The organism is Mesorhizobium sp. M0152, from assembly GCF_040322415.1.
In the GTDB taxonomy this organism is placed as follows: Bacteria; Pseudomonadota; Alphaproteobacteria; order Rhizobiales; family Rhizobiaceae; genus Mesorhizobium.
The window spans coordinates 1-53,660 of the sequence record NZ_JAMYTH010000010.1 but is presented as its reverse complement, the minus strand read 5'-3'; the positions used below and the strand labels follow the sequence as shown (position 1 = coordinate 53,660).

The window sequence follows — 53,660 nt, the reverse complement described above, 5'->3', positions numbered from 1 at the left end:
CGCTTCGATTCGACACCTATGATTGCCGTGGCGGTTTCGACCATGGCGTCTAGCCAGGGGTGTTTGCCACCTCGCCACGGAAAGCGGGCGCAGTACTCGACCTCGACACTGATTGGCGGCCAATCGGCGTGGAAGCCAGAAAACGCCGGCAACAATTCCGAACGCTCGATGAACCAGCCGAACGTGTTAACAGCCAAGGCCGCAGAACTGTTTGGGCTTGCCAGCTTGCCGCTGCCGATCTCGTTTCCGCCGGCCCTATTCAGCCGAGATAAGACGTGTTGAATTGGCACCCCAGGCAAAAAGTCACAGCCGGCAGTAGACGCCATTTTGGTCGAGCCCCAATAAGTCGGCGACAAGGAACCACGACTATGGCAGATCGACCTACGCCAAAAAAGCCTCCCGCGAACGGTGCTAGGTCTGGATCGGCCGCCAGCAAACCGCCGCGGAAACCGACGCTGGATCTGGTGCGCGCGGTCGAGGACGAGGTTGCTCGTGACCCATATTTCATTCAGCAATCCTCGGCCATCGACGAGTGGCGAGAAGAAACGCGCCTCGGGGTCGAGGAGGTGAACCGCCGGCTTGTCACAGCGCATTCCATACCCGACGCACAGGCGCACAAAAGACTCGTCCTTGAGCTTCAGGACATTATGCTTCAGCCGTCGGCAGTCAGCTTGTCACCTGACAGCTGGCGCGTCCCAAAGGGCGCGGAGGGCTGGAAGGATACCCGCGAAAGGCAGTTGGAACCAATCCACGCGCGAGTTGCCGCCCTCATCACGCTGATAGATGGCGCACTGTCGAACGAAACATTCATGGCGGCGCTTCGGGTGGCTGACCCCGCCGCCCGTTTCCCAGACGCCTTTAAGGGTCTCCATGATCTCGAAGAAATCGTCTGCGCCGCTATGAGCATCCGAAGTTCGGTCGATGAGGAACAATCGCCGCGTGGCGGAAACCGGCCCAACCCGGATTGGATACTCGAGTTCGGCAAGGCGGCGCAGCGATATCGGTACACTCACATAAGCAAAAGAGGCACACGACCGGCCTTCGTCGCGAGGGGCTACCCTGACGAAGGAGGCAACGCCATCACACGGTGGATGATAGACCTCTATAAGGCCATTTTGCCGAGCATGAACAAGAATTATTCCATGTTCCGTACCGAGCTTCAGACCCTTCGCGCCTATAAGGGCAGCGGGGTCGAATCGGACCCCACTTAACGTGCACAGCCAAGACCGGAAAAGCCTGCGAAGGTTGCGCCCATCAGAAACGAACTGGAGGCGCGATGGTGCCAGGTTGCCGGTATGGGGTGGTTCTCCCACCTCCGGCCCGGCAACGTTCGTTATCCGGCGTCGGCAAAGGTGGTTTCTCGCACGCCTCCGTCGACAAAGCTCGGGCAACGGGGTGTTAGCGAGCCCCAATAACCGCAATATTTTGGATCCTGCCGTTGCGGCAAGTTCCGCTCCGTCGCCCGAACGGAGTAGAAGTAGTGGCAGAGCGTTTCATCAGCATGGACGAGGTCATAAGCCGCGTCTGCTTTTCCAGGACCCACATTTATCGCAAGATCGCCGACGGCAGCTTCCCTCGCCAAGTGCCGCTTGGCGGGCAGAAGGTCGCCTTCCTGGAGCGAGAGATAGAGCAATGGATCGTTAGCCGACTACAGGCGCGCGATCACGATGGCGAGCGGACGGCGCGCACCGAACGCGGCCGGAGCCTCGCCCTTGGCAAGGGGGTTGGCCGATGAACGCCTCCATAGACATTTCGGCTTCGGAATTTGTCCAGGTCGAGGACGTCATCCGATTTCTGCTGCTGCTCCATCCGGAAGGGCCCTGGGTCCTGTGGGCGAAGGACGCAGCCCCGCGATGGGATCGCAGAGGGCCCTGGCAATGTGCCCGAGCACTTCTTCTCCATCACAGCTATTATAGGTTTGCCTCGGCCGCGCGTGCCTTGAATGACAGATCTCTCTGGCCGACCGCTCCAAGACGCGGGGCATTTAGCGCCATAACCCCCTTATGGCCGCAACCGTCGACGTCCAGGCAACCAGAGCGCCGGCCACCAGTCGACGAACCCAACTAGGCCTCGGTGGTGCAAGGCGCACAGCGTCTTGGACATCCCGCCTTTGCACGGCGGCAATGGCCTCAGGTGATATCGAACTTGCCCATAGAACACGGTTGTCAGAGACGATGTAATGCGACCGGCAAGGAAAACTCCAGTTGCCAACGGAAGGGGTCAGCGAGATCCTGCCATTTCGTTCGACTACGCCCCATTTGGCGGGATTCAGCGGCGTCACCACTTCAAGACCGCAGCCGCAGCAGCACAGATGGGTGGCCGTCGAAAAGCGACGTGAGATGTACAGGACGCCCGCCTCGACATCGTCGGGGGTGTATTCGACGAACCTGGGTTGAAGACGATCAGCCGACGCCATCAGGTCCCTCGGTGATGATTTCGCCGCTTGCGATGGAGTAGCCGAGGTAGACCGACTGCCGACTATCCCGATAAATCGTCGCCAGCTTCTTCCATTGAATAACCGCCAAGGCGGCGTTCAGCGCGTTTAGCTCGGCGATCTGGATGTTGCTGGTATATTCATTGGCACCGCCGGCGTCGTCGGCATAGGAAATATGCGGCGCAGCCAGGTGGCGGGTTTCGGGCGTGCTGACGGTGACACGTACGATGCCCCCAAGGCGCCCGTCGTCGACTGTCACGCCCATGCCGGCGTCGACGAACGAGATGCCATTGGCCACGAGATAGTCAATGACTGCGCACTTGGCGGGACCGACATCCATGCAGACGAAAACAAAATCGAGGCCGGCCAACGCCGCGACGTTCGTCTCATCAAGAAAAAATGCATGAGGTTTGATTCCACGGTGCAAGCGCGAATAAATAGCAGCAAACCGGTCGACCTTCAGCGCGCCCTCGCTCAGTTCGTCTAGGCTGGCAGCACCTGGTGCTCGGAATGCGTTGTGCTGCGAAAACACATCTCCATCGAAGGTGTGGATTTCGGCGGCAGAGGTCTTCGCGACGAGATCAAGGATGTAGGTGCCCGTACCGCCGAGGCCCGCAATGCCGATCTTTTGTCCGGCAACCTTCGAGTTAATCGCGCCGATACCCGCGCGGCTCGTTGCCGTGTCAACATACTGGAACGCTGACTCCTCAGCCTCCGCTGCGATGGCTGGAAAAATCCGGGCTGTGGCGGTGTCTGTCGGACTTCGCATCCGCACGCGATCTCAAAGAATTTAATGTCCGGATAGAGAAGGAGGCGCCTGCCTACCGTCCCACAGAATCGGCCAAAGGAAAAAAGGGCATGCTCTTGTTGCGTTTCAGCGGGGCAGCTTCCGCAATCGAAACGTCACATTCCGTGTCTTTGTTTGAGCGGGTTGTCCAACAGCTCTGTCATCGGGCGGATTTTCGGAAGGAAAGTCGAAAGGCGCTCTTTTACCACATCTTGGATATCGCAAAAGCTGATGCTCGATATGGAAAACATATCAATTTGAAAGCCACGCCGTCGCAGATCGCCGTACGGGAAGGTGAACAGAATCGCATTGCCATTTACCATTACTATCCTGAGACAACCGGAGGGCGATCGTCGGTCGAGCTTTTCGATCTGAAGGCCGACTATGATGAACGTCTGATCTCATTCGGCGGCTCGGATAAGCAGCGAATAAGTGCCGACTATGATGTGGCCTATTTCGACTTCCGTGTTCATCCAGATCAGGGGGAGAACTCGACGAATATAAGCATTGTTGGCGCACCGCTGTCTGAGCACGGCCTCACCACAAAGGTCGATTTCACGATAGACATCGTAAGAAGCTGGCAGCGGATTGTTTGGAGGTTCGGATTCCTTTGGCTCGGGTTATCCGTCGCCACGTTAAGTGCCTACTATTTCGGGCTCGATCAGAATCAAGATGCATCCTATCTCGGCATGACCTTGATTGTCGTCGCTTCGTTCTTCGCCTCTGTAGGTGCATTCAGCAACATAAGAACGAACTTGTGACTCCCCCGTGCGCTCCCCGGCGCCAGACAGCAAAAAGGCCCGGTTACCCGGGCCCTTTATGCTTTTCAAATCTAAAGAAGATTTGGAGCGGGTGAAGCGATTCGAACGCTCGACCCCAACCTTGGCAAGTGTGTGCTCCATGGGTTACGCAGGGATGCTAGGGTTTATGTAGCGCCAGAACTTCCCCGAAAAGCAATAGCTTAACGGGCTTCTTCGGGTTATAGTGGGGTACACCGGTTTACGCAATCGGTGCTGCCCGCGTGCTGCCCCGAGATTTGACGTGCTATCCAAGACCAAGCTCACCGATGCTGTTGTTGCCCGTGCCGCGCTGCCTCCTGGCAGATCGGAGGCCGTCATTTGGGACACCGAAGTGACCGGATTCGGCCTGCGGCTTCGTGGCGGCGCCCGCACCTATATCGTTGCGTATAGACCGGCCGGCATGGGCCGGGCCGCCAACAGCAAGCGCATCAGGCTCGGCACTCCGGAAACTATCCGGACCGTGGCAGACGCGCGGAAGCTCGCGTTCGCAACCTTGGGCAAGGTGGCCGCGGGGGGAGATCCATCGAAAGATCGGGCGGAGGAAAAGCGTCGCGAGAAGGCACGGATGTCGAAGCTGCTCGATCGCTACGAGGCCGACCTGAAACGGCGCAACTACGTCGCCTGGAAGATGGTCCTGAGCGTCTTGCGGAGACGGCTGAAGAAACATGCGGACAAAGACATCGCGGAGCTTAAGGGCACCGATTTCGCAGCTATCATTGAGGCTCTGGAGCGATCCGGCATGCAGGGTGCCGCCGATGAATTCCGCTCGCGCTGCCGCGCATTTCTGGCCTTCTGCCAGGTGAAGGCGAAGGTGATCGACAGCAATCCGCTCTACGGATACCGCCGGCAACGCGCGACCAGGTCGGACCGCCTGACCAAACAGCGGCACGGGCGAGCTCTATCAGACGACGAGATCGTTCGGGTATGGAACGCTGCGAAGACCGACACAGTTTTCGGCCGCTTCGTTCGCTTCCTCATCCTTACGGGCTGTCGCCGCGGCGAGGGTGCAGGGCTCGAGCGGAAGATGGTGGACCGGACGGACCCAAAGAAGATCGTCATCAATCTGCCGGCAACATTCGTGAAGCAAGGGCGCGGGCACACCATAGGCGTGTCTAAGCAGTTGGACGCGCTTTTCGCCCTCTGCCCGGTCGACTCGCGGTCCGACCTGATGTTCCCGTCTGTCCGCACCGGCGAGGCGATGAGCGGCTGGAATAAGATGACGGCGGCTCTCGTGAAGGATTGCGGCGTGGACTTCACCTTCCACGATCTTCGCCGGACATTCCGCACCGGTCTGAGCCAACTGGGGATCGACACGGAGACGGCCGAGTTGTCCCTGGGCCATGCTCGGGAGAACCTAATTGAAATCTACGTCAGGGACAACGGCGCGGAGCGCGTCCGCACAGCGTTCGAAGCCTGGTCAACCCATGTCGATCGCGTCGTAAAAGGTGCGCAGGCGTCCCCCGGAGCTTTTGGATGACGGCGAAGTTTGGCGACATCGTTGGGAAGGGGAAGTTACAAGCCCCAGCGTCAAGCGATGGATTCGACATATTGATCGCACTGGCCGCCAGATACGATGTCGAGCCGACCGATCTCTTGGAACGGCTTTCTGGATCGGATGTGCTGGCGAAGATATGCCGAGATGTGTTCGGGCTTCCTGGTTCACAGAAAGGCCCCGGGCGCGAGCCGGACGACGATCTGAACTGGCGCCTATTTCGCTTTGTTATCGAATATCGTCTCCGGCATCGTGCAAGCCTAAATGAGGCCATCCGCGAATGGGTGGCGGTCAACGGCGGCGACAACGAAAAAGGAACTGCCGAAGGTAACGCCCGTAGGAGGTACAAGCGCCAATTTAAAAAATGGGGCTCAATCGACACCCTTCAGATGCTTTATATGGAGCGCCCGCCAGAGGGGACATAATTCGCGGCGGTTTGTGTCCCTGCTACCGCGGGTTCCTCTCGGCTACGGTTGATCAATCAACAAACGATCGACTGGACCGCCCCATGCCATCGCTGCCGCAAAACACGCCCAATCTCGCCGCCTTGCCGGCGGATGCCTTGCTTACCCGTAAGCAGATGTCGGCACTGTCGGGCTTCACCGAACAAGCCTTCAAGAAATGGGCACGCCTCCGCCGCGGACCCAACGTCACGGTCATCGAGGGTCGGCCGCGTTATCGCGTTGCTGATGCTCGCGCCTGGCTTGGGAGCGCCCGATGAGCCTCTTGCAGCGCGCCCTGGTCGAGATACCCCGCGGTCCCGACGACATCGTCGAGTTGTTCGGACCTGCCAGGGTGAGAGAGATCACTATTGCCGCGCTACGAGCCACCGGATGCCCGCTGGAGAGCGACCCCGAAACTGTCGAGCGGCTAATCGGATACGCGACCAAAGTCGACGTCGAGCCGTGGCTTAGGAAGTGGCAGAAGTCCTTCGAACCAGCCAGCCAGGGGCGACCGCGCACAGACCTTTTCGAAACCGTCATCTACACAGCGGCGCTGTACCGCTTCAGGGGCACGACCAGAAACCCGGCCGCGGCCGCCGCCAGGTGGTTGGGCGAGCCCGCGACTAAGGACAAGGTTGAGAAGCGCGACCAGAAGTTCAGGCGAATCTTTGGTCGGGTCTATGAGCATGTCGGCCTATCGCGCGCGCTCGGTGTTGAGCGATCCGCCGAACTCCTGCTTGACGTGATCGTCGACCTCGAGCGGCTGGACGCCAAGATGGCCGACGAGCGAACGGCTGGACTTCGCGCCAAAAAGTCGGCCCGACATGCGTGTTTTTCGGCGCGACTTCCGCCGGCAAATTGATCGCCCTCAACAAGGAAGGCGACCATCATGCAGATTCAGAAATCCGAATACGTGCCTTGGCGCGACCGCGCGTTTGTTTCAGTCGCGGAGGCGGGCGAGATCGTTGCCCGGTCATCTGATTGGGTTCGCAACCGCATCGGCGAAGGCCGGCTTCACGGTTGCCGGGTGACGCCAGGCGGCCCGCTCGTCGTCAGCGTGCGCAGCCTTCTCGATCTCGTCGACAGTGCTTTGCTTGCCGCGCCGCCAGCGCGCGGGCCACGCCTCTATCTCGCTATCGACAACACCTAGAAATGCGAAGGCCGGCCCCGCGCCAACGGGAACCGGCCAAGAAGGTATCCGCGCCGTGAACATAGCCCAAAAGCCGCCTTCCGCGCAACCGAGTGTCTTCGGCGATATCCTGAAGACGCGGACCCCAGACAGCCAACACGACAAAATTCGAGAGTTGTTTCCTGCTGCTCCCGAACCCGTCGAGCAGAAGCAAATTTCGTTCTCGGTGTTGGAGAGCAGCGGCGCGCTGGCGAAGACCTTCAGCGTCGACATCTCGACGGGTAAGCCTGTCAGTTCGCGGAGCCCCGGCGTGGCGACGGGGCAAGCCCGCCGTATATCGCTTGCCGGCAGCGCGCCAGAGATCGCCGCTGCATTTGCGGAGCAATTAAAGTGCCTCGGCCCTCGCGAAGCCCTCGTCCTGGTTCCGCCGCCGGCAGGAGCGGAAACTGCGCAGATCGTCACTGCGGCCATGCTGGACGCCGGGTCAGACGCGATCTCGCGAAGCAAGAGCTTCTTCGTGCATCGGGAGTGCCCGGCCGTGCTCGGCCTCGACTTCGATGTGAAGGACTGGCCCGCCGCGATCAGGGATCGTGTGGCGGTAACCCCAGGCCAAATAACCGGCGTTCTCGCATCGGTGTTTCCCGAGTTCGGTGCAGTCTGCACGGTTCTTCGGCCTTCATCATCGACCGGGGTCGTTAATTCCCAGAACGGGCTGACGACGGGCGCCAACAGCGGGCAGCACCGCTACATCTTCGTCACCGACGGGTCGGATATCGCGGCCTTTGCCGACAGGCTCTTCGCGCGGCTGGTGCTGGCTGGATTTGGCTTCCCGTTCATTACCAAGAATGGCGCGGTGTCGGTCCGCACGCTGATCGACAAGATCGCGACCAAGGGGCCGGAGCGGCTGTGGTATGAGGCTGACGCCCTACTCGACGACGTGCGGCTTGCCTATCAGCCAGGAGCTCGCGAGCCCCGCATAATAAACCCCAACGGTAGTTTCTTGGACACCCGAAGGTTCGCGGCGCTCTCGGCGGAGGAAGAATCGGAATTCGCCCGCCAGGTCGATGAGATCAAGAGTTCTTGCGCATCAGAGGCTCAGGCCATTGCCGGCCATTATCGCACCGCCGAGGTTGATCGGTATGTTTCGGCCGGTGAGACGCGCGTCACGGCAGAGCGCATCGTTTCCGCTGCATTGGAGCGGTCCGACTTGATGGGTGGCTTCCAGGTCAATCTCGACGATGGCCGGCGCGTAACTGTCGCCGAGATCCTTGCAGACCCCGAGGAGTTCCATCGCAAGACCTGTGCGGACCCGATCGAGCCCGAGTACGGCGGCGGCCGAAACAAGGCGATCATCTATACCGACGGCGCTTACCCTCATATTGCCAGCCAGGCCCACGGCGGCGCGGACTATCGACTGGTGCCGGACTTCGCCGCGCTCTACTATGAAAAGCCTCCTCGAGGCGGGATGAGCGTCGTCACAGGATTAGTCGATCCAAAGTCGCTGCCGGTCCGCACCTTCTTGATTGAGCCGCGGCTGCCGGTCGGCGACGTAACGCAGTGTGTCGGCGAGCCTGGTATCAGCAAATCGACTTTCGCCATCCGGGACGCGGTGATCGTCGCAACGGGGAATCGGGATGTGCTTCGCGGCGCCAACGGCGAGAGCCACGAGTTGCTGCATAAGGCCGGCGCTGTCTTGGTCTACAATGCCGAAGATCGGCTGAGCGAGATGGAGCGCCGCCTGGCGGCCTGTCAGCAATATCTGCGGCTGAAGCCCGAGGACATGAAGCACCCGATTATCCTGTGGTCCGGTGTTGACGGCGAAACGTTGACGATCATGCATCGACCGGACGCCCGAAAGCCGCTGTGCCGCGCCCCAGGCGCGGATCTGTTGGAAGCAAGAATTGTCGAGCACAAGCCGTTGCTCGTCGTGCTCGACCCGCAGGTTAGTCTGATGTCGGGCGGCGCCGAAAACAACAATGACGACATCAACGCCCTTTTGCAGGAGATCGCCAACATCGCCGCCAAGCATGGCTGCTGCATTGAGATCCTGCACCATACGAGCAAGGCGAGCCGCGATCACCGGGGCGACATGGGCGCCGGCCGTGGCGCCTTTGCTGCCGTCGGCAAGGTGCGCAGTGCCTTCACGCTGACGAACGTCACTGGCGAGGACGATGAGAAGGCTTGGGGCGTGTCGCCCGCCGATCAGTTGATCCGGCTCGACTACGCCAAGGTGTCTCACAATCGGAAGCCGACAGAGCCAACCGTCTTTCGTCGGTTGAGCGTGCCCGTGAACAATGGGGTGGGTGTTCCCCGCGGTGCAGCGGCGGCGCTCTTTCAAGATGACCCAGCCGAACGCCTGAAGGCCGAGGGCGACTTTGCCCCGGTGCTAGAATTGGTGGACGTGAAGAGCCGTGTTGGGGCAGCACGCGACGTTTCCGACGACGAGGCGCTGAATGTCGCCCGGATAGTCGACTCGGTGATGGCCGGTTTCGACGAGTGCAATCTGTCCGGCATCTGGGCGACGGTTGGTGAACATCTTCGGCGGGAAGGCCTAATCAAGGCCAAACAGCGGCCGGCTGTTACGGGGTACGTGACCGCAATCATTACGGGAGCCGGACGCGTAATCCAGCGCGGTGGACAAGATGTCCGACTTCGCGTGTTCAAAAAGAAGGATGGCGATACTGCGCCTTGGTTTGTGCGCCGTGAGCCCGTCGAGGCTGGTGCGTGATGAAAACGCTTGTCGGTCCTTATCGTCAGCCTGTCGGCGATAAGCAAAACAAGCAGCAAAATCAGGCATTTAAGCTGCATGTCGCCAGCTTGTCGGTGCTTGTTTTCTGGAAACAAGAAACAAGGCACCGAAAAACCCAACCATTTCAATGCTTGTTTGCTTGTCGGTGCTTGTCGCTACTACGTAGGGGGTTGTCGGACCGACAAGCCCGACCCCCGTACGGTAGACGGGCGGTTTTTGGAATACCTCATGAACTCTTCACAGGAAACCAGCCATGAAGAGAAAGCGGCCGCAACGCGCGCCAACGGCGTGGCAGTCATCCGCGCAATGGCGGATGATCGGGTCGGCGGCCATTCGCGAGTGGAACGCCAAGCGGTCCAATCTTCCTAAATGCAATGCCGCGCGGAAGAGCGACCGCGAGCCGTGCCGGCTGATCGCGATGGAGAACGGCAAGTGTTTCATCCACGGCGGCCGGACCCCGCGCGGCGAAGAGTGGCATCGAACGCAATGGCCCGACGGAAAATCGCCTGATGCCGAAAGGAAGCTTCGGAAGAAATTGGCCGAGCGGGAGCGCGCGGCAAGGAAACGCTCAACGCGCCTGGCCGCAATGTCGCCCGAGGAGCTCGAGCGGCATAGGGCCTGGCACGCTGCCCGCACACCTGGCAGCGCGGCCGTGCGCCAACGCAAGCGCGACGAGCGTAAACAGGCCGCAGAGATCCGCGCCATGTTGGAGCGGCCGCAGCCGGCGCCAACCGGCGAAGGGGCGGAACTGGAAGAGCAGATAGCGGCGCTGCGGGCTGAACTCGAGGCGCTCGGCGTCGACCAACAGAAATCAATTGGGGCATTCGCATGAGCAACAACGACGACAGCGAGCTTGACGATTTCGACGGCGACGATGAGGCCGTGCGGGCTGAGATAATCCGGCGCGCGAGGGTTGAAGGCATAAAGGTCGCATATGAAAGCGCGCTGGAGATATGCCGCGACAAGGCACAGACAGCTGTCGCCAGGGCCTCGTCGCAACGGACGCTGTTGCAGATCGGCGGCATGCTCGATCGAGCGGACCGCAACGCAAGCGTCGCGAAAGATGCCGCCGAAATGGACGGCGACGAGTTGAGGCAGGCAACTGAGGCTGTCTTGCGGAAACGGCAACGTGCCGTCGCCGCTTCAAAGCCGACCGGCGGCGCCTTCGATTAGTGCGGCTCTTTCGCGGCCATGCTCCAATCCTGAAGATAGGCTCTAACCGAGGTTTCCAAGAGAGACGCGGGCAAGATCATCGCGAATAAGTGGAGCGAGGCCAAGCCTGGCGGGTTCAAGCGATGATCGATTCTCACGTCCCACATGCGCGCGAGATCCATCCCCGCTGTTTCCGCGTACTGCGCCCTGAAGTCTCGTGTCAAAGCGCGGTAGCGCGGAAGCTGCTCCGCTGCGAACACTAGCTGCACCAGCATCATCTGAACCCCGGTTTCGGGGATTTGGGAGGGATGAAGAATGTCCCATTGAGCCGTTCCGGGCTTGTGCATCGTGAAACGTGACAACTCGGGCATTTCTGTACTCCTTACGCTACAACACACGTTGAGGCCCGCTGCGGGGAGCAGCGGGCCGTGGAAACTTGGTAAGCTCGGCGTGGCGCGCCTAATTGGCGGCGCCGGCCTTCACATACTCATGCCGGCGAAGCAGATCGGAGCAGCGTTCCCGGATGAGTGCGCTCGCCGAGTGCAGCCGCATGGCGTCGACCTCGTCGATTAGCTCTGCCATTGCCGCAGGATCGGCACATTCCCTTTCAGCACGGCGCAATTCGGATGCAATCTGAAAGAACAAAGCAGCTTCGTTCTGGCATGTATTCGGTGTCATCGTTTTTCTCCGCTTTTCTGTTTGGGTGATGATAGTAACAAGCCGTTGACCAACGTCCGTCAACAGCTATTTTTTGTTGATCTTGTTGACCGTTATTGATCGCAAGCCGTCGCGCTCGAATCGCGCAAAGCATTGGCCGGATTGCTTTGTTTGGTGAAGAGAGTGGAAAAAAGTTGATCTTGATGATAGGTCGTTGATCTCGGATGCTGATCGGGGGATAGCTTGGCCATCACGGAACCAACAGTTTATGTGCCGCTGGGCCTGTGCGTCGCCTATGTGGCGTGGCGATTCTTCGCCCCATCGTTCTTCATGAGCCGCGAGCTCGCGCGCCACGCTCGGATAGATGCGCGGCGCAATTATGAGCGCGGCAGGCTCGCGGAGGCCCTGGCGCCGCTCGAGCCACGGGTCGGCGCGAGTGAGGTCGATGCGGCGATCGACCGTTATCTGAATGGGCGTTGACCCGGAAAACGCCACAAAACACGGCTCTGCTTGCAAGCCGCTACCATGTCGACGACCTAAGCCTCTGATATCGCTGGCCGGACAACAGTATCAATATTGCAGTTGGTAGCGCCTTGCCCTCCCGGCGGGGGACAACTTCATGCCCTGGCTAGGTAGCGCCAGGGTAGATGAAAGGCAAAAGGGCGAGGGGCGATCTGGTGAGCGCGGCAGGGCTGCGCCTGGCCGACATGTGGCCGCAGCCCGGGTGCCACCCCTCGGCACACCCCAAACCGCGCGGCCGGAACCCCGGCGGAGGCCAGAAGGAATTTGCGGTCGTTTCAAACTTCGAACTGCAAACCTCGCCGAAAGTCGCTCGATATTTCCGATTTTTCCGCGCTATGGACCGCCGTACCGTCATCATCGGACAACCGGATCCGAGCCGATGCCGATCGAACACATCATTCCTTACGCCGATGACGGACACGCTGAAGGCGATCCGCCGAGCCGCGATGTGATCGACTTCGACGAACAGATCGACCGGTTCATTTTCAGCTTCTGCAAGGTGACGCTGCCGCACGTCGACGTCCCTTTTGAACTTTCCTGGGTTTTGGGGTGCCTCCGTAAATATCGACCGCCGTTCCAGTTGGACGTCGAACGGCGGGACAAGCTGATCAAGGCAATCGCAGACGCCGCCGTTGCCATCGTTCGCCGGCTTCCGAATTATCAGCCGGGCAGTGTCATCGTTTTCATGAGCGCCGTGGCCGTGATCGTCGAGCATTGGGCCGAAGACGAGCACCAGCAGGCGGCCCACCATCCGCATCGGATCCAAGACGCTCGGCTGCGCGTGAAGATGTTCGAACGCGATCTCTGCAACATTGCGGACTACGCCTGGCTCCAGCAACGCAAGGCGCAGCGCCAGCGGGAACTCATTCGCGATCTGGTCGCAACAGCGAGATGCCACGGCGCCGAGAAGGTCGCCGCTTGATGCTGGTTTTCAACACAGCACCGGTGTATATTTTGGTTGCCGGAACACTCGCGGACCTCGGGCAGCCGCTCCGCCACGGGTTCGCCCGTAAGTTGAACCGAACACATCCAGATCGCGACTATGCATTGCTCGCACGCGCCGATGGTTCGAATTGACGGAGTGTTCCAGTGGCCGGTCCTTGGGAAAAATATCAGACGACGCCTGACGTGCCGCCCGGCTTCCGCATCGTGTCGCAGCCCGCGTCAAGCAAGCCGCGCTTCCCTGGCGTTCCTGTTGATCTCGCCAGCGATCCGTGGGCCGCTTTCCCTGACGCTCTGGCGGCGAAGCAGCCGCCGGCCAGCCCGATCGGGCCGTTCCCCGGCTTGCTGGAGCAGGGCAACATTGATCTGAAAGCCCGCCCGATCGTCAAAAACGACGACGGCTCCTACAGCACTGTGCGGTCGATGTCATTCGAGAACAACGGCGGCCAGGAAGTGCTCGTGCCGACGGTCGCTGATGGCAAGATCCTGAGTGATCGGGCCGCCATGGAACTGTACGGCAAGACCGGGCAGAACCTTGGCAAATTCGACAACCCGGCCCACGCTGACATGTATGCGGGAGCGCTCCACAAAGCGCAGGACCAGCATTACGGCGCGCAGGCACAGCCCGCCGGGAATGTGTTCGACCAGTTCGACACTCCGGCCGCGCCGGGCCTTTCGCCGGGCTTCAAGATCATCTCCCACCCAGCCAGCGCGAAAGCGGCGCGAGTGGGCAGCGGCGCATTTAGCTCGACCAACGCCGGCGGTACTGCCGAGGGGCCTTGGACGAAGTACCAAGCGGCTGCCGAGGCGCCGAATGATCTCGACCCGGGGAAGAGCGATCCTTGGGTGGCCTTTCCTGACACTATTCCGGCCGGCTTCAAAGTTGTCGGCCAACCAGGCCCTTGGGATAAATACGCTGCTAGGGCGCAGAGCACTGGAAGTCCGATCGAGGTAAAGGCGCCCGACGGGACTACCGTGCAGTTTCCTGCTGGCACGACCGATGATGTCATGGCGAAGGCCATGCGCGAGACGTTCGGAGGGCCTTCTGATAAGCTGTCGGTCGCAAAGGACGTTGGCCTTTCCTTTGCATCCGGTGTTCCACGGGGAGCCGTTGAAACGGCAATGACGCCGATAACCCTCAACCGGGTTGGCGAAGGTATTGGAAGTTGGCTGTTCGACAAAGCGGAGGGGCCAGTGCGGTCCGCGCTCGGCATGGAGCCGGCAACTCCTGGGCCTGAGCATGACCGGTTCAAGGATTTCCTGATCAACCCCCTCACGGGCGCGGTGAATTACGGCCTCCGCACGATCACCGGCAATGACAACGCAGATTTGCGCACCGGGATCTATGACGCGCAGGACCGTACGCGCGAAGGCATGGACGCGGTGCTGCATAAGCCCGAAACCACGACCGGAAAGTACGCCGGCACTATCGGCGAATTCGCCGCGCCTGGCGGGTTGCCAAGCAAAGCGGCGCGGCTCGCCGGAACCGGCCGCGAAATTGCTCGCCACATTGCGGAAGACATGTTCGGCAACGTAGTGATGCCGGCCGTTGCTTCCGAGGCATCCGGCCAGGCGACAGAAGGCACGCCTTACGAAGGCCTGTCGCGCTTTCTCGGCGCGCTGTTCGGAAACGCAGGGACCGCGGCAGGCCGTGCCTACAACGCGCCCGAGAGCGTGGTGCGCCGTGCGACCAGCGAAATGACTGATGCTGATTGGCAGCGCGCGCTCGGCCTACAGGACAACACTACAGGCGTGCGCCTAACGGGGCCGGAGGCCATCGCTCAAGCCACCAACGGAGCGAGCGCGCTACCAAACCTTCTGCGCGTTGTCGAAGGCAGCGTAGATGGCCGCGCACGGACCGCACCGTTCTTCACCGCGCGGCCGGCGCAAGTTGATCAGGCCGTCACGAACGTATTCGATCAGATCGCCCCGCAGAGCGCGCAGCCGTATTCGCTGGGTCCGCGGGCTGCGGAGGCTGCCGCCAATGTGATCGATCAGACGCGGCAAGGCATCAACGGTCAGACGCGCCCGCTTTACGACGCCGCACAACAGCAAATCATCCCGCAGCCGCAATTCGCGCCGATCGCCGCCGACCCGCGTTTCGCCGCTGGCCTGGCGCGCTTGCGCGGAAACCCGGAACTGGCTCCCGACTATGCGCATCTGCCGGACAGTTCCATCGGCGTTGTTGACGCCGTGACGAAGGATTTGAACGCCCGTGGCGAAGCGCTTTCGACCGTCACCAATCCGCTCTACGGCCCCGAGCTCGCCAGTCGCAGCACAGCAAGCGCTGCGGAGGCACGAAACCTCGCAACTAACCATTCGCCGGAATACGCCCAGGCGCTGGCCGAACAGGAAGCACTGCGCCGCACGGTCCTCAACCCGCTCGAGCAAGGTCCCGTAGGGCGCGTGGCGGCCGCAAAGGACACCGCCGGCGCTGGCAATGCTATCCTGCCGCAGAATCCGCTCACCGGCTCCGCTGGCGAGGCTGCTGGCGCCACCCGTCGATTGGTGGCTGAAGATCCGGCGACGACGACACAGCTCGTGCGCCAGAACCTGGCAGACCGCTTTTCCAAAGCGAACACTGAAACTCAGGAGGGCGTTCGGGACTTTGCCGGCGCCAAGTTCCACAAGGACGTCGCCGGCAACGACGCACGCCAAGAGGTGCTCGACGCCGTCCTGCGCCAAATTCCTGGTGGGCAGGCGGCCGTCAGCATGCCGGAACTGCTAGACGTCCTCCAGGCCACCGGACGGCGCAAGCAGATCGGCAGCGCCACGGAGTTCAATCGGTCGATGAATGCTGACCTGGGTGGCGCCGCGTCGCCTACCGGCATGGCCGTCAATCTTGCCAAGTCGTTGGGCACATCGGTCGTCAAAGCCGGCGATGTTGCCAAGCGTGCCGCACTGCGCAGCAACCTCAAAACCTTGGCCGACATGTTCATCGATCCGCGGTCAGTCGAACTCATCCGAAATGCCAACAACCGCGGCGCCAGGATCGGCTTCGGCGAGGCATTGGCGCGCACGGGCGCTGAGACCGGCGGTACGCTTTACGCTCCACGTGGCGATTGAGGTTACGTGCCGCGCGCACTCGATCACGTGGACGACGCGAATTGCTTTCCAACTGCCTGTTCCAGCACCGGTTGCGCAGCTTTCATGGCTTGAAACATCACCGCGAGGGCTGCGCCGAGGGTTTCCATATCCTGCTTTTTTTGCATCAGCTGGACGTGCTTTTTAACCTCATTTATCGAGGTCTGGAGCTTTTTCACGGGAAGTTCTTGCTCGGGCGGGAGGTTGACCGTGAACGCACCGAGACCGCTATAGAGACGGACCAGGCTTGCCGAAATCTCTTTGCGTTTTGCCGGGTCGACCGCGCCGCTCGTCCCTACCTCTTCGGTGAACGCGCTCAGCAATTCCTCGAACTTCTTGTTCTCTGCGACGAGGCCCTGAAACTCCTGGACCTTCATCTCTTCGATCCGGTTTACGCGAGCCTCGTACAGCGACCAATAAACGCCTGCACCGCCAGCGGCGCCGGCCGTAAGCGACGCCACTACGGTCCCAAGAATGTGCGCGCGAGCAAATTCTTTGATCGCCTTCAGCACTGTCTGCGCTCCTCAAAGCGGTATAGAAACGTTACCGCGCCCCATTATATACATATTCGTGGCCGAATTTTTAATTTCCAGCCGAGGGGATTTCTTTCTTTATCGTTACGTCCGTCTTAAGGCCAACGGTATCTTTGGTAGCCTCGCGCTTCGGGCAGACCTCGTTCTCCCACAAATGAATGTTGGCGTACATCTCCATGGTCTGGCGTATATCCGTTTCGAGCTCCATGTCGCAGATTGAAGTCACGGCGTTGGCAGAGTTCAACACTTTCGTGTCAGCCGCCTCTTGCGCTGTCACGCCCGATCCCGACAAGGCCAGCATCGCCGACACGTAGCCGGCCATGGCGGCCTTCTTCATAGGGCGCCCGAAGTATCCCGGCGAGTGTATTTCGACATTTACGCCACCAAAATAGGTTTTATCATAGTACTTGTCGATGGCTTCGTGAAATCCCATCGCAAGAAACAATTCAAGTTCGCCATTCTTCAAGGCAAGATATTGAGACGCGAAGAAATTGGTGAGATCGACAGCCTTATTTAGATCGTTTAGATCGATATCATCTTTTGTGACGCGGATGAGATTGCCGGACGACTCTTTCCACACATAGTCGCCGTAGGCGTGGGTATATATCTCTCGCCGGTCGTCTTCCCGCGTGACCTGGATGATGGCTTGTCGATTCTGCATGAGCCGGATCAGCCGCCGGTTAAACTGCTGTTTGGACAGATTCACCGGCAGCCACTTCACCTTGCGGGCAGGGATGGTCTCATCGGGATAGCGGTGGCTTGTGACCGTGAAATCCGGGTCGAAATCATTCATCACCTCGCCGAAGAAGACGGTCGAGCCATACCCCTTTCCCGGGACGATGATCAAATCCCCAGCTTTCGCCTCGGTGTAGAGATCGTGAACTTCATGCACAAATCTCGGTGCGTCGACTGTGACTGTAGTTACTGCGTAATCGTCCGGATTTCGGCTCGGTTTGTCGTCCGGATTTGATCCGCGCCGCCTCCAGATCCCGATCCGTCTCGCCATCCGAAGCTTGTTACGGAGGCTCGTGTCGTTCAGGTCGGGCGCTGTGGGGAACGAAATGCCAGGAAGGTCGAGAAACACCGAGTCCGAAGCTTGAAAGTCGCCGTAGAACCGCTTTCCTTCACCGGGATGCAGCACGAAAATACGATGATTATCCGGCAGAATGCGAATTGCCGGATCGACAATTATTGACATTTCACCCCCGCGAATCGGTCGCCAAGCACATCATCTAGCCTAGAACTTTGGGCTTGTCAGTTCGCTGCCCAAATCTTCCACCGGTTTGAAACATTAGACAAGCTCTAGTGCTTGCGCCCCAAATCTACTATTCTAGTAGTTGCCGGAACCGCGCAGAATTCGGGCACCTGCACCAACCGCTTCGGATCCCACCGGGGCTGACGTCAACCGACTTCCAACCAGCATCTCAAACGTGCAGCGCGAAGCAAGGCTCGGGCGCCGCGGTGCTATCTGGAAGCGACGTTCTGGTGCATCCGAATGCCGAATCCTGAAAAGCCGGTCATTGATTTCAGCTACCAGTACTACCTGCCCTACGGCACGCGGCTCGACAACGATCTCGCCAAGCTCGTCACCGCGATCGACGGCACGATCGATTCGCTCGCCGACGTCCGGCGCGCCGACGGCGCGCTGCCGAACGAAAAGGTCACGGTCGACAGCCTCTCCCCGACGGTCCTGGCGCTGCTGCGCAGCGACGGGCCGGCAGGTCCAACGGGACCGACTGGTCCGACCGGAGCCGCGTCCAGCGTACCTGGTCCTGCCGGTGCCACCGGCCCGACCGGCGCGGGTGCCACGGGGGCGACGGGGCCAAGCGGAGCAATTGGACCCGCCGGTGCGACTGGGCCCGCCGGCACGACAGGACCGACTGGGCTAGGCGCTACTGGCGCAACAGGCCCGATCGGCGCGACGGGCGCCCCTGGCGCGACAGGGCCGACCGGGATCGGCGTTACAGGCCCCACCGGTCCCATCGGCGCAACGGGTCCGATCGGAGCTACAGGGCCGACAGGCAGCGGAGGAGCGACCGGTGCGACTGGTCCCGATGGCGCTACAGGCGCTGTTGGCCCGACTGGTGCCACGGGCCCGATTGGAGCGACAGGCCCTGCCGGCGGCCCAACTGGCGCGACGGGGCCAGCCGGTGCCACCGGACCCGACGGTATCGTCGGCGCAACGGGTGCAACTGGTCCGGCAGGATCGAACGGGGCCAACGGCGCCGTCGGCGCGACGGGACCGACCGGTGTCACAGGATTGACCGGGGCAACTGGCCCCACGGGCGTCACCGGCACAACGGGTGCTACGGGACCGACCGGAGTGACGGGAGCAACGGGCGCCACCGGCCCGACGGGCGTCACCGTGGCCACGGGGCCGACAGGCCCGAATGGCGCCACCGTCAACACGCAGACTGCGAACTACACGCTCGTCATAGGCGACGCGAACAAGACGATTGAGATGAACCTGGCTGGCGCGAACACGCTGACGTTCCCGCCCAACTCGTCCGTCGCGTTCCCTCTGAACACGGTGATCAACTTCGCGCAACTCGGCGCCGGTCAAATGACCATTACTCCAGGCGCAGGCGTGACGCTGCGCAACAAGAATGGACTGAAGACCTCTGGACAGTATGCGCTTGGCACGGCCTATCAGCGCGCCACCGACGAGTGGGTTGTCGGCGGGGACATGGCCCCATGATCGACATCGGGCCACCTCCACTCGTCCTCGCCCGGCCGGCAATAATCCGGCCGGCGCCAGTCGAATTTATCCATCCGTCCTTCCGGCAGATGCACGCCGGACTCGAGCCGGATCAGGCCATCGCCTTCATGCCTGGCTTCAGGAAGCCCGTAGCCGCGCCGGTGGATTTGGCATTTCAGGCGATCACGACGCATACCAATGAGGCGCAGACCGTCACTTTCACAGCAGTCGGCATCGGCGCCGCTGCCGCAGATCGCTACGTTTTCATCTTGGTCCCGTACTACAACGGCTCGACGATCCAGCCAGTAATATCCTCTGCCACCATTGGAGGCGTGGCTGCGACGATACACGCCAGTATTGTTGTCGCGTCTACCACTAGAGGTGGCTGCGCTCTGATTTCGGCGCTTGTTCCTACTGGAGCAACAGCAACAATCGTACTCAACTTTTCTGCTTCTGGGGCCGGCTTCTATAGGCCACGAATTGGTGTCTACCGGGTAGCCGGTCTGCAATCTACCAGCACGGTCGATCTGCTTACCTACAGTAACATCGGCAGCAACATTCCGCGCACCTTCACGGTGAACGTCGCGAAGGACGGCTTGGTCATTTTTGGGTGCTTCGTGTACGGCAACTCAATCGCTCGAACCATGAGCGTCATGACACCTGATTTTAGCGTTTCGCCAGTCGGCTCCGTCCAGTATCTCGGATCGGGCGCGACGACGGCAGCGTCTGGGACGCAAAGCTGCACGATCACTGGTGGCACGACCGCCCAATGGGCCGTTATCATGGCCTCCTTCAGATGAGGGCCGAAAATGCCCCGCCGATCAGTTGCGATTCCGGTCCTTATGCTGGCCTTCGTAATCAGGAATGCATGTGAAGAACACCGGTCGGCGGTCGCGGCCCGCAGCCTTGCAATCCGAGCAGCCGAATAGACCGACGAGATCCCAATGCATGGAACCATGATCAGGGCCGAGCCGATCGATCAACGCTTGGATGTCGAGCTTGGTCGACTTGCAGCACATGGCATGCCCGCAATTTACATACACGGTTTCGCGGGCGGCCAACGTGTCAGCGAGGGTCTTGGTCATCCTCTGAAGCGCTCCGTGTACCAAGTGATCTTGCCACCGACTTTCATCGGCTTGTGGATCATCAGGCGTTTGGGCAAGTGTTCCGGATGCACCTCTAGCAGCGTTATCTTGATCTGAGGCTTGCACCGGCTGCAATCGAACTTCAGCGTCTGGGGATCGACGCCGCCGCCATAGACCATCATCAAATCGGCCGATCGGCAGTAGCGGACATTGCCGCAGCTGCATTCCGCTTTCACAAGCATATTGTGCCGGGTCGCCTTCCCCAGCGTGTCGATCGGATCGTGCGCCATAGCTCATAAAAGAGGAACACATCCCTCTCTGGTCAAGGGGTGCTTGACTCTTTCGTTCTCATTTTGTTCACTGTGGGCAAATTGGAGACAGAACCATGAAGCCGATTACCGCGACCGAGTTCGAGCAGCCCGAAATTTACGCCACCGTAAGACGCGAGATGCCCGCCATCCACCGGACCGTGAGCAAGATGGGAAAGCAGCTACGAGGCCTGTCCGATGTCAGTCAGAAACAGGCTATCACCCAGCTTGCCGCCACCTGGATCTTAGCGAACTATCCGGAAGACCTCGATCTGGCCTTGTCCCTTTCAGACGCGATGCGCCATCAGGTCGACATTCATCTAAGAGAAATCAAGAAGGCCAGCGCGCGCCACTAGGGGGCAATGCATGTGCAATCTCTACAACATCACGACGTCGCAGGAGGCCATACGCCAGTTTACTGGCGCCTTGCGCGACATTCTAGGGAACCTAGAGCCCTCGATCGACATCTACCCCAACCAATTTGGAGCGGTGGTCCGCAACGCATCTGACGGCCTGCGTGAGTTGGCCAGTCTCCGCTGGGGAATGCCTACACCAACCGAACGTGTGAGAGGCAATTCTGACCCAGGCACGACGAACGTGCGCAATCCTCAATACGCACACTGGCAGCAATATGTCGGCACCGAACACCGCTGCGTTGTCCCGGTGACGAGTTTTGCGGAGCCTAGCCCCAACCCCACTGACGTGGACCCTGAGACTGGCATCAAGCGCAACTACTGGTTTGCGCTCGACGAAACCTGCCCGCTGTTTTTCTTCGCCGGCCTTTGGACGCCCTGGCATGGTGTGCGCAAGGTCAAGGAGGGCCCCGGCGATCACGAGGTCTACGGTTTTATGACGACCAAGCCAAATGCGCTAGTCGCCGGAATCCACGAGAAGGCCATGCCGGTCATCCTGACCAAGCAAGAGGAAGTCGAGACCTGGCTGAATGCGCCCTGGTTGGAAGCGAAACGCCTACAGCGCACCGCCCCCGAGGACGCCCTTGTGATTGTCGAAAAGCCAGCCACGCAGATCAAGAACCCGCAGCCAGCGCCGACGCAAGGGTCATTGTTCTGAAAGGAGGCATCCAAATGGCAGACCGCATCATCACTCTCGACAGCCGCCAAGAAGCGGCATTGCAGGCAGTCGCCGACAAGTTCGTCGCCTTGCACAAAGGTGACCCGATGAAGGCCCTCAAGGAAATGATCGTGCTGAACGGCCGTCTTCAGGAACAGCTTGATGCGCTCAAGGCCCCTCCTCTCGGGAAGCGCTGCGGATGAGCGACGAGCCTGCCAGACTTGCCGATGGCATTACTGCCGCGGCCCGCGAGCAGGTGCGAATTGAGAACCATGCTTGCGAACATGGCGGATGCGGATTCCGGGCTCCGTTCGGCTTTGCTCGGCCGCGACAAGAGCCGCACTGGTTCTGCTTGGCTCACCGGTCTGACGGTGATCGTTATCTTTAGGAGCGGCCATGTCCGATAATGTTCTGCCCGGGCAAAAGAAACCAAAGCTGATCGTTGTCGTCGCGTTCGACCGTGGCGAAGACGGTGAGTTGTTCACCGCTTATGGCCCGACGGACCAGCAGAGTGAAGATCGCGCTACCCGTACGGCCAAGGCGCTCGCCGCGCAACACGTCGGTGTCATAGCATGGAGCCGAGATGCAGACCCCGCGCTTGGTGACTATGGGCCGCCCACCGCGCTATTCGTCAGCGGCGAAGTTCCCGATATGGAATGATTAGCCCAATTGGCCGATACGAAACCGTCCATGCTGGCAGATGATCGGGTATCGGTCAGCCGGCCGGCCATTCCACACCGGAAAGCGATTGCTCAAAAGGTCGACCTCACCAGGATGGGCAAACTAAGCGCGGCACCATGTCGGGAATCGTCGATTTGACGAAACCGCGTCCACACATCTTAGCCGAAGCTCACATCACCACCTTGGGGAAGATCAAAAAGGGAACGGACTGCGAACCAATTGACCGCGGCTCTTGCGGCGACGCATCGCCTCGAAGATCACTTCGAAGACGCTTTCGACTTCGCTGTCGATTTCATTGGCGCCGATACCGGCCCTCTCAGCTGCTGTCATCAACTGGTCTGCCAAGTCGCTCGCGGAAATCGGATCTGCCCGCGCCACAATGGGCAGTTGCTCGGCCACCCAACTGCCGAGAAACTTTAGGCCGCGTGCGCTCATCAACCTAGACTCCCACTGTGGTGCTTAGGTTCCGGCGGAAGGTTCCGCGGCGGCTTCGTCGACCTCGGCTTCCATCTCGTCGCTGACAGTCTTGGTCTTACCCAAACCGGCCATCGGCACACCGTCGAAGCCTTGCAACCACGCGTCGGCATGCTCTTCCCAATAAGCTGGCACCGCACGCTCGTTGCCATCCTTGAGCGCCTGTGCGCCGTACATCCAGGCATAGCCGGCGCGCTCCTGGTCCTTCTTAGCTACCGCCATTCCCATTCTCCTCGCGGAAATCCTGTAGCGAAGCGTGCCGCAGATCATCCTCGCCGCGCAAGTGCTTTACCCGGCCAATGATGCCAGGCTTGACCCATTGCGTCGCCGGCCGCTTCATGCCCTTCGGCGCCGGGCCGGCGTGCTCCTGGACACGCTTCCAAAGCCGCTCGCGGATGGCGCGACTGGAATTGATGAAGGCCGAGCCGACATAGTTCCCGGTGTTCCGATCGGCCATCAGCGCGAAAGCAGGCTTGCCCGCCTCGCGCTCAACGCCCAGCAATTCGTATTCGTCGATCGTGAAAGCCTTCGTCTTCAGCCAAGCGGTAGACGGGCCGCTGCGATATTTGCTGTCCCGGCGCTTCGACACCATGCCTTCAAGGCCGGCTTGGTCGACCAAGTGAAAGATCGCATTCGCCTCGCCCGGCAGTGGCTGGCTGAATTGAATGCGCTGGCCCTCCGGAATTAGCGAGGCGAGGATTTCGCGGCGATCCTCCAGCGGCATGTCGCGCAGGTCATGGCCATTGAGGTGCAGCAGATCGAACGCAACGAAATAGAGGTCGTGCTGGCGCCGGGTGACCGCCTTGCGCAGCGCGGCGAAATCGGAGAGGCCATCGTCATTCAAGACGATGATTTCACCGTCGACGATCGCGCTTTCAACCTCGAGTTCGCCCGCGGCCTGAGCGAGATCGCGATACTTCGATGTCCAGTCGAGGCCGCGCCGGGTGAAGATGCGGACGCCGCCTGCATCCTTGACAATCTGCGACCGATAGCCGTCAAACTTCACCTCATGAATCCAGTCGTCAGCCTCGGGGGGCCTGTCCACAAGTGTCGGCATCAAAGGCGGAATAAATTTCAGACGCATGAACTGACTCGCGAACCCGCGATTCAATTAGTTTTAGCTAAAATGGTTCCGAAACTGCAAATGGCAGGCGCGGTGCAACAAAGCTGGGATAGCCGCGTTGCCACCTATCGGAATGAGGCAGCGATGACTAAGTACCAGGTGGAAGAGATCGAAGGCGACACGGTGGTGTCGTCTGGCATCGTCGTGGAGAACGATCCGATGAAGGCCGCCGAAGTGACGGCGGGCCAAAGAGTCTCGCCGAGGGCATTACAGGACCATTGGTTCCGGGTTGTCGATGAAGAGCAAGCCGCCGTTTACGAGTATAGCTTGGCCGGGCCCGACGAACGTCCAGACCCCGCGGAATGGACGAAGCTGTCAGACCTCGGCCCGCCGATCCACGGCAAGCTGCATGGCGGGGAGCCCGCTAACGACGGCGTGGATCACTTCTACACGTGTGCTGTCTGCGGCCAGAGAGTCGACATGCGCGATCTGCGTCAGGTCACCTGGCATGAGCTGCCCGGCCATGAGCCGTTGGAGCTCGATTCTTAGGTCGTCCAACGTCCTGGGTCCAAGCCGACCCAGGCGGCAAGGGGCGGCAGCCGTCAACTAGGCTCATCCTCAACCAAGCGGTACCGGAAGTGATTGCGGATATGCTCGTTGAAATAGCGGCCCTTGGCGAAAGCGACCCGAAACGCGGCAAATGTCTCGGGCGGCACTTCCTCGAACTGGTATCGTTTGCCGCTGGCCACGAACCACACCGAGAGCAGTTTGCGTTCGGGGTCGTATTCCGTTTTGCGTATCGAGGTCGATGGCATGCCGCCGATCCATTTCGCCTGCCGACCGCCCGCGGACCGGCGCGCCCCCTTGGAAGAAGAAGAACCGGATCGTCGTCCTGTTGTTCCAAAACGCGAGTTCCGACAGACAGCCGCCACTTCCTGAGTGTTCCGCCTCTGGACTCAAGTCGGGAATGATCGCATTCTCCCCGTGGGGAAGAGGGCTTGGACAAATCTCGCTACGACAATCGGTCTGATCAGTGGCGCAAACGGACCGGCGCCAAGGTTCGGCGTGCGCGCCTGGTGGCAGGCATCCCGAAGCGGCTGATCTTCGTGACGGTGGCGGCGGTGGCTGTCTTCATTGCGCAGTTCGTCGTGCAGCATAGTGAAGGCGCGCCCGACCTCAACATATCCCATTGGATTGGTCGATCGCCGGAGCCGATCGCCGGCCTCGCTTCGGTCCTCGACGGCGACACGATCGAAATCCACGGGCAGCGCATCCGCTTCAACGGCATCGACGCTCCCGAGTCAGCGCAGCAGTGCGACAACGCCAAGGGCTTTCGATATCAGTGCGGCGCGAAGGCCGCGGCAGCGCTCGACGGGTTCCTGGCCGCCTCCAGGCCGGTCACATGCGCCTTTGTCGATTGGGATCGCTATGGCCGCTTTGTCGGCGACTGCCGGCGCGCAGACGGCGCCAGCGTGGCCGCGTGGATGGTCGAGCACGGCGAGGCACTGGATTGGCCGCATTACAGCCACGGAGCCTATGCGGCGCAGCAGGCCAAGGCGGAAGCGGCAAAGGTCGGGTTGTGGGTTGGGGTGTTTCAGGCACCTTGGGACTGGCGCGCGGCGCACGCCGACGGCGCGTCGAGCCAGCCGCTCGGCATCGTCAGCCGCCCGCGGGTCGCGCAGAGCGGCTATTCATGCGAGCCGCGGCGGACGTGCAAGCAGATCGGGTCGTGCGAGGAAGCCAACTGGTATCTACAGAACTGCCCGTGGGGCGGGAAGCTCGACCGCGACAAGGACGGCGTAGCGTGCGAGACGCTGTGCTGAGCCGGTGTAGGGGAGACCGAAATGACGTGGGTCGTTGGGATTGGTTTTGGTCTAGTCCTTCTTTTCGCCTTTCCACGCCACATGTTGGGCTTGATTGGGCTGATCGCGATCGGCGCCGCTATCGTAGCCGGGTACTACTGGAGCCAACAACGCGATCAACAGCGAATTCTCAGTGACGTTGGGATTAGTGCGGAACACTCGACTCGATGCCCGCCGGCTACCCCGATGCTCGTGACATTTCAAAATGGATCGAAAACTGTGATCACGAAAATATGGTTCGCCTTAGAAGGGTACCGGAGCGGCCACAGTGACGCAGTTGTCCGTAACTCGTATCTCTATAGTGACAAGATACTAGCGGTAGGTGAGACCTATGCCGCATGCTGGGCTACGGAAAGCTATTCGACGGGATCGACCGATTATGCATCGCTAAGTTGGAAAGCCATCGGGACCAATACACAATCACGCTAACGCTGCTATGGCTGAAAGCCCAAGCCACAACATATGGATTTTGGTGCTTGACACGATACAAAAAGTGAGTCCGCGGAAGTGGAATCGAGCAAATGTTAGCTTGACATTAACGCGAACTAACCGACATTAAGAGACGAAAAGTCGCCCTGCCTTGCCGAATTGTCACCGGATGGTGTGCGTGCTTGACGCTCGTCAAGATAGGCAGGCAGGGCGCAACCCTCACCGAAAATCCCAGACGTCCTCGATTTTGGCCTTTATCATTTGCCGCCATCGATCTGCGTCGTCGCGATTGTCCCTATACGACCGGGCGATAGCGCCGGTGCACATGTCGGCCAACTGGACTAGGCGATCGTTCCTTGAATCAGAAAACCGAACCGAACGGATAGCGCCCTTTTCGGTATGCCGACGTAGATAGCTGGAGAGTTCCTGTTTGAAAACGCGCTCTCCCGAGCCGTCGATAACAATCCTTGCGTCCTTCAGCAGGCCATTGTCGAACTTGAGCATGGACTTAACAAAAAAGCTGTAGAACGCCTCTTTGTTGGACCGGAGATAGCCACTCTGTATGCGTTCCTTCTGAACAGCTATCGCCCGGATACAAAAGTCGAAGGGCAGAACTGCATCGAAAAATGCATCTCTGATTTCTGGTCGGCTCTTGCTAAACTTAAACTCCGGGAAGACCCTCAACTGTTTTGAAACAGCGTCAATTGCGGCCTGCACCTCCAGCGAGACGGCTCTGTCGCTGAACGCCACAAGTGCCAACACGAAAGCAGGGGACGATCCTTTTGAGACCTTGAAGCCAGGGTCACCCGACTCATCGATGAAGACCAACATCTTATTAGATGAGCGAAGTTACTTGGCTGGAGCAAGGAGAAAACCGGCTTTCCCCAAAGCCAAACACCCACCCGGCCTGCCGACCGTGCTGCCCCGGTGCTGCCCGAAACACGAAAGGCCGGATCCTTTGACCCGGCCTTTTCCGTAACCGCTTGATTCCCTGAGGAAACTGGAGCGGGTGAAGCGATTCGAACGCTCGACCCCAACCTTGGCAAGGTTGTGCTCTACCCCTGAGCTACACCCGCTCACACGGCCCTTGGCCGCAAGCCGGGCCTATATGGCTGAAGAGCGCGGCGATTGCAACAGGGAAATCGCAGCCTTTTTTTGACACGACGCTAGGCTGTCGGCAGGCCAGCCCGACGCCAGCCCGGATTTGCGCCTCGTCGTGCGATAGTCTTGTGTCGGCCGCACGATTGGCCGTAAACGGGCATGGCAGGAAACCGACGAAGAAGAATATCCATGCCGAAGACAGAAGCCGAATTGATGACCTTTCTTGCCGAACTCGGCATCGCCGTTTCGACGAAACGGCATCCGCCTCTCTACACCGTTGCCGATTCGCAGGCGCTGCGCGGCGAAATCGCCGGCGGACACACGAAAAACCTGTTCCTGAAGGACAAGAAGGACAATTTCTTCCTGGTCACCGTCGGTGAGGACGCGGTCGTCGATCTCAAGCAGATCCACCAGGTGATCGGCGCCGCCAGCCGCGTTTCCTTCGGCAAGCCGGAGATGCTGATGGAGCTTCTGGGCGTCGCGCCGGGCGCGGTCACCGTGCTTGGCGTCATCAACGATGCGGCGGGAAGGGTCAAGGTCGTGCTCGACGCGGCGCTGATGGAGCATGCGGTCATCAATGCGCATCCGCTGACCAACGAGGCAACGACGTCGATCGCCGCGGACGACCTGATCAGATTCGTCGAGGCAACGGGGCACGATGCTGCTATCTTGAAAGTCTCGGCATGATCGCCACATGGATGGCGAACCGACTTCCAATGAGAGACGTTGCGCCGACCCGCCGGCCGGCGGCGACCGAAAGGATGACGAGATGAGCGACAACAATCCGTTTGGCGGGTCATTCGGCGGCAGTGGCGGCCAATATGCCGCTACCGTGCAGTATGGTGGAACCGAACCAGCGCGGGCGAAAGGCGCTCTCGGCGAAGCGCCTGCCGACGTCATCAAGGACACGACGACCGCCGGCTTCGCCGCCGACGTGATCCAGGAATCGCGCCAGCAGCCGGTGCTGGTGGACTTCTGGGCCCCATGGTGCGGTCCTTGCAAGCAACTGACCCCACAGCTGGAGAAGGCGGTCAAGGCTGCCGGCGGCAAGGTCAAGCTGGTCAAGATGAACATCGACGACCATCCCTCGATCGCCGGCCAGCTTGGCATCCAGTCCATTCCGGCGGTTATCGCCTTCAAGGACGGCCAACCTGTCGATGGTTTCATGGGCGCCATACCGGAGAGCCAGATCGCTGAATTCATCACCAAGGTCGGCGGCAAGGGCAACGGTGCCCCGGCCGTGGCCGAGGCGCTGACGGCGGCGACCGAGGCGCGCGGCGCCGGCGACATGCAGACCGCCGCCGACATCTATGACGCCGTCCTGGCGCAGGCGCCGGAGACGGTCGAGGCGATCGCCGGGCTGGGCGAGATCTTGTTCGAGGCCGGCGACACCGAAGGCGCCGAAGCGCTCCTGGCCACGGCGCCGGAGGCCAAGAAGGATGCGCCGGCGCTCGCGGCGCTCCGCGCCAAGATGGCGCTGGCCGCGCAAGCGGCCGAACTCGGCAACCCGGCCGAGTTCGAGCGGCGCCTGGCCGAGAACCCCGGAGATCACCAGGCGCGCTTCGATCTGGCCATGATCCAGAACGATAGGGGCGAGCGCACGGCGGCGGCGGACAATCTGCTGGCCATCATCAAGGCCGATCGCACTTGGAACGACGACGACGCCAAGGCGCAATTGCTGCAATTCTTCGAGGCATGGGGCATGACCGACGAGGCGACGCTGGCAGCGCGGCGCAAATTGTCGTCGCTGCTGTTTTCCTGAGCCGGTTGCTGTTTCGTCGCACGGGCTTGCGGCGGGCCGTGACTGCACCAGATTAGGAGGGCCGGCCTGGCAGGTCCGATTGTGTTTGCCGCTGGGGCAGAAGCCGGATCACGGCATGGACGCGCTTCTTGAACGAAGCGATCGGGAGGAATGAGGTGCAAGCGGGAAACGCGCATTACCGGCTCGCCAAGGACTTGCCGTCGACGATTCCGATCTTTCCGCTGGAGGGTGCGCTTTTGCTGCCGGGCGGCCGCATGCCGCTCAACATCTTCGAGCCGCGCTATCTGCAGATGGTGGACGAGGCGGTCGCAGGGCCACGTCTGATCGGCGTTATCCAGCCCAGCCTCGATGGCGCGTTGCGCCACGACGGCGAGCCGGAACTCTGCAATGTCGGCTGCGCCGGGCGCATTATCGCCCTGTCCGAGACCGGCGACGGCCGCTACCTGATTTCGCTGCAAGGCGTATGCCGGTTCCGCATCACCCATGAGCTGACCGTCAAGACGCCGTTTCGCCAGGGCAAACTGGCGCCGTTCCTCGCCGATCTCGACGAGGACCAGGCCGCGAACGAAATCGACCGCCCGGCGCTGCTCAGGGCGTTTCGCGCCTATCTGCAGGCCAATGACCTGGAAGCCGACTGGGAAAGCGTCAGCAGGGCCGAGAACGCCATGCTGGTCAACGCCCTGTCGATGATGGCGCCCTACGGCCCCGCCGAGAAACAGGCGCTGCTCGAGGCGGCCGATCTGAAGACCCGGGCCGAGACGCTGATCGCCATCACCGAAATGGCGCTGGCGCGCGAGAATGAGGATTTCGGTTCGAGTTTGCAGTAAGATGTGCCGCTATTCAGGTGAAGCCGGCCTGACCTGAACCTCAACACATCTTGGGCACTGAGAAGAGGACACGATGGCGGCGGACGGACGTGACGGAAAGAAGACCAATGTCGACCCCAAGCTGCTGGAGCTCCTGGCCTGCCCGCTGACCAAGGGGCCGCTGGCCTGGGATCCGGAACGCGGTGAGTTGGTCTCGAGGCTCGCCAAGCTCGCCTATCCGGTGCGCGACGGCATCCCGATCATGCTGCCATCGGAGGCACGGGCTATTTCGGCCGAGGACGTGTTGTCGCCGCCACGTTTGAGTGGGTCGTCTTGAGCAGGAGAGCCCACCCACCACTTCGTCATCCCTGGATTCCTCGGCGCGGAACGCAGACCTACTGAAAATTGCGGCCCTTGGGCATCACCATTTCCGCTTCTTCCGACAGCGTCGCCAGATCCTGCCGGATCGGTGCGCTCCGTGTCGCGGATGGAGCGGAGCGATCCGGTCCCTCTTGCCTCTCCAGGTGTCCAGGAGCACCGGCGACCGGCAGCCCGGCCGCGCCGACCTTCTCCAGAAGCACGGTCAGCCAGGGCGTCAGATCCTCTATCTTCTCGGCGACGATGTGGACGACACCCGATTCCGACTGCAGCTTGCCGGTGACGCGGACGAACCGCGCGCCCATGACGATGGGCCGGTAGCGGTCGAAGGTTCTTTGCCAGAAAATAACATTGGCAACGGCCTTGTCGTCCTCCAGCGTCAGGAAGATCGCATTGCCCTTGCCGGGGCGCTGCCGCACCAGCACGAGCCCGGCGACGGAGACCCGCCTGCCGTCGCGCACCGAATGAAGGTTGGCATTGGGCGTGACGCCGGCCCGGTCGAGCCGCTCGCGCAGGAAGGCCACCGGATGCGCCTTCAAGGACAGGCCGAGCGAACGGTAGTCGTGGATGACATGCTCGCCTAGAGGCATTTTCGGCAGCCTCGTCTCTGGCTCCAGCTCGCGCAGGCGTAGCGCCGGCTGGTCGAACAGCGGCAGCTTTTCGGCGGCACTCTTGCCATCGAGCGCGCGCACCGCCCACAAGGCCTCGCGGCGGTCGAGGCCAAGCGAGCGAAAGGCGTCGGCCTGCGCCAGCCTCTCGATCTCGCCCACATCGAGGCCGGAGCGCAGCCAGACGTCCCTGACGGATTCGTAGCCTGAGCCGCGCCGTTCGACGAACAGCCCCATGCGTTCCTCGGACAGGCCCTTGACCTGGCGGAAGCCGAGCCGCAGCGCGTGATCCGTTGCGATGACACCGCGCATTTCGGCATGGCGCGGAAGGATCCTGGCCGGCTCGAAAGGCGCTTTTTCCAAGGTGCAGTCCCAGGCGGAGAAGTTGACGTCGACGTCGCGGATATCGACGCCATGATCGCGCGCATCGCGCACGAGCTGGGCCGGCTGGTAGAAACCCATGGGCTGCGAATTCAGGATCGCGGCGCAGAACACGTCGGGATAGAAGGTCTTGAACCAGCAGGAGGCATAGACGAGCAGCGCGAAGGAGGCGGCATGGCTTTCGGGAAAGCCATATTCGCCAAAGCCCTCGATCTGCTTGAAGCAGCGCTCGGCGAAGTCCTTGGTGTAGCCCTTGCCGACCATGCCGTCGATCATGCGCCGCCGGTAATTGCCGATCGTGCCGGTGCGCTTGAAGGTGGCCATGGCGCGGCGCAATTCATCAGCCTCGCCAGGTTTGAAACCGCCAGCGACGATGGCGATATTCATCGCCTGTTCCTGAAACAGCGGCACGCCAAGCGTCTTGCCGAGGATCGCTTCCAGCTCCGGCTTTTGATACTCGGCCTCTTCCTTGCCTTGCCGGCGGCGCAGATAAGGGTGGACCATGTCACCCTGAATCGGGCCCGGGCGCACGATCGCGACTTCGATGACGAGGTCGTAGAACTCGCGCGGCCTGAGCCGTGGCAGCATCGACATCTGGGCGCGGGATTCGATCTGGAAGACGCCGAGCGTGTCGGCGCGGCAGATCATGTCATAGACGCGAGAATCCTCGTCCGGCAAGGTGGCGAGCACATAGGGTTGTCCATACGGGTCCCTTGCCTTCGGATAGTGGTTCGTGAGCAAAGTGAAGGCGCGCTTCAGGCAGGTCAGCATGCCGAGCGCCAGCACGTCCACTTTCAGGATCTTGACCGCGTCGAGATCATCCTTGTCCCATTCGACCATCTTGCGCTCGTCCATCGCCGTCTTGACGATGGGCACGATCTCGTCGAGCCGGTCCCTGGTGATGACGAAGCCGCCGACATGCTGGGAGAGGTGACGGGGAAAGCCCATGATCTCGTTGGCCCGTTCCATCACATGCCGCGATATGGGATCGCTCCGATCGAGCCCTCCGGCCCGGGCTTCCTTCTCGCCAAGCTCCGAGGTCGACCAACCCCAGATCGAGCCGGACAGTGACGCCCTGACATCCTCGGACAAGCCCATCGCTTTGGACACTTCGCGTAGCGCCGAGCGGCCGCGATAGCTGATGACGGCTGCCGCAAGGGCCGTGCGCTTGCCGCTGTATTTCTCGTAGATGTACTGGATGACGGTTTCGCGTTTTTCGTGCTCGAAATCGACGTCGATGTCAGGCGGCTCGTTTCTCTCCTCGGAAATGAAGCGCTCAAAAAGCGAATTGATTTTCTCCGGTCCCACTTCGGTGATGCCGATGCAGAAGCAAACGACCGAATTGGCGGCCGACCCACGGCCTTGGCAGAGAATGTCCTGGCTGCGGGCGAACTTGACGATGTCGTAGACGGTCAGGAAATAGCGGGCGTAGTTGAGGCGCTCGATCAGAGCGAGCTCTTCCTCGATGCGCTTCGTCACGGATTCGGGGACACCGGCCGGATAGCGGTTGACCGCTCCTTCCCTTGCCAATCTTGCCAGTTCGGCCTGCGGCCCGAGGCCGGATTCCGTCGGCTCATCGGGATAATTGTACTGGAGATCGCTGAGCGAGAAGGTCAACTCTTCCCCGAAACGCAGCGTCTCGGCCAACGCCTGCGGATGCCGGCGGAACAGGCGCGCCATTTCCAGGGGCGGCTTCAGGTGGCGTTCGGCATTGGCGGCCAGCTGCAACCCGACCTCGGCGACGGGCGTGTTGAGGCGGATCGCGGTCAGCACGTCCTGCAACGGACGCCGTTCGGCCGTGTGGTAGAGGACGTCGTTGGTCGCCATCAGCGGGATGCCGGCACTCTCGGCCATCGCCGCCGCCTGCTCGACCCGGAAACGGTCATTGCCGGCATAATCGGGCGAGATGCCAAGGCGCAGGCTCCTGCCGAAGCGGTCCTTGAGATCGCGAAGCAGGTCGAGGACATCTTCCGCGCCCGCCGTCAGGTTGGGCAGGACCGCCAACGACATCAGGTCTCCCCATTCGAAGAGGTCGCCGCGCTGAAGAAGCGTGGCGCCCTTCTCGGTTTCAACGCGCAGATTGGCTTGGGTGAGCATGCGGCACAGATGTCCCCAACCCTTGCGGTCCTGGGGATAGGCGAGGATGTCGGGTGTGCCGTCGCAGAAAACCAGCCGGCACCCGGGATGATAGGAGAGTTTTTCGACCTTGGCCTGCTGCCAGGCGCGTACCACGCCCGCCACCGTGTTGCGGTCGGCGAGCCCGATCGCTGAAAAGCCCAGAAGCTTGGCCGCGACCACCAGCTCCTCCGGCTTGGAGGCGCCGCGCAGGAAGGAGAAATTCGACTGGATGCCGAATTCGGCATAGGGAATGACGGCCAGCGCGTTCATGCGAAAACCCCATGCAGGAACCAGCGCGGCGGCAGCTGCGAACCGCCGTAAAGGCCTTGCCGGTAAAGCCAGTAGCGGCGGCCGTCGGCATCCTCGATGCGGAAATAATCGCGCGTCGATGCCGCTTCGTCGCTTGGCGCCTCGCGCCACCATTCGGCGGCGATGCGCTCCGGCCCTTCGGCACGCGTCACCCGGTAGAGCGCGCGCCGCCAACGGAAGTTCAGCGGCGGCCCCTCAGGCATTTCGGTGACCGGCACCTCGATGGGTTCGGGCGAGCGGAAAAGCCGGATCGGCCGCTCCGGCGGGAAGATAGTCGTGGGTGCCTGTATCCTGTCCGGCTTTTTCGGCGGCGTGGTGCGGCGCGGGGCTTCGGTGAAGGGGATCGTGACGACGGCGCGTTCCGGCAGATGGCTTTCGACGACGACCGGCCTGAGAACCGCGCCCTCGCCGAGCCGGGCGCGGATGCGGTCGGCGAACAGCGCGATATCGGCGCCGTCGTCGGTCACCTCGCCGGCAAGGTCGGCCTGCTGCATGTCGAAGGCGGCGGCCGACAGCACCGAAAGCCGTACCAGGTCGAAGCCGTAGCCGGCATCGATATCCTGTTCGAGCGCGGCCAGCCGTTCATGAAACAGCTTCTGGATCAGCATGGGTTCGCGCATCGGCCGCGAGGTGCCAAGCGCGATGCGGCTGACGGCGCCGTCGACGCGGAAGAGCAGCAGCGCCAGCGTCCTGGCACCTTCGCCGCGACGCTCGAGGTCGGTCTTCAATGTCGCCGCTAGCATGCCCACCAGCCGCTCGATATCCTCGGTCAGGGTGACGGGCTCGGCCAAATGGCGTTCGACCGAAAGCGGCGCGACGGGAAGGCGCGGCGACACCGCTTCGTCGAGATGGCCAAGCGCCTGGTCGAGGCGCAAAAGCAGCGAGGCGCCGAAGCGGCGGGCGAGTGGCGCGCGCGGCGCCGCCATAACGGCGCCCGCCGTACGCAGGCCGACGCTTTCCAGGCTGGTGCGGATCGCTGGTTCGATGCGCAACGCGGCCAGCGGCAAGGGTGCGAGCAGCGCTTCCTCCTCGCCGCTATCGACGATGCGGTCACCGGAGAAGCGTGCCGCCGCCCAGGCCGCGCCCGGTGTCGCGGCAAGCCCGGCGCGGACATCGAAACCCTGATGGAAGAAGCGCGACAGGATGTCGTCCAGCATGGCGCGCTCACCACCGAAAAGATGGGTGCAGCCGGTGACGTCGAGAAACAGGCCGTCGGTTGCGTCCAGCGCCACCAGCGGCGTGTAGCGGTCGCACCAGTCGGCAAGGCCTTCGAGAAGGCGGCGGTCGGCCTCCGGATCGGCTTCGGCGACGTCGATCGACGGATGCATGGCGCGCGCATCGGCAATGCCCATGTCGCGCTTCAGGTGCAGCGCCTCAGCCCGCTCGTCGAGGGCTGAAATGCGCTGCGCGTTCCCTTGGCGGTGGCTGATCACCAGCGGAAGATGATCCGACGGCCGGGAACGCCAGGATCGCCCCAGACGCTGCCGCAGGAGCCTTTCCACTGCCAGATAGGGAAACCACAGGGACAGGATTCTCTGCCCATTCTTTCTGGGCGCGTTCCCTCCGTCCTTCCTCGTCCCTTCTTTCGTCGAATGCGCGTTCATCGGGGTTCCACTCCAGTGTGAATTGTCCGGGCAGGGCCGTGCGGCTCTTGCCGATGGTGATGGTAAAGGCCGGGCGGCCGATCGAGCCGGCAAGCGGCCCGGCGACCGTGTCGCGCGGCACTGCCGGCGCCGACGCGACGATGAGGCGGACGGGCGCCGCCGTCGGTTCGGGCTCGGATGCCTGCCGCAACAGGAACACCGGCCGGCCGGCCGCCTGCGCACGGGCATGCAGCCGGCGCGTCGCGGTCAGGTCCAGCCGCTGCGGATTGCCGCGGATTTCAAGGATGACGGCGGCAAGCGCCGTCATGCGGGCGGCCTCCTCGGCGATCCACAGGGCATCGACAAGTTTTGGCGCTTCGGAGAACAGCAATTGCTCCGGCTGGATGCCGAACGAGGCATGAAGCCCTTTTGCGTAGGGAAAGCCCGCCTCCCGGAAAATCTCCGTGGTGCCGATCCACAGCACCGGCAGTCCTTGTGCCTGCCTGAGGATCAGGCTGGTGAGCGACAGCGCGAAACCGGCGACGGCTCCGGCGTCGCGGGTTTGCGTGCCATGGATTTCGCTCAAGGCGGCTTTCGGCAAACCACCGCTCAGGGCGGCATCGAGCCGCTCGACGCCGCTGGGCAGGAACGCATCCGGCAAGGCCGCCGCCACGCCGCGCCGGACGATTGTGACATCGCTGTTGGCATCGGCATCAGGGTTCGCGCCGGCCGGCACCTGCAGGCGCTCGGGCAGCGTTCCCTCGATTTTCGCGATCTGGCGGCGCAGGGCAAAAACAGTCTCCCGCGCCACGGCGGTCATCGCCATGACGGTCAGCTTCCACTCAATTGTTCCTGTTATGTTCCCTATAGATTCCAGAGGGCGCCGGAAGAGTCAAGCAGAGTCCTGAAGAATTTATTCCTGTTGGCGTGCAGGCTGCGGGTGCATCAGCCGCGTCATTTGCCGAGTCCGGCCTGAAAGCCTATATGCCGGATCAAAGGACACCGCATGGCCCGCATCTACAAAACACGCACCTGGCACGACGAGCTTTCGCCTTCGATGGAGGAAATGGAGTTCCTGGCGCTGGAGGCCTACGCCCATCTGCCGGAGGATTTTCGCAAGCTGACCGGCGAGATCGTCATTCAGATCGCCGAATTCCCGACCGACGAAATCATGGACGATCTGTCGCTGGAAACGCCGTTTGACCTGCTCGGCCTATTCGAGGGGCGCGGCATTGCCGAGCGCTGGAACCCGCAGACCGGCGAAGGCCCGAACCGCATCACGCTCTATCGCCGCGCCATGCTCGACTACTGGGCCGAAAACGAAGAGACGCTGGGCGACATCGTTACCCATGTGCTGATCCACGAGATCGGGCATCATTTCGGCCTGTCGGACGATGATATGGAGAAGATCGAAGAGGCGGTGGAATAAGGTCCTAAGCTTCAGCGAAAGCTACCAATCGCTAAGCTTGGTATCCGGCCCGTATTCCTGACCCTCGACATCCTTGACCACCGCCTGGCCGCAGCGCATGGACTTGGCTTTCTTGTCATAGGCATAGGTCGGCGAGCCGAACAGGTGCCAGCCCTTGTTCAGCGCCGCCGTCACCTTGTGGCAGAAGCTGGCATCGTCCTGGGCGGTCAGAAAGCGGTAGAGTTTCATTTTTCAGTCCCTGTCGTGAAGAACGAGCGGCCTTGGGTCGAGCATGATCTGTTCCGAAAACCGATTGCCGTTTTCATGCTCAATCATTGGCCGATGGCGGCCGCCTTCGCCAGCAGTTTTTCGGCCTGCACCAGATGCAGCCGCTCGACCATCCTGCCATTCAGCGCAAGCACAGCTTTGCCGCTGTTCTCCGGAAGCGCAAAGGCGTCTTTCACCAGGCGCGCCTCGGCCACCGCCTCCGCCGATGGCGCGAAGGCGCGGTTGGCGGCTTCGATCTGGGCCGGATGGATAAGGGTCTTGCCGTCGAAGCCCATGGCGGCGGCTTCCGTGCATTCGCGGGCGAAAGCATCGAGGTCGCGGAAATCGTTGGAGACGCCGTCGAGCATGTCGATACCGCCGGCCCGCGCGGCCAGCACCATCTGCATCAGCCACGGCACGATATAGCGGCGGTCGGGCGTCGCCAGCACGCCGGTGTCCTTGACCAGATCGTTCGTTCCGGCAACGAAACAAGCCAATCTGGATGCTGGGTCGCGACCAAGTTCGGCAATGGCGCCGATGTTGAGCAGCGCCTTGGGCGTCTCGATCATCGCCCACAATTTCACGCTGTCCGGAGCAAAATTATCATCGAGCACATCGCCGGCCTCGAGCAGGTCGCGCGGCGTGTCGACCTTGGGCAAAAGAATGCCGTCCGGCTCGCAGTTGGCGGCGGCCAGCAAGTCGGCGGCGCCCCATTCGCTGGCCATCGCGTTGACACGCACGATCATCTCGCAACCGCGGCTAATGTGGCTGGCAACTGGACGGGCGGCGAAAATCCCCGCCAGCTTTTCGCGGGCGGCGATCTTGTCGGCCGGGGTGACGGCATCCTCGAGGTCGATGACGATCACGTCGCAGGAAAGCTGCGCGATCTTGGCCAGCGCCTTGTCGCTGGAGGCTGGGATATAGAGCACCGAGCGGCGCGGGCGGTAGGTATCGGTCATATCGGATCTATGCCGCCTGTGGCGGGTGGAGGCAAGCGTGCGGGAGGGGAGAGGAAAAGCGCGGGCTCGCCAACGTTGGTGCCCTTCCTCTCCCTCCGGAGGGGGGAGAGGTGGCGCTGCAAAGCAGCGACGGAGTGGGGGAAGCCATTCGCCCAACGCGCAGCCGCCGCAAGACAGACACAAACCCGGCGAGCAAGAAAACTCCAGGCAAGCGGCAATCAGTCGATGAACGGTCGACCCCCACTCCGTCTCGGCTTCGCCGAGCCACCTCTCCCCCGATCGACGGGGGAGAGGAACCTGAACTGGAATGAAGCCTCGATCCTTCCCCCACAAGTGGGGAGATCGGCAGCTTTGGTCTTTGCACGAAAACTGCACAGGCTTGCGGAAAACCTCCTCGGATCCGCCGCATCGCTTCCCTGCCCGCCTGCGAGACAGGCGGCATGCAAAAGCGAGCAAAACACCGTCCCTGCCTTGCCGGCTGCGCGGCGAAAGCTGGTGGCTGATCGATCCGCCGCCAGCGAAACCCGCGATCTCAGCCATTGCCGGCAAGCGCCCGCCGATCATCCGGTTGCAAGCCACGGGGAAGACCAGGTCATGACATCCTTGTTCACCGCCCCGCCGAGCTATTGCAGCCGCCTCGGTTCCGCCGTGCTGCTGGCAGCACTTGCGGATTTTCTGTTCTACGGCCAGCCCGTCGGCATCACGGTTTTCCTGTTCGCCATGCTGATTGCCGCCGCGGTCGTGGCTGTGCATCCAGCAGCCTTCAGCGACGGCAGGCTCTGGACCAAGCCCCTTGCGCTGCTTGTTGCATTGCTGCCGCTTGCCGAGACTGTAAGCGCCTTGTCGGTGTCAACAGCGCTTGTTGCCATGATCGTCTTCGCGCTTTCGCTCGGCGGGCGGTTGCGACACCGCACTGCCGGCATTGCCGGCCAGATCGCGCTTTTCCTGCTGGCGATGCCGTTCCGGTTCGCCGCCGATTTCATCCGCTGGCGCAAGACGGCGCGCCGGTTCAGCCGGCGCCGCGTCCGGCTGGCGGCGATCGCCGTCTGGGCGATGCCGTTGACATTGGGCGCCGTCTTCCTGGCGCTGTTCGGCGCCGCCAATCCGGTCATCGATTATTGGTTGTCGCTGATCGACCTGCTGAAGCTGCTCGATCTCATCCAGCTCGCGCGGCTTGCCTTCTGGCTTTTCGTGCTCGTCGGCGTCTGGGCGTTTCTGCGGCCACGCTTGCCGCGCCTGTTCCGCCGTATCCCGCGTGCGCCGACGGCGATCGCTATCAGCGCTCGATCAAAGGCGACCGTCACCACGATCGAGGACATCCTGTTCGGCAAACCCGCCATCCTTCGCGCGCTTGTTATCTTCAATACGTTGTTTGCGCTGCAGACCGCGCTCGATGCCACCTACCTCTGGGGCGGAGTCACTCTTCCCAACGGGCTGACCTATGCCGCCTATGCGCATCGCGGCGCCTATCCCTTGATCGTCACCGCCCTGCTTGCCGCCGGCTTCGTGCTGTCGGCGCTGCGGCCCGAAAGTGCGGCATCAGCCGATCCGCTCATCCGCCGGCTGGTCTATGCCTGGGTCGCGCAGAACATCATGCTCGTCATCTCGTCGATCCTGCGGCTCGATCTCTATATCGGCATCTATTCCCTGACCTATCTGCGCGTCGCCGCTTTCGTCTGGATGGGGCTGGTGGCGGCCGGGCTTGCCCTGATCATCGCCCGCATCGCACTTCGCAAATCCAATGAGTGGCTGTTGTCCGCCAATCTTCTGACGTTTTCGGTGACGCTTTATGCCTGCTGCTTCATGAACTTCGCCGCGCTGATCGCCAATTACAATGTCGACCATTCCCTCGAAATGACCGGCCAGGGCATTCCCCTCGACGCCTGGTATCTGCGCTCGCTTGGCCCGGGCGCGTTTCCGGCTCTCGATCGCTTCCTCGGTCATCAGGGGAGGACGGCTGCCGCCGACGATCCGGCCTTCCGTCAACTCGCAGGCCTGCGTAGCAGCGACGAAGGCCGGTATCGCGCCATCCAGGAAAACTGGCGCGCCTGGAGCTTTCGCGACCGGCGGCTCAAGCGCACTCTCGACACCAAGGGGCCGCTCGTGGTTCCTCAGCATATCGAACCTTACGGGCCGGGCCGCTGATCCATGCCGCATCACATCCTTGTCGCCGACGATGATCCGCATATCCGCGAAGTGATCTGCTTTGCGCTGGAAAAGGCCGGCATGAGCACGGCTGCCGTTCCCGATGGCGCTGCCGCTCTGCGGGCGATCGAACGGCGCACGCCCGACCTTGTCGTGCTCGACATCGGCATGCCGGAGATGGACGGGCTGGAGGTCTGCCGGCGGTTGCGCCACACATCCGACGTGCCGGTGCTGTTCCTGTCCGCGCGAGATGAAGAAATCGACCGCATCCTCGGGCTCGAAATGGGCGGCGATGACTATGTGACGAAACCGTTCAGCCCGCGCGAGCTGGTCGCCCGCGTCAATGTCATCCTGCGGCGCGCCCGCCCAATGCGGCCGGAACAGGCCGCCGACAAGCAGTTCGCGCAGGGAAAACTCGCCTTGGCGCCGGCCAGCCATGCCGCCAGTTTCGACGGCAGGCCACTTGCGCTGACGGGGATAGAATTCTCGATCCTGAAGGGGTTTCTGGCGCGCCCGACCCATGTGCTCGACCGCGACGCGGTGATGGCCAGCGCCTATGCCGCCAACATCCATGTCGCCGGCCGCACGGTCGACAGCCATATCCGCAACATCCGCGCCAAGCTGGCGGCGGTGGGCTGCCTGGATGCCATCGAGACGGTGCACGGCGTCGGCTTCCGGCTAGGCCGATGCGGCTGACGGCCTCGCACAAATGGATCGGCCGCAAATGGCGGCCTCGCCTGGCCACGGTCGTCGTCGCCATCCTGGTCATGGTCATGGCCCTGCCGCTGGTCGGGCTGTTCTTCTTCCGGCTCTACGAAAACCAGCTGATCCGGCAGACCGAGGCGGAGCTGATCGCGCAAGGGGCTGCCATCGCCGCCATCTATGCGCGGGATGTGCGCGATGCCGGCATCCCGCCGGAGAAGCTCGGCGTGCCGATGCCGCAGGCGAACCCGAGCCGGAGCGCCACTCCCGACTACCGGCCGATCGAGCCGCGTCTCGATCTCGCCTCGGATACCGTGCTTCCGACCCGGCCCGCGGCGATGGCCGCGATTCCCGATCCGCCCTTCGCGGCGATCGGCGCGCGCCTGTCCGGCATACTCGACGCCACGCAGAAAACCACGCTGGCCGGCTTCCGGCTGCTCGACCCCACGGGCGTCGTCATTGCCGGACGTGGCGAGGTCGGGCAGTCGCTCGGCGAGGTCGAGGAGGTGCGGGCCGCACTTGCCGGCCACTATGCCAGTGCGCTCAGGCTGCGCATCCCCGACCAGCCGGCGCCACCGCTCTATTCGGTCAGCCGCGGCACCAAGGTGCGGGTCTTCGTCGCCCTCCCGGTGGCCGTCGCTGGCCAGGTCGCTGGCGTGGTCTATGTGTCGCGAACACCCAACAACATCATGAAACATCTCTATGGCGAGCGCGGCAAGGTGACCTTGGCGGCGATCGCCATCCTCGGCGGCACGCTGCTCATCGGCCTTGTCTTCCTGCGCACCGTCAGCCGGCCGATCTATGCGCTGATCGACCGCACGCGGCGGATCGGCGCCGGCGATCGCGGTGCGATCAGGCCGCTCGACCACCACGGCACATATGAAATGGCCGAGCTTTCCGCCGCCTTCCTCGACATGGCGGAAAAATTGCAGGCGCGCTCGGACAGCATCCAGACTTTTGCCACCCATGTCTCGCACGAGCTCAAATCGCCGCTGACGGCGATCCAGGGCGCGGCCGAATTGATGCGCGATTCCGGCGCGGCGATGGACGAAACCGAGCGGCGGCGTTTTTCCAACAATATCGTCACCGATGCCGGACGGCTCAATCTGCTGGTCCGTCGGCTGCTCGACCTGGCGCGTGCCGAAAACCTTGCGCCGAGCGGCGAAAGCACTTCGATCAGTGCGGCACTGGCGCTGCTGCCCGTCGATAACAGGCTGGCGGCTCGCGTCGAGGCCGGCGGCGATATCGGCTTGCGCATATCGGCCGAGAACGCGGTGATCGTGCTTGCCAATCTCATCGATAATTCGGCCCGCCACGGTTCGACCCTGGTTTCGGTCACAGCGGCCAGCGCCGAAGGCAGAGCGACCATCCTGGTCGGCGACGACGGCGCCGGCATCTCACCGAGCAACCGGACGCGCATCTTCGAGCCATTTTTCACCACACGGCGTGATTCCGGTGGCACCGGCATGGGCCTCGGCATCGTACTGGCCCTCCTGAAAGCGCATGATGGTACGATCAGGCTGGTTGACTCCGAACGCGGCACGCGCTTCGAGATCATTTTGCCGGTTGTGTGAAACCAGGCTTGGAGAAGCAAAGAGTGCGCTACGACATTGTCATCATCGGCGGGGCCATCGTCGGTTCCTCGATCGCCTACTATCTGCGCGAGGAAGGTTATTCCGGCTCGATCGCGCTGGTCGAGCGCGATCCGCAATTCGCTCATGCGGCAACGACATTGTCCTGCGCCTCCATCCGCCAGCAGTTTTCGATCCCCGAAAACATCCGCCTGTCGCAGTTCACGCTGAAACTGTTCCGGCGGCTGACCGAAGAGTTCGGCACTGATGCCGATATCGGCTTTCGCGAGGGCGGCTATCTCATCCTGGCCGGCGAGAACGGTTTGCCGATCCTCAAGGCAAACCACGACGCGCAGATGGCCGAGGGCGCCGATATCGTGCTCGAGGACGCCGACGAGCTGGTGCGCCGCTTCCCGTGGCTGTCGGCCGAGGGCATCACCGCCGGCGCCTATGGCCGCAGTGGCGAGGGCTGGTTCGACGCGCATGCGATGCTGATGCTGTTCCGCAAGGCATTGCGGCAGAAGAAGATCGATTTCATTACCGCCGATGTCACCGGCATCGAGCGGCAGGGCGACCGCGTCACTGGCGTCAGTCTCGACAATGGCGAGACTTTACAGGCTGGAACCATCATCAACGCCGCCGGGCCGAATGCCGGCAAGGTGGCTGCTCTTGCCGGGCTGGCGCTGCCGGTCGAGCCGCGCAAGCGCAACGTCTTCGTCTTCGAGGCGCGCGAGAAATACGCCGATATGCCGCTGCTCGTCGACCCCTCGGGCATCTATGTCAGGCCGGAAGGCTCGGTCTACATCACCGGCGGCGCCGAGCCGGAAGAGAGCGACGGCCCCGCCGATCCCCAGGATTTCGAGGTCGACTGGCCGTTGTTCGAAGAGGTGATTTGGCCGGTGCTGGCGACCCGCATTCCAGCCTTCGAGGCGATCAAGCCGACACGTGCCTGGGCCGGCCATTACGACTACAACACGCTCGACCAGAACGCGGTGATCGGCCCGCATCCCGAAGTCGGCAACTTCCTGTTCGCCAACGGCTTTTCCGGCCACGGCCTGCAGCAGGCACCGGCGGTGGGCAAGGCGCTGGCCGAGCTGATCGTCCATGGCGGCTACCGAACTGTCGATTGCTCCGCGTTTGGCTATGGGCGCGTGGCCGAGGGGCGGGCGTTCCGGGAATTGAACGTGATTTGAGGCGGCCAGCTTCGGCGCCGCGCCGCTGCACCACCGGGAGGCGAATTCGAAGCCGTTTCGCGTGGCGGGGCTTGTGCCGGCACGCACAAACGATTGCCTTTTATTTGCCCGCGGCTTTGTGTAAACCGGCCTCAGCAAATTCCCCGCAACGAAAACACGGGCAAAAGCCATGGAAAAATTCACCAAGCTCACCGGCGTCGCCGCCCCGATGCCGATCGTCAATGTCGACACCGACATGATCATCCCGAAGGATTATCTCAAGACGATCAAGCGCACCGGGCTCGGCACCGGCCTGTTCGCCGAAATGCGCTACAATGACGACGGTTCGGAAAATCCGGATTTCGTGCTCAACAAGCCGGCCTACCGCAAGGCGCAGATCCTGGTCGCCGGCGACAATTTCGGCTGCGGCTCCTCGCGCGAACACGCGCCATGGGCGCTGCTCGACTTCGGCATCCGCTGCGTCATCTCGACCTCGTTCGCCGACATTTTTTACAACAACTGCTTCAAGAACGGCGTGCTGCCGATCACCGTCAGCCCCGAAGACCTCGAAAAGCTGATGGACGACGCCTCGCGCGGCTCGAACGCGACGGTGTCGGTCGACCTCGAAGCCAAGGAGATCCGCGGCCCTGACGGCGGCGTGGTCAAATTCGATCTCGACGACTTCAAGCGCCACTGCCTGCTCAACGGTCTCGACGACATCGGCCTGACCATGGAAAAGGCCGGCGCCATCGCTTCGTTCGAGAAGAAGAACGCCGAACAGCGCCCCTGGGCCTGATAGGCTCAACACACCCGGACCGTTGCCAAGTGCAACCGGTGTTCCGTTTCCGCGGCGACCGGCTATGATCCGACGAAACGGAGGATCATCATGACACGTTCGCTTGTTGCCGGCGCTTGCGGGCTGGCTCTTGCCCTTCTGTCTGTCGCGGGCGCTCACGCGCAGACGCAGACGCCGGCCACGCAGCAGACGCCGGCGGCCGAAAAGCCCGCGGCGGATCAGGCAGCGGACGCCGCCGATGCATCCGATGACGATCGCCAAGCGCCCGTGCCGTTCGAGGGCGGCCAGCTGACCATCACTCAGCCGGAGCAGGATGGCGAGAAGGTGCTCGCCTATGACGGCCAGCAGCTGGCCAGCAATTACGACGTCTTCTTCGACAAGATCGTGGAGGTCGGCGGCATGAAGGTGGCGCTGTTCGATGTCGGCGACGGCGGCAATCAGTGCGGGCCGGCCACGGTGATCGTCTGGAAGCCGGAAGGCGGTACCATCCAGAGCACGACAGTCGAGCAGGACGAGTGCGGCGCACCGCCATCGGCGGTTTCCGATAGCGCTATCTATTTCGTACCCTATCTGTTGCCGGGCGATGCAAAGCCGGCCTTGCAATGGTCGCCAACCGACGGGCTGACGATCTCGGGCAATCTGACCTATATGCCGGAGCCCGGCACCGATTGGAAAGACATCGATCCGGAAAAGTTCCAGAACATCATCGACGCTTTCCACAACGAAGCTGTCTACAGGGAAGCCGAAAAACTACTCGGTAAGGACATACCCGATATGGCGACCAGCCTGCTGGTCGGCGGCGGCACCGAAAAGACGGCGTCGGGCGCCTTCTACGCCAGCGGCTGCGTGCCGCATGACTGCGGCGGCAATGACGGCTTCATGGCGGTCGACCCGGCCCAGCACAAGCTCTATTTCGCCCGCCGCGGCGACAAGCCCGAACCGGACGCCTGGCCGCCAGTGGCAACATGGCCGGCCGACGTGAAGGAAGCGCTGGACAAGGCGCTGGAGTCGCCGAATTAGGAACATAGGCCGCGATCCGTCGCGCCCCCCTCTGTCCTGCCGGACATCTCCCCCACGAGGGGGGAGATTTGCCTTTTCGCCGTCCCGCTCGCCTTGCAGGGTTCGAGATTGGCTAACCCGGAGGAGCCGATCTCCCCCTTGTGGGGGAGATGCCCGGCAGGGCAGAGGGGGGCGCTGCTGTTACCTATCTATCGGCTGGACACTGTCCCGCCGACATCGACAAGGTTTGCACCGCCGATCTGTCCACGTTGGCCCATGGCTGGCGCACATTTTCCCTGCAAAATGGTCGCCAATAATCCTGCGAGGACCCATGCGAAAACTTATCTCCACCGGGTCGCCATTCGAAAAGACCGCCGGCTATTCGCGCGCCGTGGTGCAGGGCGACTGGTGTTTCGTGTCCGGGACGACCGGCTACGATTACGCGACGATGACCATGCCGGACACGGTCGAGGCGCAGACGCGCAATTGCCTGGCGACCATCGCCAAGGCGTTGCAGGACGGCGGCTTCGCCATGGCCGACGTGGTGCGCGCGCACTACTATGTCACCGACCAGGCCTTCGTCGATATGGTCTTCCCCATTCTCGGCGAGGCGTTCGGCGAGATCAGGCCGGCGGCGACGATGATCGTCTGCCAGCTCAACAAACCGGAAATGAAGATCGAGATCGAGGTGACCGCGCTGCGGCGCACAATCTGAGGTTCCGTGCCATGAAAGTCCGACGCATCGTTGCAAACATAGGCACACAGGACATCGCGGCGGCGAAGCGCTTCTACCAGGACGTGCTCGGCCTCGATCTGCTGATGGACCTTGGCTGGATCGCCACCTACGGCTCGCAAGAAAAAATGAACGTGCAGATCAGCTTCATGGCGCAAGGAGGCTCGGGCACGCCGGTGCCGGACCTGTCGATCGAGGTCGACGATGTCGATGCGGCGCTCGAAGCCATGAAGGCGGCCGGCTTCGCCATCGAATACGGACCGGCCGACGAACCCTGGGGCGTGCGGCGCTTCTATGTCCGCGACCCATTCGGCCGGCTGGTCAACATTCTCTCGCATCGGTGAATATCTGCAAAACACCGAGACGACTGCAGATCTGGAGATGTTGGCGGGACAGCGAAGGAACGCCAACGAATGGGGTTGTCCTTCATCGCAGCGTTCTTCGTCCCCTTGCGTCGCAACCGCTTGGCGTTTAGCAAGGCCGCGGTTCAATTCTTTCTGGGACGGTTTCTCCATGGCAACGAAGCATCTTTTCCTGCTCGCCGGCGACGGCATCGGTCCGGAGGCCATGGCCGAGGTCAAGAAACTGATATCAGCCATGAACGACAGGCTCGGCAGCGGCTTTACCACCGAGGACGGCCTGGTCGGCGGCTGCGCCTACGATGCGCATGGCGCGGCGATCTCCGATGCCGACATGGAAAAGGCGATGGCGGCCGACGCGGTGCTGTTCGGCGCCGTCGGTGGCCCGAAATGGGATGCCGTGCCCTATGAGGTGCGCCCCGAAGCCGGCCTGCTGCGCCTGCGCAAGGACATGGAGCTGTTCGCCAATCTGCGCCCGGCCATCTGCTATCCAGCACTGGCGGCGTCCTCCTCGCTCAAGCAGGAAGTGGTCGAGGGGCTCGACATCTTGATCGTGCGAGAATTGACCGGGGGCGTCTATTTCGGCGAGCCCAAGCAGATCATCGATCTCGGCAACGGCCAGAAGCGCGGCATCGACACGCAGGTCTACGACACGTTCGAGATCGAGCGCATTTCGGGCGTCGCCTTCGAATTGGCGCGGACCCGCAAGAACCGCGTCACCTCGATGGAGAAGCGCAACGTCATGAAGTCGGGCGTGCTGTGGAACGAGGTCGTCACCCAGACCCACAAGGCACGCTATGCCGATGTCAAGCTCGACCACATGCTGGCCGACGCCGGCGGCATGCAGCTGGTGCGCTGGCCAAAACAGTTCGACGTCATCGTCACCGACAACCTGTTCGGCGACATGCTGTCCGACATCGCCGCCATGCTGACCGGCTCGATCGGTATGCTGCCCTCGGCCTCGCTCGGCGCACCCGACGTGAAGACCAAGAAGCGCAAGGCGCTCTACGAGCCGGTGCACGGCTCGGCGCCGGATATTGCCGGCAAGGGCATCGCCAACCCGATCGCCATGATCGCCTCCTTCGCCATGTGCCTGCGCTATTCCTTCGGCATGGTCGATGAAGCCGACCGCGTGGAAAGCGCGATCGCCGCCGTGCTCGACGAAGGCCTTCGTACCAAGGACATTCTCTCTCCGGGCATGACCGAGGTCGGCACCGTTCAGATGGGCGACGCGATCATCGCCAAATTCCTGGGCTGATCCCATGGCGATCGACGTCCGCTGGGCGACGATCGAGGACGCGCCGGCGCTCGCCGATGTCTTGTGCGAGATGGCGGTGCACTACCGGCAGCCGCCTCTTGCTGCCGATCGGGCTCTGTCGGCCGCACGGAAATGGCTTGGCGAGGAAAGTCCGGCCTATCCGCATTTCGCGCTTGCCTTCGTCGAGGGAGAGGTCGGCGGCCTCGCCTCGGTGGCGATCGCGCATCCCGGCATCGATCTCGAACGGCTGCTGTTCCTGAAGGATCTGTTCGTGCGCAAGAGTGCCCGCAACGTCGGCGTCGGCAGGGCGCTGATCGGTTTCCTCGCCGACCACTGCCGGCACAACGGTATCGGCCGGATCGACCTGACCACCGAAGACTGGAACGAGGGCGCGCTGCGTTTCTACGACCGGCTTGGCGCCGAACGCCACGGCCAGAAGATCTTTCTCAGGCTTTCGGGCGAGGCGCTGGCGGCGGTCAAACCCTGACGCCCGCCGGCACCGGTCCCCAAGGATTCTCGCCCAGCTGAGGCGGCATAAGCCCGAAGATTAGCAGGGCGATGCCCCCAATGACCGGGATGAAGCAGAGCGTGGCAAACCAGCCGCTCAGGCCGGCGTCATGCACACGCCGCACGAGGAGCGCAATCCAGGGAAGGATCAATCCCGAAAAGAAAACCAGGGCGGGTATGAACCCTATGAACCCAATCGGCGTCCTGTCCGCGTTGGTTTCGAAGCCGTTGATCGCCAGGTCAACAAGTATTCCGAAGGCGAAAAACGCGAAGATCCCCAGGGTGTATAATAGCCAGAAGGCCCAGAATTCCTTGCGTCGGGAGCGTCCGTTGAAATTGCTGTAATCCGCAATCACCGCACGCCAGAAGTAAGCCCATAGCCCTGTGGAGTAGGTGGGCCGGCTTCGGGCGGAACGGCCGGTCTGCCGTGGCTGACCAGTGCTTGACGGCGGTGCGGCCAAGGCCACGGCGACGATGTTGTGCGCAGTGCCGTCGTCCGGCTGGAACTCGACAAGAGCACCCCTGACGAGGGGCAGTTCCTGGCTCAGATCGATACGGGAAAAGATATAGCGCTTGCTGTCGATTCCGTTGATGTAACCGTAGTCCTGACCCTCGTCATAGTGGAACACCGTGCCGCGCATGCTCTGCCCCCGTTTCACATAGCGTCGTGCAAATACTACTCAGGGTTGCTTACAATTGCAACATGCACGCCTACGCTACGTTCTGACGCCCGCCGGCACCGGTCCCCACTGGTTTTCCCTGGCCTGTGTCGGGATCAGCGCGAAGACCAGGATGATCAGGCTGCCGATGGTCGGGACGAGAATCAGCAGATAGAGCCAGCCCGACAGGCCGATGTCGTGCAGCCGGCGCACGGTCATGCCGAGGCTGGGCAGGACCGTGGCCAGCAGGAAGACGACGAAAAGCCCGATCGTCACCGCCGGCATCTCGGCGCTGTCGAGATTGCCCGTCTCGACATCGGCAAAAACGCCAATGCCGATGACCGCCAGCAACGCAATGGTCCAGAACAGGCAATAGCTCCAATACTCCTTACGGCGGGCGCGCCCGGCGAAATTGAAGTAGTTCTGCGTCACGCCGCGCCGGAAATAGCTCCACAGCCCGGTGGATTCAGCGGGCTCCGAGAACCGGCCGAAATGCTGCGGCCGGGGTGCGCCTGCTGCCGGTGCATTGCCGGCTCGGGTCAGTGCCGCGGCCGGCGGGAGAGCACCGACAGGTGGGCTGGCTGCGAGGCCGGCGATCGAAAAGACATCCCGCGCCTGGCCGCCGCCCGGCTGGAACTCGACGGCCGTGCCGTTGGTCATGGCGGTTTCCCGGCGCAGGTTCTCGCGGGTGAAGGTGTAGCGGTTGCCATCGGCTCCGGTGATGAAGCCGAAGCCCTGGTCCTCGTCATAGTGAAGCACTTCGCCGCGCATGAGCCGCCCCCCGTTCCAGACTGTTCAAAGTTCCGGCGAATGGCAAGGGGCAAGCGCTTCAGGTTGAATTCGCCCGTCATTCCTTACGGGGCGGGTGGCGCCGCCCCTTGCCTGCTCTCATCAATGGTTTCGCCAATCACCAGCACTGCAGAATAGGCGCCGAGGTTGCGGTCAGCCTCTTCTCCCCGTCACTATACGGGGAGAAGTGCCCGGCAGGGCGATGAGGGGCGGCGCCGACACTCGCGATTAATGGCCAACATCAGCCGGGGCCTGTTGTTTGTCTGAAGCCGCCGTTCCGACGAACCAGAATGCGGCGAAAGGTTCAGTCCGGCCGCTTCTTCGCCTTCTTGTGCTTCGGCGCGCCGGTGTTTTCGAATTTCGGCTTGCCCGGCTTTTTAGACCATGGCTTTGCCTCGAATGCGCCGGCGGGGCGCTGATCGGCCGATGCCGGTGCACGCTTCTCGAATTTGCGCTTCGGCGCGTTGGGGTCGAACGGCGCCTTGCCGCGATGCGGTTTCTTGTCAGGGCTTGGGGGCTGATAGCCGGCTCGCGACAAATCGGGCGTGCCGTCGAGCCGCTTGACCGCGATGTTGCCCTGCAATTTGCGGTCGGGACCGATCGCCGTGAGGAAGCGGTCGGCCCAGTCGGCGGCGATCTGCACGTAAGTCTCTTCCGGCTGCATCTTGATGGCGCCGATCTCGCGCTTGCTGATGCCGCCCGTGCGGCACAGCATCGGGATCAGCCACCGCGGCTCGGCATTCTGCCGGCGTCCGACCGACAGCGAGAACCAGACGCTGGCGCCGAAATCGTCGCGACGGCCGGGCGCCTCGTCGCGGTGCGCGAACTTTTCGCCTCCCGGTTTTTCACGCGAAGGCGTGAACGGCGCGATCTCCATGAGATCCTCCGGCGCCGAGCGGCTGGCGCGGCATTGACGCACGAAAGCGGCCGCCACCTGCTCGGCGCCATGCCGGCTGAGAAGCGCGTCGATGAAACCGCGCTCGTCATCCTTCACCGGCGCTTCGAAAGCCGGATCGGCAAGGATGCGCTCGTCGTCGCGCCGGATCACGTCGTCGGCCGAGGGCGGGCTGGCCCATGTCGCTGTCAATTTGGCGTTCTGCAACAGCCGTTCGGTGCGCCTGCGGGCGCTGTTGGGCACGATCAGCGCGCTGACGCCCTTGCGCCCGGCGCGGCCGGTGCGGCCGCTGCGGTGCAGCAGCGTTTCCGGATTGGTCGGCAGGTCGGCATGGATGACCAGTTCGAGGTTGGGCAGGTCGATGCCGCGCGCCGCGACATCGGTGGCGATGCACACCTTGGCGCGGCCGTCACGCATCGCCTGCAGCGCGTGGCTGCGCTCGTTCTGGCTGAGTTCGCCCGAAAGCGCCACGACTGAAAAATTGCGGTTGTTGAAGCGCGCGGTGAGATGGTTGACGGCGGCGCGGGTGTTGCAGAATACCAGCGCGTTCTTCGCCTCATAAAAACGCAGCACGTTGATGATGGCGTTCTCGCGGTCGGCCTGGGCAACGCTCAGCGCCCGGTATTCGATGTCGAGATGCTGCTTTTCCTCGCCGGCGGCCGAAATGCGCACGGCATCGCGCTGGTAACCCTGGGCCAGGGTGGCGATCGAGCGCGGCACGGTGGCCGAGAACATCAGCGTGCGGCGCTCGGCCGGAGCTGCGTCGAGGATGAATTCGAGGTCCTCGCGAAAGCCGAGATCGAGCATCTCGTCGGCTTCGTCGAGCACCACCGCCTTGAGCGCCGACATGTCGAGCGAGTGCCGGGTGATGTGGTCGCGCAATCGGCCGGGCGTGCCGACGACGATATGGGCACCGCGCTCCAGCGCGCGCCGCTCGGTGCGCATGTCCATGCCGCCGACGCAGGACGCCACCGTGGCGCCGGTCAGCTCGTAGAGCCACTCCAGTTCGCGCGTCACCTGCAGCGCCAGCTCCCGCGTCGGCGCCACCGCCAGCGCCAGCGGCGCGGCGGCATGGGCAAAGCGCTCGGCGCCGTCCAGAAGGGTAGGCGCCAAAGCCAGGCCGAAAGCGACGGTCTTGCCGGAGCCGGTCTGCGCCGACACCAGCGCATCCGCCTGGCCGAGCTCGGGGGCCAGGACCGCCTTCTGTACTGGCGTCAGTTCGGAATAGCCGCGTTTTTCCAGCGCCCTGGCAAGCGCTGGAACGATAGCTTCGAAGTTGGACATCTCACTCTTTCGGATTTGGAGGGTTCTGGGCTCATCGTGGAGCACATACCAGGGCTGGCGCTGCGCCAGCCAAACAATCTTGGACGTTCGTACTTCGTGCGGCAGCCATTGTACAGGGCACGGCGCGAAACCGCGCGCGCATCACGATTGACTCTCGACGCAAAGCGCGTAAAAGCCGGCACCGAACAGGATAGTTTCGATGCGCGGCCTTTTGATGGCGCTTTATGCACTCGACTTCGCCGGCCATGGCAATGTGGTTCGTGGACCGTCGACGCACGCGTTCCTGCGTTCAACCAAAACTACGGCCAAAACGACCACCAAAACGGTGTGATTCCCTTGGCCTAACCACCCTCTCCCGGGTTCGGCCCGGGGGACGGAACCCGCATTGGCCGGCGGGTTTTCTCCAACAACCAAGCGGAGAGGGACAGGAGATCTTATGAGTTTCAAGGTTGCGGTAGTCGGCGCCACGGGCAATGTGGGCCGGGAAATGCTCAACATACTGGAAGAGCGCGGCTTTCCGGTAAGCGAAGTCGTGGCGCTCGCCTCGCGGCGCAGCCAGGGCACCGAAGTGTCGTTCGGCGACCGCACGCTGAAGGTCAGGACGCTCGACCAATATGATTTTTCCGACACCGACATCTGCATCATGTCGGCCGGCGGCAACGTCTCCAAGGAATGGTCGCCGAAGATCGGCAAGCAGGGCTGCGTCGTCATCGATAATTCGTCGGCCTTTCGTTACGACCAGGACGTGCCGTTGATCGTGCCGGAAGTGAACCCGGACGCGATCTCGCTATTCACGCGCAAGAACATCATCGCCAACCCGAACTGCTCGACGGCGCAGCTCGTCGTGGCGCTGAAGCCGCTGCATGACGCGGCCACCATCAAGCGCGTCGTCGTCGCCACCTACCAGTCGGTCTCGGGCGCCGGCAAGGAAGGCATGGACGAGCTGTTCACGCAGACGCGCGCCGTGTTCGTCGCCGACTCGGTCGACGTCAAGAAGTTCACCAAGCGCATCGCTTTCAACGTCATTCCGCATATCGACGTTTTCCTCGACGACGGTTTTACCAAGGAAGAGTGGAAGATGGTCGCCGAGACCAAGAAGATGCTCGATCCCAAGATCAAGCTGACGGCGACCTGCGTGCGGGTGCCGGTGTTCATCGGCCATTCGGAAGCGGTCAACATCGAGTTCGAAAAGCCGATCACCGCCGACGAGGCGCGCGACATCCTGCGCGATGCGCCGGGTTGCCAGGTCTTGGACAAGCGCGAGGACGGCGGCTACATCACGCCGCTGGAATCGGCCGGCGAGGACGCCACCTTCATTTCGCGCATCCGCGAGGATTCGACCATCGACAACGGCCTGTCGATGTGGATCGTCTCCGACAATCTGCGCAAGGGCGCGGCGCTCAACGCGGTGCAGATCGCCGAGCTGCTGGTCGAGCGCGGCCTGATCCAGCCGAAGAAGAAGGCGGCTTGATTCTCGCTCACGGGCCGCACCGCCGCTGACGCGGCTGGCCCTGCGCGGGGACGACCGGCGGCCCGCAGTCGCGGGCTCGCCCTTTGGCCGGGTGGTGTTGAAAGGTTTGCGAGGACATTGATGCCCTTCCTCTCCCCCGTCGATCGGGGGAGAGGTGGCCCGAAGGGCCGGAGTGGGGGTCGACCGGCCTCGCCCGTTGTTGTTTCAGCCGGCCTCGGCCTCATCAAGACCCTGGTTGTCAGCGG

General features: G+C 62.3%; 62 protein-coding genes and 1 tRNA gene (1 of these 63 running past the window's edge). 40 read left to right on the top strand and 23 right to left on the bottom strand.

What is annotated here, in order from left to right; genetic code table 11:
- Window positions 1–326, bottom strand: the beginning of a protein-coding gene (locus tag NKJ26_RS13030) for a PGN_0703 family putative restriction endonuclease (protein WP_352695588.1). It extends 424 nt beyond the left edge of the window; the window shows 326 of its 750 coding nt (coding positions 1–326); its start codon is at window positions 324–326; its stop codon lies off the left edge, out of view.
- 42 nt (window positions 327–368) lie between these two features.
- On the opposite strand from NKJ26_RS13030, the gene NKJ26_RS13025 reads away from it, so the two are divergent.
- A complete protein-coding gene (locus NKJ26_RS13025) occupies window positions 369–1,211 on the top strand; it encodes a hypothetical protein (protein ID WP_352695586.1) in 843 nt (280 codons plus the stop codon).
- Between the two features lie 269 nt (window positions 1,212–1,480).
- Window positions 1,481–1,735, top strand: a complete 255-nt coding sequence (locus NKJ26_RS13020) for a helix-turn-helix transcriptional regulator (RefSeq protein ID WP_352695584.1) — start codon at window positions 1,481–1,483, stop codon at window positions 1,733–1,735.
- A 249-nt stretch (window positions 1,736–1,984) separates the two neighbouring features.
- Here the strand turns inward: NKJ26_RS13020 and NKJ26_RS13015 are convergent, their stop codons facing one another.
- Both NKJ26_RS13015 and NKJ26_RS13010 read right to left on the bottom strand, forming a co-directional pair.
- The gene (locus tag NKJ26_RS13015; RefSeq protein ID WP_352695582.1) at window positions 1,985–2,416 is read right to left on the bottom strand and encodes a ubiquitination-like system serine protease family protein; all 432 of its coding nucleotides are present in this window, start codon (window positions 2,414–2,416) and stop codon (window positions 1,985–1,987) included.
- Window positions 2,403–3,203 carry a ThiF family adenylyltransferase gene (locus NKJ26_RS13010; protein ID WP_352695580.1) on the bottom strand — a complete coding sequence of 267 codons (801 nt, stop codon included), beginning with the start codon at window positions 3,201–3,203 and terminating at the stop codon, window positions 2,403–2,405. Before NKJ26_RS13010 ends, NKJ26_RS13015 begins: the two co-directional genes overlap by 14 nt.
- A gap of 89 nt (window positions 3,204–3,292) precedes the next feature.
- Between NKJ26_RS13010 and NKJ26_RS13005 the strand changes: the two genes are divergently transcribed.
- The 10 genes from NKJ26_RS13005 to NKJ26_RS12960 all read left to right on the top strand — a co-directional run bounded on the left by NKJ26_RS13005 (window position 3,293) and on the right by NKJ26_RS12960 (window position 11,007).
- Entirely contained in the window at window positions 3,293–3,982 is a 690-nt protein-coding gene (locus NKJ26_RS13005; protein WP_352695578.1) for a hypothetical protein, read from the top strand.
- 280 nt (window positions 3,983–4,262) lie between these two features.
- Complete coding sequence (locus NKJ26_RS13000; protein ID WP_352695577.1) at window positions 4,263–5,498, top strand: tyrosine-type recombinase/integrase; 1,236 nt, start codon at window positions 4,263–4,265, stop codon at window positions 5,496–5,498.
- Complete coding sequence (locus NKJ26_RS12995) at window positions 5,495–5,938, top strand: hypothetical protein (RefSeq protein ID WP_352695575.1); 444 nt, start codon at window positions 5,495–5,497, stop codon at window positions 5,936–5,938. The genes NKJ26_RS13000 and NKJ26_RS12995 overlap by 4 nt, the downstream gene beginning before the upstream one ends.
- 83 nt (window positions 5,939–6,021) lie before the next feature.
- On the top strand, window positions 6,022–6,234 hold the full coding sequence (locus tag NKJ26_RS12990; RefSeq protein WP_352695574.1) for a hypothetical protein: 213 nt from the start codon (window positions 6,022–6,024) through the stop codon (window positions 6,232–6,234).
- Window positions 6,231–6,818, top strand: coding sequence for a hypothetical protein (locus NKJ26_RS12985; RefSeq protein ID WP_352695572.1), 588 nt, complete (start codon window positions 6,231–6,233; stop codon window positions 6,816–6,818). The genes NKJ26_RS12990 and NKJ26_RS12985 overlap by 4 nt, the downstream gene beginning before the upstream one ends.
- 27 nt (window positions 6,819–6,845) lie before the next feature.
- Window positions 6,846–7,106 carry a hypothetical protein gene (locus NKJ26_RS12980; protein ID WP_352695570.1) on the top strand — a complete coding sequence of 87 codons (261 nt, stop codon included), beginning with the start codon at window positions 6,846–6,848 and terminating at the stop codon, window positions 7,104–7,106.
- A gap of 55 nt (window positions 7,107–7,161) precedes the next feature.
- Window positions 7,162–9,813 (top strand): AAA family ATPase, encoded by a 2,652-nt coding sequence (locus NKJ26_RS12975; protein WP_352695568.1) that lies wholly within the window; start codon window positions 7,162–7,164, stop codon window positions 9,811–9,813.
- A 9-nt stretch (window positions 9,814–9,822) separates the two neighbouring features.
- On the top strand, window positions 9,823–10,203 hold the full coding sequence (locus tag NKJ26_RS12970) for a hypothetical protein (protein ID WP_352695566.1): 381 nt from the start codon (window positions 9,823–9,825) through the stop codon (window positions 10,201–10,203).
- 49 nt (window positions 10,204–10,252) lie between these two features.
- On the top strand, window positions 10,253–10,666 hold the full coding sequence (locus NKJ26_RS12965) for a hypothetical protein (protein WP_352695564.1): 414 nt from the start codon (window positions 10,253–10,255) through the stop codon (window positions 10,664–10,666).
- A complete protein-coding gene (locus NKJ26_RS12960) occupies window positions 10,663–11,007 on the top strand; it encodes a hypothetical protein (RefSeq protein WP_352695563.1) in 345 nt (114 codons plus the stop codon). Before NKJ26_RS12965 ends, NKJ26_RS12960 begins: the two co-directional genes overlap by 4 nt.
- Here the strand turns inward: NKJ26_RS12960 and NKJ26_RS12955 are convergent.
- Both NKJ26_RS12955 and NKJ26_RS12950 read right to left on the bottom strand, forming a co-directional pair.
- Window positions 11,004–11,357 (bottom strand): hypothetical protein, encoded by a 354-nt coding sequence (locus tag NKJ26_RS12955; RefSeq protein ID WP_352695562.1) that lies wholly within the window; start codon window positions 11,355–11,357, stop codon window positions 11,004–11,006. The two genes, NKJ26_RS12960 and NKJ26_RS12955, sit on opposite strands and share 4 nt — an antisense overlap.
- An 88-nt stretch (window positions 11,358–11,445) precedes the next feature.
- A complete protein-coding gene (locus NKJ26_RS12950; RefSeq protein ID WP_352695561.1) occupies window positions 11,446–11,727 on the bottom strand; it encodes a hypothetical protein in 282 nt (93 codons plus the stop codon).
- A gap of 159 nt (window positions 11,728–11,886) precedes the next feature.
- On the opposite strand from NKJ26_RS12950, the gene NKJ26_RS12945 reads away from it, so the two are divergent.
- From NKJ26_RS12945 to NKJ26_RS12935, 3 genes are all read left to right on the top strand, one after another.
- On the top strand, window positions 11,887–12,123 hold the full coding sequence (locus NKJ26_RS12945; protein ID WP_352695559.1) for a hypothetical protein: 237 nt from the start codon (window positions 11,887–11,889) through the stop codon (window positions 12,121–12,123).
- A gap of 421 nt (window positions 12,124–12,544) precedes the next feature.
- A complete protein-coding gene (locus NKJ26_RS12940; protein WP_352695557.1) occupies window positions 12,545–13,087 on the top strand; it encodes a hypothetical protein in 543 nt (180 codons plus the stop codon).
- A gap of 167 nt (window positions 13,088–13,254) precedes the next feature.
- Window positions 13,255–16,173: a hypothetical protein gene (locus NKJ26_RS12935; protein WP_352695556.1), complete on the top strand. Its 2,919-nt coding sequence runs from the start codon at window positions 13,255–13,257 to the stop codon at window positions 16,171–16,173.
- Window positions 16,174–16,196: 23 nt separating this feature from the next.
- Here NKJ26_RS12935 and NKJ26_RS12930 read toward each other — a convergent pair whose 3' ends face one another.
- Entirely contained in the window at window positions 16,197–16,703 is a 507-nt protein-coding gene (locus NKJ26_RS12930; RefSeq protein WP_352695554.1) for a hypothetical protein, read from the bottom strand.
- A gap of 70 nt (window positions 16,704–16,773) precedes the next feature.
- On the bottom strand, window positions 16,774–17,922 hold the full coding sequence (locus tag NKJ26_RS12925; RefSeq protein WP_352695553.1) for a hypothetical protein: 1,149 nt from the start codon (window positions 17,920–17,922) through the stop codon (window positions 16,774–16,776).
- Window positions 17,923–18,219: 297 nt separating this feature from the next.
- Here NKJ26_RS12925 and NKJ26_RS12920 point away from each other — a divergent pair, with 297 nt between their 5' ends.
- A complete protein-coding gene (locus tag NKJ26_RS12920) occupies window positions 18,220–19,422 on the top strand; it encodes a hypothetical protein (protein WP_352695551.1) in 1,203 nt (400 codons plus the stop codon).
- Window positions 19,419–20,222 (top strand): hypothetical protein, encoded by an 804-nt coding sequence (locus tag NKJ26_RS12915; RefSeq protein ID WP_352695550.1) that lies wholly within the window; start codon window positions 19,419–19,421, stop codon window positions 20,220–20,222. Before NKJ26_RS12920 ends, NKJ26_RS12915 begins: the two co-directional genes overlap by 4 nt.
- A gap of 21 nt (window positions 20,223–20,243) precedes the next feature.
- On the opposite strand, the gene NKJ26_RS12910 is transcribed toward NKJ26_RS12915, so the two are convergent.
- A complete protein-coding gene (locus tag NKJ26_RS12910; protein ID WP_352695548.1) occupies window positions 20,244–20,507 on the bottom strand; it encodes a hypothetical protein in 264 nt (87 codons plus the stop codon).
- Window positions 20,504–20,797, bottom strand: a complete 294-nt coding sequence (locus NKJ26_RS12905) for a hypothetical protein (protein ID WP_352695547.1) — start codon at window positions 20,795–20,797, stop codon at window positions 20,504–20,506. Before NKJ26_RS12905 ends, NKJ26_RS12910 begins: the two co-directional genes overlap by 4 nt.
- Window positions 20,798–20,892: 95 nt before the next feature.
- Here NKJ26_RS12905 and NKJ26_RS12900 point away from each other — a divergent pair, with 95 nt between their 5' ends.
- The 4 genes from NKJ26_RS12900 to NKJ26_RS12885 all read left to right on the top strand — a co-directional run bounded on the left by NKJ26_RS12900 (window position 20,893) and on the right by NKJ26_RS12885 (window position 22,546).
- Window positions 20,893–21,171 carry a hypothetical protein gene (locus NKJ26_RS12900; RefSeq protein ID WP_352695546.1) on the top strand — a complete coding sequence of 93 codons (279 nt, stop codon included), beginning with the start codon at window positions 20,893–20,895 and terminating at the stop codon, window positions 21,169–21,171.
- A gap of 10 nt (window positions 21,172–21,181) precedes the next feature.
- Window positions 21,182–21,886 carry an SOS response-associated peptidase gene (locus tag NKJ26_RS12895; RefSeq protein ID WP_352695545.1) on the top strand — a complete coding sequence of 235 codons (705 nt, stop codon included), beginning with the start codon at window positions 21,182–21,184 and terminating at the stop codon, window positions 21,884–21,886.
- Between the two features lie 14 nt (window positions 21,887–21,900).
- The gene (locus tag NKJ26_RS12890) at window positions 21,901–22,089 is read left to right on the top strand and encodes a hypothetical protein (protein WP_352695544.1); all 189 of its coding nucleotides are present in this window, start codon (window positions 21,901–21,903) and stop codon (window positions 22,087–22,089) included.
- A 193-nt stretch (window positions 22,090–22,282) separates the two neighbouring features.
- Window positions 22,283–22,546, top strand: coding sequence for a hypothetical protein (locus tag NKJ26_RS12885; protein WP_352695542.1), 264 nt, complete (start codon window positions 22,283–22,285; stop codon window positions 22,544–22,546).
- A 213-nt stretch (window positions 22,547–22,759) separates the two neighbouring features.
- Here NKJ26_RS12885 and NKJ26_RS12880 read toward each other — a convergent pair whose 3' ends face one another.
- From NKJ26_RS12880 to NKJ26_RS12870, 3 genes are read right to left on the bottom strand one after another with little or no spacing between them, the layout of a single operon-like run.
- The gene (locus NKJ26_RS12880) at window positions 22,760–23,002 is read right to left on the bottom strand and encodes a DUF768 domain-containing protein (RefSeq protein WP_352695541.1); all 243 of its coding nucleotides are present in this window, start codon (window positions 23,000–23,002) and stop codon (window positions 22,760–22,762) included.
- A 24-nt stretch (window positions 23,003–23,026) separates the two neighbouring features.
- Window positions 23,027–23,263, bottom strand: coding sequence for a hypothetical protein (locus NKJ26_RS12875; RefSeq protein WP_352695539.1), 237 nt, complete (start codon window positions 23,261–23,263; stop codon window positions 23,027–23,029).
- Window positions 23,250–24,125: an ATP-dependent DNA ligase gene (locus tag NKJ26_RS12870; protein ID WP_352695538.1), complete on the bottom strand. Its 876-nt coding sequence runs from the start codon at window positions 24,123–24,125 to the stop codon at window positions 23,250–23,252. Before NKJ26_RS12870 ends, NKJ26_RS12875 begins: the two co-directional genes overlap by 14 nt.
- A 60-nt stretch (window positions 24,126–24,185) precedes the next feature.
- Here NKJ26_RS12870 and NKJ26_RS12865 point away from each other — a divergent pair, with 60 nt between their 5' ends.
- Window positions 24,186–24,653 carry a hypothetical protein gene (locus NKJ26_RS12865; protein WP_352695536.1) on the top strand — a complete coding sequence of 156 codons (468 nt, stop codon included), beginning with the start codon at window positions 24,186–24,188 and terminating at the stop codon, window positions 24,651–24,653.
- 53 nt (window positions 24,654–24,706) lie between these two features.
- On the opposite strand, the gene NKJ26_RS12860 is transcribed toward NKJ26_RS12865, so the two are convergent.
- Window positions 24,707–24,919: a KTSC domain-containing protein gene (locus NKJ26_RS12860; protein WP_352695535.1), complete on the bottom strand. Its 213-nt coding sequence runs from the start codon at window positions 24,917–24,919 to the stop codon at window positions 24,707–24,709.
- A 183-nt stretch (window positions 24,920–25,102) separates the two neighbouring features.
- Between NKJ26_RS12860 and NKJ26_RS12855 the strand changes: the two genes are divergently transcribed.
- Entirely contained in the window at window positions 25,103–25,927 is an 825-nt protein-coding gene (locus NKJ26_RS12855; protein ID WP_352695534.1) for a thermonuclease family protein, read from the top strand.
- A 687-nt stretch (window positions 25,928–26,614) separates the two neighbouring features.
- Here NKJ26_RS12855 and NKJ26_RS12850 read toward each other — a convergent pair.
- Together NKJ26_RS12850 and NKJ26_RS12845 are read right to left on the bottom strand one after the other, a co-directional pair.
- On the bottom strand, window positions 26,615–27,226 hold the full coding sequence (locus NKJ26_RS12850; RefSeq protein ID WP_352695532.1) for a DUF3800 domain-containing protein: 612 nt from the start codon (window positions 27,224–27,226) through the stop codon (window positions 26,615–26,617).
- 170 nt (window positions 27,227–27,396) lie between these two features.
- Window positions 27,397–27,471: transfer RNA gene (locus NKJ26_RS12845), tRNA-Gly, on the bottom strand.
- Window positions 27,472–27,685: 214 nt separating this feature from the next.
- Here NKJ26_RS12845 and NKJ26_RS12840 point away from each other — a divergent pair.
- The 4 genes from NKJ26_RS12840 (at window position 27,686) to NKJ26_RS12825 (ending at window position 30,401) form a co-directional block, all read left to right on the top strand.
- A complete protein-coding gene (locus NKJ26_RS12840) occupies window positions 27,686–28,183 on the top strand; it encodes a prolyl-tRNA synthetase associated domain-containing protein (RefSeq protein WP_352695531.1) in 498 nt (165 codons plus the stop codon).
- Window positions 28,184–28,265: 82 nt separating this feature from the next.
- Window positions 28,266–29,258: a thioredoxin gene (trxA, locus tag NKJ26_RS12835; RefSeq protein WP_352695529.1), complete on the top strand. Its 993-nt coding sequence runs from the start codon at window positions 28,266–28,268 to the stop codon at window positions 29,256–29,258.
- 155 nt (window positions 29,259–29,413) lie between these two features.
- Window positions 29,414–30,085, top strand: coding sequence for an LON peptidase substrate-binding domain-containing protein (locus tag NKJ26_RS12830; protein ID WP_352695528.1), 672 nt, complete (start codon window positions 29,414–29,416; stop codon window positions 30,083–30,085).
- A 73-nt stretch (window positions 30,086–30,158) separates the two neighbouring features.
- Window positions 30,159–30,401 (top strand): Trm112 family protein, encoded by a 243-nt coding sequence (locus NKJ26_RS12825; RefSeq protein ID WP_027025704.1) that lies wholly within the window; start codon window positions 30,159–30,161, stop codon window positions 30,399–30,401.
- A 58-nt stretch (window positions 30,402–30,459) separates the two neighbouring features.
- On the opposite strand, the gene NKJ26_RS12820 is transcribed toward NKJ26_RS12825, so the two are convergent.
- Genes NKJ26_RS12820 through NKJ26_RS12810 form a run of 3 tightly spaced genes read right to left on the bottom strand, consistent with a single transcriptional unit; the run spans window position 30,460 to window position 36,267 of the window.
- Window positions 30,460–33,819, bottom strand: coding sequence for an error-prone DNA polymerase (locus NKJ26_RS12820; protein ID WP_352695527.1), 3,360 nt, complete (start codon window positions 33,817–33,819; stop codon window positions 30,460–30,462).
- Entirely contained in the window at window positions 33,816–35,291 is a 1,476-nt protein-coding gene (locus NKJ26_RS12815) for a DUF6504 family protein (protein ID WP_352603028.1), read from the bottom strand. Before NKJ26_RS12815 ends, NKJ26_RS12820 begins: the two co-directional genes overlap by 4 nt.
- Window positions 35,233–36,267, bottom strand: a complete 1,035-nt coding sequence (locus NKJ26_RS12810; RefSeq protein ID WP_352695526.1) for an ImuA family protein — start codon at window positions 36,265–36,267, stop codon at window positions 35,233–35,235. Before NKJ26_RS12810 ends, NKJ26_RS12815 begins: the two co-directional genes overlap by 59 nt.
- Before the next feature lie 180 nt (window positions 36,268–36,447).
- On the opposite strand from NKJ26_RS12810, the gene NKJ26_RS12805 reads away from it, so the two are divergent.
- Window positions 36,448–36,870, top strand: a complete 423-nt coding sequence (locus NKJ26_RS12805; protein ID WP_352603032.1) for a metallopeptidase family protein — start codon at window positions 36,448–36,450, stop codon at window positions 36,868–36,870.
- Window positions 36,871–36,891: 21 nt separating this feature from the next.
- Here the strand turns inward: NKJ26_RS12805 and NKJ26_RS12800 are convergent, their stop codons facing one another.
- Together NKJ26_RS12800 and NKJ26_RS12795 are read right to left on the bottom strand one after the other, a co-directional pair.
- The gene (locus tag NKJ26_RS12800) at window positions 36,892–37,098 is read right to left on the bottom strand and encodes a DUF1737 domain-containing protein (RefSeq protein ID WP_027025708.1); all 207 of its coding nucleotides are present in this window, start codon (window positions 37,096–37,098) and stop codon (window positions 36,892–36,894) included.
- Between the two features lie 83 nt (window positions 37,099–37,181).
- Complete coding sequence (locus tag NKJ26_RS12795; protein ID WP_352603034.1) at window positions 37,182–38,075, bottom strand: HpcH/HpaI aldolase/citrate lyase family protein; 894 nt, start codon at window positions 38,073–38,075, stop codon at window positions 37,182–37,184.
- A 594-nt stretch (window positions 38,076–38,669) separates the two neighbouring features.
- On the opposite strand from NKJ26_RS12795, the gene NKJ26_RS12790 reads away from it, so the two are divergent.
- The 10 genes from NKJ26_RS12790 (at window position 38,670) to NKJ26_RS12745 (ending at window position 48,297) form a co-directional block, all read left to right on the top strand.
- Window positions 38,670–40,220 carry a DUF4153 domain-containing protein gene (locus tag NKJ26_RS12790; RefSeq protein ID WP_352603070.1) on the top strand — a complete coding sequence of 517 codons (1,551 nt, stop codon included), beginning with the start codon at window positions 38,670–38,672 and terminating at the stop codon, window positions 40,218–40,220.
- 3 nt (window positions 40,221–40,223) lie between these two features.
- On the top strand, window positions 40,224–40,916 hold the full coding sequence (locus tag NKJ26_RS12785) for a response regulator (protein WP_352695524.1): 693 nt from the start codon (window positions 40,224–40,226) through the stop codon (window positions 40,914–40,916).
- On the top strand, window positions 40,907–42,496 hold the full coding sequence (locus NKJ26_RS12780) for a sensor histidine kinase (RefSeq protein WP_352695522.1): 1,590 nt from the start codon (window positions 40,907–40,909) through the stop codon (window positions 42,494–42,496). Before NKJ26_RS12785 ends, NKJ26_RS12780 begins: the two co-directional genes overlap by 10 nt.
- Window positions 42,497–42,519: 23 nt before the next feature.
- Complete coding sequence (locus NKJ26_RS12775; RefSeq protein WP_352695520.1) at window positions 42,520–43,686, top strand: NAD(P)/FAD-dependent oxidoreductase; 1,167 nt, start codon at window positions 42,520–42,522, stop codon at window positions 43,684–43,686.
- 169 nt (window positions 43,687–43,855) lie between these two features.
- The gene (gene leuD, locus NKJ26_RS12770; protein ID WP_027025714.1) at window positions 43,856–44,461 is read left to right on the top strand and encodes a 3-isopropylmalate dehydratase small subunit; all 606 of its coding nucleotides are present in this window, start codon (window positions 43,856–43,858) and stop codon (window positions 44,459–44,461) included.
- A 90-nt stretch (window positions 44,462–44,551) separates the two neighbouring features.
- A complete protein-coding gene (locus tag NKJ26_RS12765; protein ID WP_352695519.1) occupies window positions 44,552–45,481 on the top strand; it encodes an Ivy family c-type lysozyme inhibitor in 930 nt (309 codons plus the stop codon).
- Window positions 45,482–45,791: 310 nt separating this feature from the next.
- A complete protein-coding gene (locus NKJ26_RS12760) occupies window positions 45,792–46,175 on the top strand; it encodes a RidA family protein (RefSeq protein ID WP_352603042.1) in 384 nt (127 codons plus the stop codon).
- An 11-nt stretch (window positions 46,176–46,186) separates the two neighbouring features.
- Window positions 46,187–46,537, top strand: coding sequence for a VOC family protein (locus NKJ26_RS12755; RefSeq protein ID WP_352603044.1), 351 nt, complete (start codon window positions 46,187–46,189; stop codon window positions 46,535–46,537).
- 169 nt (window positions 46,538–46,706) lie between these two features.
- Window positions 46,707–47,810: a 3-isopropylmalate dehydrogenase gene (leuB, locus tag NKJ26_RS12750; protein WP_352695517.1), complete on the top strand. Its 1,104-nt coding sequence runs from the start codon at window positions 46,707–46,709 to the stop codon at window positions 47,808–47,810.
- A 4-nt stretch (window positions 47,811–47,814) separates the two neighbouring features.
- Window positions 47,815–48,297: a GNAT family N-acetyltransferase gene (locus tag NKJ26_RS12745; RefSeq protein ID WP_352695516.1), complete on the top strand. Its 483-nt coding sequence runs from the start codon at window positions 47,815–47,817 to the stop codon at window positions 48,295–48,297.
- On the opposite strand, the gene NKJ26_RS12740 is transcribed toward NKJ26_RS12745, so the two are convergent.
- From NKJ26_RS12740 to NKJ26_RS12730, 3 genes are all read right to left on the bottom strand, one after another.
- Complete coding sequence (locus tag NKJ26_RS12740; RefSeq protein WP_352695515.1) at window positions 48,287–48,958, bottom strand: DUF805 domain-containing protein; 672 nt, start codon at window positions 48,956–48,958, stop codon at window positions 48,287–48,289. The two genes, NKJ26_RS12745 and NKJ26_RS12740, sit on opposite strands and share 11 nt — an antisense overlap.
- 75 nt (window positions 48,959–49,033) lie before the next feature.
- A complete protein-coding gene (locus NKJ26_RS12735) occupies window positions 49,034–49,747 on the bottom strand; it encodes a DUF805 domain-containing protein (protein WP_352695514.1) in 714 nt (237 codons plus the stop codon).
- Window positions 49,748–50,069: 322 nt separating this feature from the next.
- On the bottom strand, window positions 50,070–51,944 hold the full coding sequence (locus NKJ26_RS12730) for a DEAD/DEAH box helicase (RefSeq protein WP_352695512.1): 1,875 nt from the start codon (window positions 51,942–51,944) through the stop codon (window positions 50,070–50,072).
- Between the two features lie 199 nt (window positions 51,945–52,143).
- On the opposite strand from NKJ26_RS12730, the gene NKJ26_RS12725 reads away from it, so the two are divergent.
- Together NKJ26_RS12725 and NKJ26_RS12720 are read left to right on the top strand one after the other, a co-directional pair.
- On the top strand, window positions 52,144–52,275 hold the full coding sequence (locus NKJ26_RS12725) for a hypothetical protein (protein WP_352695510.1): 132 nt from the start codon (window positions 52,144–52,146) through the stop codon (window positions 52,273–52,275).
- A 105-nt stretch (window positions 52,276–52,380) separates the two neighbouring features.
- The gene (locus tag NKJ26_RS12720) at window positions 52,381–53,415 is read left to right on the top strand and encodes an aspartate-semialdehyde dehydrogenase (protein ID WP_352603058.1); all 1,035 of its coding nucleotides are present in this window, start codon (window positions 52,381–52,383) and stop codon (window positions 53,413–53,415) included.
- Window positions 53,416–53,660 lie beyond the last annotated feature (245 nt).

Bases quoted from the DNA above. Each gene is read 5' to 3' on its own strand.
- NKJ26_RS12890 (WP_352695544.1), top strand. From the start codon at position 21,901: ATGGCAGACCGCATCATCACTCTCGACAGCCGCCAAGAAGCGGCATTG.
- NKJ26_RS12915 (WP_352695550.1), top strand. From the start codon at position 19,419: ATGATCGACATCGGGCCACCTCCACTCGTCCTCGCCCGGCCGGCAATA.
- NKJ26_RS12910 (WP_352695548.1), bottom strand. From the start codon at position 20,507: ATGACCAAGACCCTCGCTGACACGTTGGCCGCCCGCGAAACCGTGTAT.
- NKJ26_RS12720 (WP_352603058.1), top strand. From the start codon at position 52,381: ATGAGTTTCAAGGTTGCGGTAGTCGGCGCCACGGGCAATGTGGGCCGG.
- NKJ26_RS13025 (WP_352695586.1), top strand. From the start codon at position 369: ATGGCAGATCGACCTACGCCAAAAAAGCCTCCCGCGAACGGTGCTAGG.
- NKJ26_RS12955 (WP_352695562.1), bottom strand. From the start codon at position 11,357: ATGCCCGAGTTGTCACGTTTCACGATGCACAAGCCCGGAACGGCTCAA.
- NKJ26_RS12820 (WP_352695527.1), bottom strand. From the start codon at position 33,819: ATGAACGCGCTGGCCGTCATTCCCTATGCCGAATTCGGCATCCAGTCG.
- NKJ26_RS12810 (WP_352695526.1), bottom strand. From the start codon at position 36,267: ATGGCGATGACCGCCGTGGCGCGGGAGACTGTTTTTGCCCTGCGCCGC.
- NKJ26_RS12725 (WP_352695510.1), top strand. From the start codon at position 52,144: ATGCGCGGCCTTTTGATGGCGCTTTATGCACTCGACTTCGCCGGCCAT.
- NKJ26_RS12840 (WP_352695531.1), top strand. From the start codon at position 27,686: ATGCCGAAGACAGAAGCCGAATTGATGACCTTTCTTGCCGAACTCGGC.
- NKJ26_RS12920 (WP_352695551.1), top strand. From the start codon at position 18,220: ATGCCGAATCCTGAAAAGCCGGTCATTGATTTCAGCTACCAGTACTAC.
- NKJ26_RS12740 (WP_352695515.1), bottom strand. From the start codon at position 48,958: ATGCGCGGCACGGTGTTCCACTATGACGAGGGTCAGGACTACGGTTAC.
- NKJ26_RS12765 (WP_352695519.1), top strand. From the start codon at position 44,552: ATGACACGTTCGCTTGTTGCCGGCGCTTGCGGGCTGGCTCTTGCCCTT.
- NKJ26_RS12875 (WP_352695539.1), bottom strand. From the start codon at position 23,263: ATGGCGGTAGCTAAGAAGGACCAGGAGCGCGCCGGCTATGCCTGGATG.
- NKJ26_RS12990 (WP_352695574.1), top strand. From the start codon at position 6,022: ATGCCATCGCTGCCGCAAAACACGCCCAATCTCGCCGCCTTGCCGGCG.
- NKJ26_RS12885 (WP_352695542.1), top strand. From the start codon at position 22,283: ATGTCCGATAATGTTCTGCCCGGGCAAAAGAAACCAAAGCTGATCGTT.
- NKJ26_RS12985 (WP_352695572.1), top strand. From the start codon at position 6,231: ATGAGCCTCTTGCAGCGCGCCCTGGTCGAGATACCCCGCGGTCCCGAC.
- NKJ26_RS12925 (WP_352695553.1), bottom strand. From the start codon at position 17,922: ATGTCAATAATTGTCGATCCGGCAATTCGCATTCTGCCGGATAATCAT.
- NKJ26_RS12825 (WP_027025704.1), top strand. From the start codon at position 30,159: ATGGCGGCGGACGGACGTGACGGAAAGAAGACCAATGTCGACCCCAAG.
- NKJ26_RS13010 (WP_352695580.1), bottom strand. From the start codon at position 3,203: ATGCGAAGTCCGACAGACACCGCCACAGCCCGGATTTTTCCAGCCATC.
- NKJ26_RS13015 (WP_352695582.1), bottom strand. From the start codon at position 2,416: ATGGCGTCGGCTGATCGTCTTCAACCCAGGTTCGTCGAATACACCCCC.
- NKJ26_RS12940 (WP_352695557.1), top strand. From the start codon at position 12,545: ATGCCGATCGAACACATCATTCCTTACGCCGATGACGGACACGCTGAA.
- trxA (WP_352695529.1), top strand. From the start codon at position 28,266: ATGAGCGACAACAATCCGTTTGGCGGGTCATTCGGCGGCAGTGGCGGC.
- NKJ26_RS12870 (WP_352695538.1), bottom strand. From the start codon at position 24,125: ATGCGTCTGAAATTTATTCCGCCTTTGATGCCGACACTTGTGGACAGG.
- leuD (WP_027025714.1), top strand. From the start codon at position 43,856: ATGGAAAAATTCACCAAGCTCACCGGCGTCGCCGCCCCGATGCCGATC.
- NKJ26_RS13005 (WP_352695578.1), top strand. From the start codon at position 3,293: ATGCTCTTGTTGCGTTTCAGCGGGGCAGCTTCCGCAATCGAAACGTCA.
- NKJ26_RS12895 (WP_352695545.1), top strand. From the start codon at position 21,182: ATGTGCAATCTCTACAACATCACGACGTCGCAGGAGGCCATACGCCAG.
- NKJ26_RS12880 (WP_352695541.1), bottom strand. From the start codon at position 23,002: ATGAGCGCACGCGGCCTAAAGTTTCTCGGCAGTTGGGTGGCCGAGCAA.
- NKJ26_RS12995 (WP_352695575.1), top strand. From the start codon at position 5,495: ATGACGGCGAAGTTTGGCGACATCGTTGGGAAGGGGAAGTTACAAGCC.
- NKJ26_RS12780 (WP_352695522.1), top strand. From the start codon at position 40,907: ATGCGGCTGACGGCCTCGCACAAATGGATCGGCCGCAAATGGCGGCCT.
- NKJ26_RS12965 (WP_352695564.1), top strand. From the start codon at position 10,253: ATGGAGAACGGCAAGTGTTTCATCCACGGCGGCCGGACCCCGCGCGGC.
- NKJ26_RS12790 (WP_352603070.1), top strand. From the start codon at position 38,670: ATGACATCCTTGTTCACCGCCCCGCCGAGCTATTGCAGCCGCCTCGGT.
- NKJ26_RS12850 (WP_352695532.1), bottom strand. From the start codon at position 27,226: ATGTTGGTCTTCATCGATGAGTCGGGTGACCCTGGCTTCAAGGTCTCA.
- NKJ26_RS12755 (WP_352603044.1), top strand. From the start codon at position 46,187: ATGAAAGTCCGACGCATCGTTGCAAACATAGGCACACAGGACATCGCG.
- NKJ26_RS12735 (WP_352695514.1), bottom strand. From the start codon at position 49,747: ATGCGCGGCGAAGTGCTTCACTATGACGAGGACCAGGGCTTCGGCTTC.
- NKJ26_RS12730 (WP_352695512.1), bottom strand. From the start codon at position 51,944: ATGTCCAACTTCGAAGCTATCGTTCCAGCGCTTGCCAGGGCGCTGGAA.
- NKJ26_RS12905 (WP_352695547.1), bottom strand. From the start codon at position 20,797: ATGGCGCACGATCCGATCGACACGCTGGGGAAGGCGACCCGGCACAAT.
- NKJ26_RS12745 (WP_352695516.1), top strand. From the start codon at position 47,815: ATGGCGATCGACGTCCGCTGGGCGACGATCGAGGACGCGCCGGCGCTC.
- NKJ26_RS12900 (WP_352695546.1), top strand. From the start codon at position 20,893: ATGAAGCCGATTACCGCGACCGAGTTCGAGCAGCCCGAAATTTACGCC.
- NKJ26_RS12960 (WP_352695563.1), top strand. From the start codon at position 10,663: ATGAGCAACAACGACGACAGCGAGCTTGACGATTTCGACGGCGACGAT.
- NKJ26_RS12860 (WP_352695535.1), bottom strand. From the start codon at position 24,919: ATGCCATCGACCTCGATACGCAAAACGGAATACGACCCCGAACGCAAA.
- NKJ26_RS12980 (WP_352695570.1), top strand. From the start codon at position 6,846: ATGCAGATTCAGAAATCCGAATACGTGCCTTGGCGCGACCGCGCGTTT.
- NKJ26_RS12800 (WP_027025708.1), bottom strand. From the start codon at position 37,098: ATGAAACTCTACCGCTTTCTGACCGCCCAGGACGATGCCAGCTTCTGC.
- leuB (WP_352695517.1), top strand. From the start codon at position 46,707: ATGGCAACGAAGCATCTTTTCCTGCTCGCCGGCGACGGCATCGGTCCG.
- NKJ26_RS12795 (WP_352603034.1), bottom strand. From the start codon at position 38,075: ATGACCGATACCTACCGCCCGCGCCGCTCGGTGCTCTATATCCCAGCC.
- NKJ26_RS12805 (WP_352603032.1), top strand. From the start codon at position 36,448: ATGGCCCGCATCTACAAAACACGCACCTGGCACGACGAGCTTTCGCCT.
- NKJ26_RS12785 (WP_352695524.1), top strand. From the start codon at position 40,224: ATGCCGCATCACATCCTTGTCGCCGACGATGATCCGCATATCCGCGAA.
- NKJ26_RS12865 (WP_352695536.1), top strand. From the start codon at position 24,186: ATGGCAGGCGCGGTGCAACAAAGCTGGGATAGCCGCGTTGCCACCTAT.
- NKJ26_RS12760 (WP_352603042.1), top strand. From the start codon at position 45,792: ATGCGAAAACTTATCTCCACCGGGTCGCCATTCGAAAAGACCGCCGGC.